Raw genomic sequence first — 56,475 nt, forward strand, 5'->3', positions numbered from 1 at the left:
AGCGCCTGATCGCCGCACTTTCCGCGCCGACGGCGGAAGGCATCCTTTACGAAGTCGATATGCGGCTTCGTCCCTCCGGCAACAAGGGGCCGGTCGCAACCAGGATCAACGCCTTTGCTAAGTATCAGCGCGAAGAGGCCTGGACGTGGGAGCATCTGGCTCTGACCCGGGCGCGCTGCATCTGCGGCGATGACCGGCTGATGGCCGAGGCCAACGGGATCTTCGCCGAGATCCTCGAGCGCAAGCGCGATGTTTCCAAAGTCAGCGCCGACGTGATCTCCATGCGCGAGATGATCGATAGCGAGAAACCGCCGAGCGACATCTGGGACTTCAAGCTGATCCCGGGCGGTCTCGTCGATATCGAGTTCATCACCCAGTATCTGGCGCTCGTAGCGCCGGCCAAGGGCGTTCAGCCGCTGACATCAGGCACCAACACCGCCGACGCGTTGAAGCTGCTTGGTGATGCGCTGATGAACCCGAACGATCTCGATGTTGCGCTGGAAGCGCTGCATCTTTTCACCGAATTGTCCCAGATCGTGAGGCTCTGCATAGAGGGCGAGTTCGAGCCGAAGGAAGCGCCGGCGGGCCTGATCGATCTCGTCTGCCGGGCAGGGGACTACCCGGACCTGAAAACCTTGGAGGGGGACGTTCGCAGGCTCTCCAAAGCCGTGCGCCGTGTCTTCCAATCGGTCGTTTCAGTGTGAGGGAGGGCAGCGGGTAAACGGACGGCGCGTGGAAGACCGCGCGCTGCTCCAGACCCGCTTTAACCGCGGTCCGGAATCCTGACCGAGATGATGGTCCCGACATTCTCGGTCGAGTGTATTCTCATGCTGCCGCCGTGCAGGCGGGTGAGTGAGCGCGAGATCGCGAGCCCGAGGCCGGATCCGCCCTTGCTCTTGGCGTACTGGCTCTGCACCTGTTCGAAGGGCTGACCGATCTTCTGCAATGCGTCGCGCGGAATGCCGATGCCGGAATCGGCGATCGTGAGCGTCACCGCGCCCGTCACCTTGCGTGCCCGAAGCGAAATCCGCCCGCCCTCATTGGTGAACTTGACCGCGTTCGAAAGCAGGTTGAGCAGCACCTGCTTCATGGCGCGGCGATCGGCGACCATGGTGAGGCCCGACGAGATCTGCTGCACGACGTGAATGTTCTTCTGCTCCGCCGGTATGGTGGTGAAGCGCAGCGTCTCCTCGATCAATGGCGCAAGGTCGATCGTCTCGCGGCTGATGCGCATGTGCCCGGCCTCGATCTTCGACATGTCCAGGATGTCGTTGATGACGTTGAGCAGATGTTTGCCGCTTTCGTGGATGTCGCGTGAATACTCGTTGTACTTCTCCGAGCCGAGCGGCCCGAACATCTGGTTCTGCAGGATTTCCGAGAAGCCGAGGATGGCGTTGAGCGGCGTGCGCAGCTCATGTGACATGTTCGCGAGGAACTCGGACTTGGCGCGGTTGGCCGCCTCCGCACGGTCCTTCTCCGCCTGGTAGTTCGAATTCGCGACCGAAAGCTCGGTCTTCTGCCGCTCCAGCGTCATTCGCGAGGCCGAGAGGTCGCCGATCGTCGCCATCAGACGCCGCTCGGATTCGCGCAGGCGCACCTGGTGCCGCTTCAGAAGCGTGATGTCGGTGCCGACGGAGACAAGGCCGCCGTCGCGTGTGCGCCGCTCGTTGATCTGCAGCCAGCGCTCGTCCGCAAGCTGGACTTCGCTCGTCTGCGACTGGTTGCTGTGATCCGGGTCGGCGATCCGCCGCTCGACCACCGGCCGTGCTGCCGCCGTATGCACGGCTATGCGTTCGGTGCCGGGCACCAGGACGTGGTCCGGAAGCTTGTAGGCCTCCTGGAAGTGGGTGTTGCACATGACGAGGCGGTCGTGCTTGTCCCAGAGCACGAAGGCCTCGGAGGTACATTCGATGGCGTCGGCGAGCCGCTGGTCGGCCTCCGCATAGCGCTGCGCAAGACGATGCTGTTCCGTCACGTCCATGGCGATGCCGATCAGATGCGCCCGGCCCGAGGCCGTGCGGATGATCTCGGCGCGGGCCCGTAGCCACACATAGTGACCGTCCGCATGCCGCATGCGGAACACCTGGTCGATCTGGCGCGCGTCGCCACGCGCGATCGTGCGCGCCACGCTGTAGATGCCGTGATCATCCGGATGCATCAGCCTTGCGGCGTCACCGAAGGAGAGCACGCTGCTTTCGCCCGGCATGCCGAGCATTTCGTACATCGAGCGCGACCAGAACAGCCGACGGTTGGCAAGATCGAAATCCCAGAGGCCGCAACGGCCGCGCGAGAGCGCCGTCTCGACCCGCAGGTTCGATTCGGCAAAGACCGAATCGGCGTCGCGGGCACGCTTGGCCTGGATGTAATAGGCGTAGAGCACCATCAACAGGATCGCCGAGATACCTGCAAACAGGGTGACGTTCAGCGAAACCTCGTCTCGCCAGGTCGTTTCGAGCTGGGTGACCGGCGTTGCGGCCAGCACGACGCCAGCCGCATCGGGCAGCTGCGCCAGCGCCACGATGTGGTCGGCGCCTGCGATCGCCGTCTTCATGACGCTCGAATGTTCGCCGAAATATTGCAGCGTCGCGATGTCGGGCGCGGCCGCAGCGAGCGTGCGGCCGATGAGCGGTCCACCGCCTTCCGTGCTTGCAAAGATCCGCCCGTCCTTGCGCACCGCGAGGATGAACGTTCCGGGATCGAGCATACCGGTCGGCAGAAACTGGCTGAAGCGTTGCTCCGCCTCGGCACGACGGCCCTCATCGAACAGCGCGACTCCGTCCGTCTGGAAGGCGGCGACGGCGATCGCCGCCGCAAGACCGACGGTCTGGCGCGAACTTTCCTCCATGCGGGCGTGCTCGTCCATGATGCTGGACATGCGCGAAACCGCAACGATGATCAGGAATGCAATGATCAGGATCGGGATGGAGCGCTTGAGAACAGGCTCCGCGTTTGCCAGGCGGCGTGAAGCCGGCCCGGCAAAGATCTTCGCCTGCGAGATAAACTCCTGCTCCAGGCCGGTAACGCCTGGAAGCTTGAGTCGCAACCGCCCGTCGGCTGCGCTCGCTGGTCGCGCGTCCGCCATCTTTCCCAATTGTCTAAACCCTCTGATGATTCGGCGCGCCGCTCGCCCGAATCTGACTCAATGAATCACAGGGCGATTCGCCTTGTCCAGAGGCACTGGTAAAGATTTGTTAACCATTTCTTATCGTTGGAAAATAATAGGCCGGGTCGCGTTAGCGACCCGGCCCCAGGAAAATCAGGCTTTGGCGATGCTCAGGCCTTGAGCATGCGCTCGACGATGTCACCGACATCGGCCGAAAGTTTCGACGCGCCGGCGATCTCTTTCAGCGCCTTGCGGGCATGCCCGGCACGTTTGTCCTCCAGCGAACGCCAGGAGCGCATGGAGGTCAGGATGCGAGCCGCAAGTTGCGGATTACGCGGGTCGATATCGAGGATCTGGCGCGCGAGGAAGCGGTAGCCTTCGCCGTCAGCGCGGTTGAACGCGGTCGGGTTGGCGAAGGCATAGGTGCCCACCAGCGAGCGCACGCGGTTCGGATTGTTGCCGTTGAACAGCGGCTCGTTCATCAGCGCCTTGATACGATCGAGCGTTCCAGCGCCCGGGATCGTCGCCTGCACGGCGAACCATTTGTCGATGACGAGCGCGTTGTCGGCGAAACGCTTGCGGAATGTTGCAAGCGCGTCTGTCGCCTCGGCCGAATCCGGGAAGCGGTGCGCCAGCAGCGCCAGCGCATGGCTGAGATCGGTCATGTTGTTGGCGGCCGCAAAGGCCTTCGCGGCACGTTCAGGGCCTTCATCGGCCTGAACGAGGTAGGTGAGCGCGCTGTTGCGCAGTGCTCGCCTGCCGGCGCTTGCCGCTTCCGGGCTGAACCCGCCGCTGGAGACGAGTTCGTCGGAGAGTTTGAGGAAGGTGTCGCGCCCGGCGGTCGCAACCGCTGTCAGGATCTGCTGGCGGGCCGCGTGGATCGCGTCCGGATCGTTGTTGGTGCCGATCTCGCGGGCGATATCGGATTCGCTCGGCAAGGCCAGCGCCTGCGAACGGAAGGCCGGCTCCAGGCTGTTGTCGGCGGCGGCCCGTATCAGGCCGTCGATCAGCGCCTTGTCCGAGGTGACCGGCTTGCCGGCGCGGACATTCGCCGTCGCCTCGACGAGATTGCCAAGCGCGATGGCGTTGAGCGCCTGCCAGCGGGCGAAGAGGTCGCTTTCGTGATGCGCGATCAGCGCCAGATCGTCGGCATTCTGCTCGATATGCAGGTTGACCGGCGCGGAGAAGCTGCGGTTGAACGACGGAACCGGGCGCGACGGGATGCCCGAGAAGACCACCGTCTGATTGCGCTCCGTCAGATGCAGGACATCGTCGGTCATGTCGGCGCCGGAAACAGCGGCAAGGGCGGCTTCGCTGCCGTCTTCGAGCAGCAGACCCATCTTCAGCGGAATGTGCATCGCTTCCTTGGCGCTCTGTCCGGGCGTGGGCGGCACGGTCTGTTCGAGCGACAGGGTGAAGGTCTGCTTGGCGGCGTCATAGGCGCCCGAAGCGGTGACCAGCGGCGTTCCGGCCTGGTGATACCAGAGCGCGAACTGGCGCAGATCCCGACCGCTTGCCGCCTCGAAGCAGGCGACGAAATCCTCGATCGTCACCGCCTGGCCGTCGTGCCGGTCGAAATAGAGATCCATACCCTTCTTGAACAGATCGCGGCCGAGGATGGTCGCGATCATGCGGGTGACTTCCGATCCCTTTTCGTAGACGGTCGTCGTGTAGAAGTTGTTGATTTCGCGGTATTTCGTCGGGCGCACCGGATGGGCGAGGGGACCTGCATCCTCCGGGAACTGTTCCGACTTCAGATGCCGCACTTCGGCGATGCGCTTGACCGCGCGTGAGCGCATGTCGGCGGAGAACTCGTGGTCGCGGTAGACCGTCAGGCCTTCCTTCAGGCAGAGCTGGAACCAGTCGCGGCAGGTGATGCGGTTGCCGGTCCAGTTGTGGAAGTATTCGTGCGCGATGATCGCCTCGATGTTGGCGTAGTCCGCATCGGTCGCCGTTTCCGGGTCCGCAAGCACGTATTTGTCGTTGAAGATGTTGAGGCCCTTGTTCTCCATGGCGCCCATGTTGAAGTCGGAGACGGCGACGATCATGAAGATGTCGAGGTCGTATTCGCGACCAAAGGCCTCTTCGTCCCACTTCATCGAGCGCTTGAGCGCATCCATGGCATAGGAGGCGCGAGGCTCCTTGCCGTGTTCGACATAGATCTTCAAGGCAACGTCGCGGCCGGACATCGTTGTGAACGTATCCTCGACCACGCCGAGGTCGCCGGCGACCAGCGCAAAGAGATAGCTCGGCTTCGGATGCGGATCGAACCAGGCGGCGAAGTGACGGCCGTCGCCCATGTCGGCGCCGCCGAGATAGTTGCCGTTCGAAAGCAGGAGGGGAGACGACTCCTTGTCGGCGATGATGTTGACCGTGTAGACGGCAAGTACATCGGGACGATCGGGGAAATAGGTGATGCGGCGGAAGCCTTCGGCCTCGCACTGGGTGCTGTAGACGCCGTTGGTGCGGTAGAGCCCCATCAGCTGCGTATTGGTCTCGGGCGAAAGCAGGGTGGTGATGGTGATTTCGAACGGGGCGGTTTCGGGCAGGCCGCGGATCGTCAGCGTATCGTCGGCGACATCGTAGAGCGTTGCGGCGAGTTCTTCCTGGTCCAACAAAAGGCCGGTCATGGTCAACTCGTCGCCATCAAGCACGAGCGGCGCGGCACTGTCGACACCTTCGCGGCGATGGAAGATCAGCCGGGCCTCGACCTTGGTCTCCTTCGGATCGAGCTCGAAGGTCAGATCCACTCTCTCCAGAACGAAGTCGGTCGGCCGGTAGTCTTCCAGATGAATGATCTGGCCAGTATTTGTCCGCATGGTCAGTCCCGCTTGCACCGTTCTACTGGAGAATTTGTAGAGGGTGCCTGTGATGGTGAAAAGGCCAAGGGGCGAAAAGCTGGGCTGTGCCACACGATTGTGATGCCGGCGACCGCACTTCCGACAGAAAAGACATGGCGCCCGTTATTCTTCCCGCTCCCTTATCGGACCGATGTGTATCGAAGTGGGACTAACAAGACATGAATTGGAAAGGTTTTTTTCGGGGCAGCTAAAGAAAAGCCGGCCGCCCTACTGTCGAAGGTTAATCGATCAAGAAAAAACGTCATTCATCACGAAGTTTGATCCGACTTTCGAGAAAAGCGTCGCTAAGGTGGCCCGGTCCTGCAGCGGTGCTCTCCGCTGAAAAATCTCCAAACCAGCCCGCGTGCCAGCTGATCGCCGGTCAAGGCTGTTCGAAAAGTGCCCTCAATGGATGCGGAAGTCGAAAGCCCGATGAAGGGGATCCTGCTCAAGGTCCTTTCAGTCGTCATTTTCGTTTGCATGTCTACGCTGATCAAGGCGGCCGGAAACGAGATCGCCACCGGCCAGATCACCTTCTACCGCTCGGCCTTCGCCATGGTGCCGATCCTCGGCTATCTCGCCTTCCGCGGACAGCTGCGCGACGCCTTCAAGACCGAAGATTTTACCGGCCATATCGCTCGCGGCTTCGTCGGCATTCTCGCAATGAGCTTCGGTTTTTACGGCCTCGTACACCTGCCGCTGCCTGAAGCCATCGCCATCGGCTATGCCATGCCGCTGATCGCCGTCGCCTTCGCCGCGATTTTTCTAGGCGAGTCGGTGCGGCTCTACCGTTGGTCGGCCGTTGTCGTCGGGCTGGTCGGCGTGATGATCATCACCTGGCCACGGCTGACCCTTTTTCGCGAAGGCGGCTTCGGTTCGCTGGAGGCGCTGGGCGCTGCTGCTGTGCTGGTTTCGGCGGCCCTGGGCGCAGTTGCCATGGTGCTGGTACGAAAACTCGTCAAGAATGAGCGCACCCACACGATCGTGCTCTATTTCTCGCTGTCGGCCTCGGTCTTCTCTCTCGCGACCTTGCCCTTCGGCTGGCCGTCGATCTCGCGCGAGGCCTTCCTGTTGCTGATGGTCGCCGGTTTCTGTGGCGGTGTCGCCCAGATCCTTTTGACCGAGAGCTATCGCCATGCCGACATGTCGACCATCGCACCGTTCGAATACACTTCGATCGTGCTCGGCCTGATCATCGGCTACTTCCTGTTCGACGATATCCCGACGGCCGCCATGCTCGTCGGCACGGCCATCGTCGTTGGCGCAGGCATCTTCATCATTTTCCGCGAACATCGGCTTGGCCTCGAGCGCCGGGGCGCTCGCAAGCATGTGACGCCGCAGGGCTGAGCCACGGCCTACGGCCGCGGGTTTTCCCAGGCCGGAACCGTATCGTCGTCGATCAGCGGTTCCTGCGCCGCCTGCTGGGCAGCCGGGCTCGTCACATCAGGGCCGGGCGTCGGCATGACGCTCGTTGCCTGGAAGTCGGTCTTGACGACGAGCCCCTTGTGCTGCTCGCGCCGCAGAATGCGCCAGGCTGCATAGCCGCCATAGAGCGCGAAGTAGACGGCAAGGACGAGAAACAGCGCCGCCGGGCCGAAACGATCCATGACCGGACCGACCATCAGCGGGCCGGAAATCGTGCCGAGCCCGTAGGTGATCATCAGGCCCGAGGATGTTTCGACATACTCGTTGGGTTTGGCGAGATCATTGGCATGGGCGACGTTCAGTGCGTAGATCGGGAAGAGCACCGATCCGACGAAAGCGGCGATGATGTAGAGAACGGCGGGCTGGCTGCCGATCGATGCCGACATCACCAGGCACGAGATGACGCCGACGATGCCGCAGCCAACCATGACGATGCGCCGGTCGATCTTGTCGGAGAGACGTCCGATCGGGATTTGCGAGAGGGCGCTGCCGGTCAATAGCGAGGCGAGCAGTGTCGCGCCTTCCGCCGTCGAAAGTCCGATCTTCTGGGTGAAGACACCGCCGAGGTTCAGCCAGGCGCCCGAGAGCGCGCCGGCGAGAAAACCGCCGACGACGGCGACCGGCGAGCGGCGGAAGAGGGCGGGGATATCGAACTTCGCCTGTGCCGGTGGCGCCGGCATGGGGGAGGAGGAGAGCGCCGTCGGCAATAGCGCCAGCGAGAACAGCACGCTGCAGAGCATGAACAGCGACGTGTTTGTCGGGTCGCCGAGCGGCACCATGTACTGCCCGCCGATCGTGCCGACCATCGTCGTGATCAGGTAGAGCGAAAAGAGCAGGCCGCGGTTCTCGTTGGTAACGCGCTCGTTGAGCCAGCTCTCGATGACGAGATAGCTGCCGGAGATGGCAAAGCCGGCAATGGCACGGAACACAATCCAGAGGCGCCAGTCGACGATGAGGCCGCAGAGCAGGATAGCGATGGAGAGCAGCGTGATCAGCGCGGTGAAGACGCGCACATGGCCGACACGCAGCACGAATTTCGGCGTGACGACGCAGGAAAGGGTGAAGCCGACCGTATAGCCGGTGGCGATCACCGAGACCGTCAGCGTCGACCAGTTCTCGGCGACGGAACGCACGGGGATCACATAGCTCTGCAGGCCGAAGCCGACCATCATGAGCAGGGTCGACACCATCAGGCTGAAGACGGAAGCGAGGCTGGCCAGCATCGGCGCTCCTGGAAACGTGGCGCTTCGTCATTTGTCCGATGACAAGCAAACGCAGATGGAGCGAGGAACGGTCTGGCAGGGCCGGATGAGCCTGACACTCCTTAGTCGGGACGAGTGTGGCTCTATCCAGTTTTTTACGCCCTGTCGATTGCGACAGGCGATGGCAAAAAGGCGGTGCTTATACCTGCGGGCAGCAGTCAGTTCGGCAGCAACGGGCTCACGGCCGTGCGATGGGCGCGGCGTGCATCCTTCTTGGTGCTGAGAACGGTATATTCGCGCGAGGCGCGCACGGCCGTACCGATGTCGGAGATCGAATCGAGCAGGACCTTGAGGCTGGCAATCGGCTTGGTCATGGGTTCGTTCCTTTCTTCGTGTCGGGTCAATCGATGCGTCACGCGATACGCAAAAGCCGCGTATCGCGTGGGGATCAGCGCTGGATGAAGTCGGCGAAAATCTGCGCCGGACGGGTGGTCCGGGCGAGGCCGATCGCGGTCATCTGCTCGTTGGCTGCCGTGCCAAAGCGGTTGAACGGCGTCCGGTAAGCAGCGCCAGTGTGGCGGAGCGTCTCAAAGCTGCTGTGGATCGGACGAAAGCGGGCAGTCATGGTTCAATTCCTTAAATTCCATTCCTCCCGTGCCAGTATATTGCGCTGCAACATAACGTTTTGCAATGCGTCAAAATGCGCCGCTGATATGCGCAAACCGCATGGCTTTCTTCATTCTTTGTTCATGAAACGGGCAAGCGGCCGGGAGCACGATCCGGGCAGGGCGCTTTCCTTAGGATCAGCCGTGAATGCGGGCCTTGAAGGCAAGCAGGTCCTGCCAGGCGAAGCGCTTGTTGATCGGCGCCGTCACCAGGTCCTGCGGATGCAGGGTGGCAAGGGTCGGCACATTAATGCCGCCGATCGCAAGCTCGCGCCATTCGCCGCGAAGCTGGTGGATCGTGTCGTTGCCGCCGAAGAAGAAACGGGCGGTGAAATTGCCGAGCAGCAGCAGATGCTTAGGCTCTGCCAGCGCGATCTGGCGTTCGATGAAGGGTCGGCAGATATCGGCCTCGCGCGCCGTCGGCACGCGGTTACCCGGCGGGCGCCAGGGCACGATATTGCTCAAGAGCACGCTCTCGCGCGTAAGACCGATGCCCGCCATCATCCGGGTCAGCATCTCGCCGAGGCGGCCCGCAAAAGGCTGGCCGTCGCGATCGTCGTCGGCATAGGGCATCGGGCCGACGATCATGATGCCGCTTGCCGGATCACCCTCGGCAAAGACCAGATTGCGGGCGCTGTTCCTGAGATTGCAGCCGGCAAAACCTTCCATCGCAACGCGGAGCTCGGCGAGCGACCGGGCCGTTTCGGCGGCAAAGCGCGCCTCTTCGATCGCCTGCGCATCGGGGATGGCGACCGCAGGGGCGTTCGCGACTGGGGCAGGTGCGCGGGAAGGGGTGGGAGCAGCGGCCGCCGCTGTCTGGCGCGCCGTCGGTTGCGAAGCGGGTGCCTCCGCCCGGTTGCTGGTTGCCGCCACGCGGGCGTTGCCGCGTGCTGCCTTCATCGCCTCGAACTCGGCGAAACGGTCGACCGGTTCCTCTTCCAGCAGCCATTCGACGCCCGCATCGCCGTGGAAGGCGAGAAGGGCGGCAAGCTGCGCCGGAGAAAGGTCGTTGGCGGAAATCATGGCCGCCAACCTAGCCCATAAGCGGCCGGACCGGAACCGCTTTTCCGGCGCTCGACCCTCCTATCCAAGGTCATGCACATCCGGTTCGCGCGTCGGCTCAGACCGCATTCGCGGTCCAGTGGGCGATGTCCTCGTGCTCGCCGATCAGCGCCAGGCCATGGGCGATCGACAGCAGTTCGCCGCCGCTCTCGATCCGGTCGGCATCGAAACGCCGCTCGAAGATGCCGCGTACGGCCGGAACGAAGGAGGTGCCGCCGGTCAAGAACACCTTGTCGATCGTCTCGGGTGCCGTTGCCGTCGACTGCAGCACATCATCCAGCGCGCCCTCGATGCGGGCGAGCTCCGGCGCGATCCAGCCTTCGAAATCGCTGCGGCGAACGGTGCGGCGCGACATTTCGCCGAGCGGGGCGAAATAGAACTCGGTCTCGTCCTCCTTCGACAGTTGCATCTTCGTGGCCGAGATTGCGTTGTAGAGCGGATAGCCCTCGTCATGCTCGATCAGGTCAACGAAGGCCTCGAGCTTTTCCGGCTCCAGGCTCTGGCGCACGAGCTTCTTCAGATCGGTGAAATCTTTCAGTGTCTTGAAGATCGAAAGCTGATTCCAGCGGCCGAAATTCGCGTAGTAGTTCGACGGCACTTCAAGCAGCTTGTCGAAGCTCTTGAACAGACTCCCCTTTCCGATCAGTGGCGAGACGACGTTGTCGATGATGCGGAAGTCGAAATGGTCGCCGGCGATGCCCACGCCCGAATGGCCGATCGGGGTTGCCGTCAGGCGCCCGGCATTGGTCTCGAAGCGGATCAGCGAATAGTCGGTGGTGCCGCCGCCGAAGTCGGCGACGAGCACAGTTGCGTCCTGCTTCAGGTTCTGGGCGAAGTAGAAGGCCGCTGCCACCGGTTCGTAGACGTAGTGCACCTCCGGAAAGCCGAATTCGGAGAGGGCTGCGCCATAGCGCTCGAGCGCCAGCGCAGGGTCGGGGCTGGAGCCGGCAAAGTGCACCGGACGGCCGACGACGATGCGGCTGTACTGGTCCGCCCAGCCGTCACCGGCATAGTCGCGCAGCTTGGTCAGGAACACGCGCATCAGGTCTTCGAAGCTGTGGCGCTTGGCAAAGACCTGCGTGCCCTGGAAGAGGGGGCTTGCGGCAAAGGTCTTGATCGACTGCAGGAAACGACAGTCACCGGGATTGTCGATGAAGGCGCGGATGGCGGCCTGGCCCGCCTCGACCTTCAGCGCCTGGGCGCCAAGCTTGGCATCCTTCATGAAGGAGAGGGCAGTGCGCATGGCATCGGTCGAGCCGGCGAGGCTGTCGAAGCGCATCGAATGGGTCGTGTCGCCCGCGGCAACCGCCAGAACGGAATTGGTGGTGCCGAAATCAAAGCCGAGTGCCTTGACCATGAGTGTCTCCTTGCATCTGGCGTCGCTTCGCCGCCCGGAGTGGGGCCGGTGGCGCGCGACGCAACATGAATTCCGTGGGCCGCTTTCGGGGATCGATGGGCGGCCGGCTTCAAAGCCGAAAGACACGCCGTCCGGACGCCGAGAGGCGCCTTGCCGCGTGCCGATTGCGAATGGGGTGTGCCAGCGCGTACCGCTGGAAGGGTGCGGCGGCCTCGTCGCACGGCTCTTCGGCAAAAGCAAGGCCGCATGGGTCATAGCTTCGCTGCGCGACAAATTGATGTATTTACGTTTACGTACACGTCATATAGATATTTGCCTATACTCATGACCTCATGCGCAAAAGCGGGCATCGTCTGTCGCATCCCGGCTCGACAAGCCAAACTGCATTTGCCATGACGGAATGATATGCCCTGGGAACGGAGCCGGCAGAAGACCGGTGAGACTGGAGAGACGGTATGACCGAACAAGACCTGCCCGAACGCGAGAGCATGGAGTTCGACGTTGTGATCGTGGGTGCGGGGCCGGCGGGTCTTGCGGCGGCGATCCGGCTGAAGCAGGTCAATCCGGAGCTTTCGGTCGTCGTGCTCGAAAAGGGCGCTGAAGTCGGTGCGCATATCCTGTCGGGCGCCGTCGTCGATCCCATCGGCATCGACCGCTTGCTGCCGGACTGGCGCGCCGACGCCGACCATCCGTTCAAGACCGAGGTGACGGACGATCATTTCCTGTTCTTAGGGCCCGCCGGCTCGATCCGCCTGCCGAACTTCCTGATGCCGCCGCTGATGAACAATCACGGCAACTACATCGTATCGCTTGGGCTCGTCTGTCGCTGGCTGGCGACAAAGGCGGAGGAACTCGGCGTCGAGATCTATCCGGGCTTTGCCGCCACCGAAGTGCTCTACAACGACGAGGGTGCGGTCATCGGGGTTGCCACCGGCGACATGGGCATCGAGCGGAACGGCGAACCGGGCCCGAACTTCGCCCGCGGCATGGCGCTGCTCGGCAAATACACGCTGATCGGCGAGGGCGTGCGCGGTTCGCTCGCCAAGCAGCTGATCGCCAAGTTCGATCTCTCCAGGGACAGCGACGTCCAGAAGTTCGGCATTGGTCTGAAGGAGCTCTGGCAGGTCAAGCCCGAGAACCATCGCCCGGGTCTGGTGCAGCACTCCTTCGGCTGGCCGCTCGGCATGAAGACCGGTGGCGGTTCCTTCCTCTATCACCTCGAAGACAACATGGTCGCCGTCGGCTTCGTCGTGCACCTGAATTACAAGAACCCCTATCTCTTCCCCTTCGAGGAGTTCCAGCGCTTCAAGACGCATCCGGCGATCCGCGGCACGTTCGAGGGCGGCAAGCGTCTGTCCTATGGGGCGCGTGCGATCACCGAGGGCGGCTACCAGTCGGTGCCGAAGCTCTCCTTCCCCGGTGGCGCGCTGATCGGCTGTTCGGCCGGTCTCGTCAACGTGCCGCGCATCAAGGGCAGCCACAATGCGGTACTTTCAGGCATTCTCGCGGCCGAGAAGCTGGCAGCGGCGATCGCCAGTGGCCGCGCCAATGACGAGCCGATCGAGGTCGAACGCGGCTGGCGTGACAGCGCCATCGGCCAGGACCTGAAGCGGGTGAGGAACGTCAAGCCGCTGTGGTCGAAGTTCGGCACGGCGATCGGCGTTGGGCTCGGCGGTCTCGACATGTGGACCAACCAGCTGTTCGGCTTCTCCTTCTTCGGCACGCTGAAGCACGGAAAGACCGATGCGCAGTCGCTCGAACCCGCAGCGCAGCACAAGAAGATCGACTATCCAAAGCCGGATGGGGTTCTGACCTTCGACCGGCTGTCCTCGGTGTTCCTGTCGAACACCAACCATGAGGAGGACCAGCCGGTTCATCTCAAGGTGAAGGACATGGATCTGCAGAAGCGCTCCGAGCATGACATCTATGCCGGTCCGTCGACGCGCTACTGTCCGGCCGGGGTCTACGAATGGGTGGAGAAGGACGGCAGGCAAGTCTTCGTCATCAACGCGCAGAACTGCGTGCACTGCAAGACCTGCGACATCAAGGACCCGAACCAGAACATCAACTGGGTGCCGCCCCAAGGCGGTGAAGGCCCGGTCTATCCGAATATGTAATGTTCGAAGTCGGGTCTCAGAATCTCGACCCGTAAAGGATTACAAGGGCGCCGGCGGCCATTGGCCGCGGCGCCTTTGTCGTTTCATGCCTTCGCCCAGATGCGATCAACGAAATCGGCAATCAGCGGTGCGATCTCCGGCAGGTTTTCTTCCAGCGCGAAGTGGCCGGTATCGAACAGGTGGAACTCGGCCTCAGGAAGGTCGGTGAGGAAGGCGCGGGCGCCCTTCTCTGTGAAGAAGGGATCGTTACGGCCCCAGGTGATCAGGGTCGGCGGCCGTTCGCGGCGCAGCCACTCTTGCCATTCGCCATAGCGGGCAAGGTTGCTCTTGTAGTCGAAGGCAAGATCGATCTGCGGCTGGCGGCGGTCCTGGCGATCGAGGAAGTGCTGATCCATGGTCCAGCCGTCAGGTGCGACTAGGTCCGGATCCTTCGTCCCGCCGACATATTGCGCACGGGTCATCTCCAAGGTCAGTAGCTGCCGCACCTGCTCTTCAGCGCCTTCGTCCTCGGATTTGAGCGCAATGAAGTCGCGGGCAATGTCGGAAAGCCCCTCCAGATAGGCATTGCCGTTCTGGACGATCAGCCCGGCAATGCGCTCGGGCTTTCTGCTTGCAAGACGAAACCCGACGGGCGCGCCGAAATCGAAGGCGTAGAGGACGAAGCGTTTCAGCGCGAGCGCATCCACGAAAGCTTCCATGACATCCGCCAGCTTGTCGAAACTGTAGACGAAACTGCCGCCTTCGTTCGTCGAGGTCGGCGCGTCGCTATGCCCGAAGCCCGGATAGTCAGGCGCGATCAGACGGTAGTCGCTGCCAAGCGCGTCCATTAGCCGCCGGTACTGGTGGGAAGACGAGGGGAAGCCGTGCAGAAGCAGGATTGTCGGGAAATCGGCCGGCGCTCCGGTCGGCACGCTCTCGCGGTAGAAGACCCGGACGCCTCCGGCCTCGATGAACCGGTGCCGGATCGATGGAATGCTATGCCTGCTCATTTAACACTCCTATTGGCAATATTTATGCATTAGAATTGCGCCGGAAAAACTAATGCGTCAATATCGAAATTATGCATTATGTGAGGCCTGTATGGATCTGGTTCCTTTCGTCGGAGAGTCCCTTGCTCTTGATCTCGTCAACACTCGCCCTTTGACCGCGAGCGGCCGTGTCGATCTCTTCGCGGCCGATGGCGGGCTCGCGCATTGGCTGGCATTGGAGGGGCCTCGCATGTCGGATGTCGCGTTTGCCAGCATCGGTGCGGCCGACGCCGACGATCTCGCGCCAGTCCTTGCCGTCCGCTCGCATGTGGCGTCGGCCATCGCACATGTGATGGACAGGCAACCTGTTCCGGCCGCGGATATCGAGGGCCTTAACGCGGCAATGGAGGCAGCACCGGTCGTCCGCCGTCTCGATTGGACCGATCCGCCGCGGCTCGTCAGCGAAAGAACGGCGGAGCCCATGGTCCAGCTAGCCGGTTTCCTCGCCGAGGACGCTGCGGCGTTGCTTGCCGGCGGCGACGCCAGGCTGATCCGCAAATGCGAGGCGGAGGATTGTGTCATGCTGTTCGTTGGCAGCAATGCCCGGCGGCGCTGGTGCTCGGCGGCGCGTTGCGGAAACCGGGTGCGCGTGTCGCGCTATTACCAGCGCAGCAAAACGTTCTGACGACCACTTCAGCGATGCGCAAATATTAGGAAAGGCACCCGTTGACGCAAATGGGAAAGTCCTTGCCGGAAAAGCCCGTTAGCTTTCATGATGTCATCGGCTTGAAGCCGACGGATCTGCAGGCCGTTCGGTCCCTGTTGTCTTGAGTTGGACCGAGCCCTGTGACGCTGTCGATCCCCGCGGTGAGATCGGCAGTGCGACGGGATGCACCGCCAAAACAAGGGAACGGAAATGAAGAAGCTTCTTGCAACGACTTGCCTGGCCGCGGGCCTCTTTGGCCTCGCCGGCGCAGCTTCGGCCGCCGAATGCGGCGATGTGACGATCGCCAACATGAACTGGCAGAGCGCCGAGGTGCTGGCGAGTGTCGACAAGATCATCCTGACGGAAGGCTACGGCTGCAATGCCGAATTGGTGGTCGGAGACACCGTGCCAACGATCACCTCGATGATCGAAAAGGGCCAGCCGGATGTCGCACCCGAAGGCTGGGTCGACCTGCTTCCGGATGTCGTCAATCGCGGCCTCGAGGAGGGCAAGCTCGTCGGCGCCGCCGTGGCGCTCTCCGATGGCGCCGTCCAGGGCTGGTGGGTGCCGAAATACATCGTCGATGCCAATCCCGACATCAAGACGATCGATGACGCCTTGAAGCACAAGGAACTGTTCCCGGATCCGGAAGACGCAAGCAAGGGCGCCGTCTTCAACGGCCCGCAGGGCTGGGGCGGCACGGTCGTGACGACGCAGCTTTATAAAGCCTATGGCGGCGAAACGGCTGGCTTCACGCTGGTCGATACCGGTTCGGCCGCCGGCCTCGATGGCTCGATCGCCAAGGCCTATGAGCGCAAGCAGGGCTGGGTCGGCTACTACTGGGCGCCGACGGCCCTTCTCGGCAAGTACGAGATGGTGAAGCTCGAGCATGGTGTGGCCGCCGATCCGGCCGAATGGAAGCGCTGCAACACGGTTGCCGATTGCCCGGATCCGAAGAAGAACGACTGGCCGAAGGACAAGGTCCAGACGCTGGTGACCAAGGCCTTCGCCGATCGCGCCGGCCCGGCTATGGATTACCTCAACAAGCGCGCCTGGACCAACGACACGGTCAACAAGCTGATGGCCTGGATGACCGACAATCAGGCGAGCGGGGAGGAGGGCGCCAAGCACTTCCTGCAGGAAAACCCCGATATCTGGACCCCGTGGGTTTCGCCCGAGGTCGCCGAAAAGGTGAAGGCCGCGCTCTGATCGCGATGGTCATAACCAGCGGGCGGCGCAGTCATGTGCGCCGCCTCTTCGTTCGAGGTCCGGCAAAGGCAAAACAACAATCGCGGCCGGCGAAATCTGAAGGGGAAATGGAATGGACTGGTTAACCCAGTTTCCACACATGGATGACGAGAGCCTGAGAGCCTTGAAAAAGGCGATCGACGAGGGATTTCGCGGCTTCACGCGCGCCTATGGCGACGCGATCGAAGGCTTCTTCGAGCCCTTGCAATTCTTTCTCATCCAGTCGGAGCGCTTCATGACGAAGACGCCCTGGCCAATCATCCTGATCTTGATCGCTTTCATCGCCTGGGTGGCAAGCCGCAACTGGAAGATCGTCGCCGGCTGCATCGGCACGCTGCTTCTGATCGGCTACTTCGACATGTGGGACGACACGATGAAGACGGTCTCGATGATCTTCGTCTGCACCGTGCTGTCGATCGCCATCGGCATTCCGATCGGCATCGTCATGTCCCGTTCGGATCGGTTTCAGAACATCGTCAATCCGATCCTCGACGTGATGCAGACCATGCCGAGCTTCGTCTACTTGATCCCGGTCGTCATGCTGCTCGGCATCGGCAAGGTGCCGGGGCTGATCGCCGTCGTCATCTACGCCATCCCGCCGATGATTCGCCTGACGAACCTTGGCATTCGCCTCGTCGACAAGGACGTGCTGGAGGCGGCCGATGCCTTCGGTTCGTCGGCGTGGCAGAAGCTCAAGAACGTTCAGATGCCGCTCGCCTTGCCGACGATCATGGCCGGCATCAACCAGACGATCATGATGGCGCTCGCCATGGTGGTCATCGCCTCGATGATCGGTGTTCAGGGCCTCGGCCAGCCGGTGCTGAAGGCGATTGCCAACCAGTACTTCACGCTCGGCATCTTCAACGGCCTTGCGATCGTCGGCATTGCCATCATCTTCGATCGCGTCAGCCAGGCCTACGGTCACCGGCTGCAAAAACACCGTGAAATCATTCACGGTTGAGCTTGTCGTCGAGACAGAAAAAGGCCCCGGAGCGAACACCTCCGGGGCCTTCGCATTCTAACGAGCTTTGCGTTCAGGGCCTGGACGAAAGAATGCCGGTCGAAAGCGCGACGCCTGTAGCGGTGACGACCGCGGCGAGGATCTCGAAGGGGCCGATCTGCTCGCCGAGCAGGACGGCGCCGCCGATCATCGCGAGAACCGGTGTCAGCGCCGTGAAGGCGGCCGCCTGGGTACCGCCAAGGCTCTTCACGGCAAAGCCGTAGGCTACCATGGCGACGAGGCCGGACAGGAGGCCCTGGCTGGTGACCTGCAAGGCGATCTCCTGGGCCGGAACGCTGGCAAGGGTGGTTCCAAAGCAGGCGGCAAGTCCGAGATGGATCAGGAACGACCAGATGGCGATCAGGGCGCTTCCCTGCAGCGGGCTGAGGCCGGAGCGGCGGAAGGCATGGGTATAGATCGCCCAGAGGGTCGCCGCAGTCGGCAGCAGCGCATAGCCGCTCCAGCCGGTCGAGGCCGCACTTCCGAGGCTGCGCGCCAGGAGGATGGCGACGCCGGCAAGGATTGCGGCAAAGCCGAGCACGCGCATCCGGTCCGGCCGCTCGCCGAAGACCGTGATGCCGATGAGCGCGGTGGCAAGCGGCATCGAGCCACCGAGGAGAACGCCGACCGAGGAAGCTGGAACGGAGTGGATCGCAAAGGCGGAGACCTGGAAGAACAGGGCGCCCGAACCGGCGACCATCAGGACGAGCAACAGCAGCGGCAGCTTGCGCGGCAGAAGCCCGGTCTTCAGCCAGACCGGGGCAAGAAGGACCGCCGGCACGCCGTAGCGGATCAGCCCGAGGTCGATCGTGCCAAGCGCGGTGCCGGCCGAGTGGCGGGTCGCCAGTATCCAGCCCGCCCAGATGAGGACGGTTACGAAGGCGCCGGCATAGCCGGCGGCGACAGGCGTCGTATTGCCGCGATCGAGAGCGAGCGCAACCATTTGAATTTCCTTCCCGAATTGGATACCTGAGAGGCTTTTGGGTCTGGAAGGAAGATTACGCCCTGATAGCGGGGCATGTCCTTGCGATTTATGCCCGAAATAGACTATCGTCAGCAACAATGTGCCAATAACAACAATCGAAGTTCATGAAAATGCCAAGCCTCGATAAATTCGATCTCGCCATCCTTAGAATCCTTCAGGAGGACGCGCGCGCAACGAACGTCGAGATTGCCGAAAAGGTCAATCTTTCGCCGTCGCCCTGCCTGCGGCGCATCCGCAACCTGGAAAAATCCGGCATCCTGCGCGGCTACAGGGCCGACATCGATCGTAAGGAAGCCGGTCTCGGGCTGACGGTCTTCGTCGAAATCAAGGTTGGGCGCCATAGCCGCGAGAACGCACAGCAGCAGCAGGAGGCGCTGCTCGCCATCCCCGAGGTGGTCTCCTGCTTCCTGATCTCCGGCAATGCCGATTTCCTCGCCGAGGTCGTCGTCGAGGATCTGCCTGCCTATGAGAAACTCTTGACCGAGACGCTGTTGGCCTTGCCCGGCGTCACCGACATCCGGTCCAATTTCGCCATCCGCTCGATCAAGACAGGCGGACCGCTGAAGTTGCCCGAACCGCGCTGATCGCTGCATTGCTGTGACACTCGGCTTCTGTTGTGCTGGTCGTGATGGAGCGGACGAACGACCGGCGCTCCCGTTAAGTTTCGGTAAGGTTCTGGAATTGGCCGCAATCGCGCTTATCTGATCGCGGTGAGCCGCATTGCCGCGGCAATGGAGCCGACGAGCCGTTCATGAAAATCAAGGCAATCTTCAATCGCGACGGCGGAACGTTCCGCACGACGGACATAGCCGCCTATGGCCAGAAGGTCGAAGAGGTCTTCCAGGCCGCAGGCCACCAGATCGAGATTGCAGCGGTTTCCGGAAACGAGATGCAAGAGGCGTTGGAGCGGACCTGCCGTCGCGACGACCTCGACGCCATTCTTGCCGGCGGAGGTGACGGCACGATTTCGGCCGCCGCCGGCGTCGCCTGGAAGAACCGCATGCCGCTCGGCGTCGTTCCCGCCGGAACGATGAATCTTTTTGCCCGCACGCTGAAGCTGCCGCTCGATATCTGGAAAGTGCCGGAAGTGCTGGCGAATGGCGTGATCATCGACGGTGACATCGGCAGCGCCGATGGCCGTGCGTTCGTGCATCAATTCTCCATGGGGCTGCATGCGCGCATGGTGCGCTACCGCGAATCCTACAGCTTTCGCTCAAGAGCGGGAAAGATCGCCGCCAGCACCCGCGCCGCAGTCGGAGTGATTCTCAATCCTCCGGATTTCGAGATCGAGTTCGATGTCGATGGTCACAAGGAGAGCCGTCATGTCTCGGCGGTCTCGGTTTCCAACAATCCGTTCGGCCGCGACACGCTGATGTATGCGGACGACGTGACCGCCGGCCATCTCGGCTTTTACACGGCGCCGCCGCTGAGCCCGCCGGGTGTCGCCAAGCTCGCGCTCGATGTAATGCGCGGCAAGTTTCGCGACAGTCCGCTGATTACCGCCATGAGCGGTCATGCCCTCGATCTGCATTTTCCGAAGGTCGAACGAAAGATCAACTGCGTCATCGACGGCGAACTTCTGCCCATGGGCCGCGACGTCGCGCTGCGCATTCACCCTGGCGAACTCAAGCTGCTCGTCGGCGCGGATCGCGACGGATCGTCGATCCAGAAGTAGCCGAAACTGTAGCGATCCTCGAGCGTGCCGTGGAGATAGGGCAGGGCGAGTTGCTGCGGCTGCAAGTGCGTTTCCGGCACGCCGAAGGATTTGAGGACATCGACGAGTGGCGCCGGTGGCGCTGCATCGGCCTTGCCGTCGTTGGTCCAGACAACGAGAAGCGGCCCGGCCAGCTGACCGATCGCCGGGCTGCTGTTGTTGCCGGGCACGTAGACCTTGGCCCCGTGCAGGCGCGTTCGCAGATTGCCGGCCACCTGCTTGTTGGTGGCCAGAACCATCGCCGGTTCGCGTCCCTGCTGCTGAACGATGGTGTCGACGAGGCTGCTGTAGGGGATGCTCAGTCTCGAAACCTTGCCGAACCAAGGCCGCACGACTGCGCGGGTAGACACCACGACCAGCGTGGTCACGATGACGAAGCCGATAAAGAGGGCGACGGGCCGGACGCTACGTGTGGTGTCAACGCCGGACGCCTTGACCTTGAGGGCCAGATAGAGCGGCAGCAGGACGAGGAAGAGAACCAGCCACTTTTCCCGCATATGGGTGGCGCCGGTGACCAGCATGATGACGAGAACGGCGCCGAGACAGAGGACCAGCATGCGCCCGACGACCCGAGCCCAGAGGCTGTCGGCGCGCCAGATCGCCGGCAGGTCCTTGCGAAACACGAGGGCGAAGACGGCGAGGATGATCGCTGAGCCGCGAAGCGTCGAGGCAAAGAGCGCGACGATCGCCTTCAACGCCTTCGACACGAAACCGGCTTCCTGCCCCGTTCCCATTTCCTTGAAGGTATTGCTCGACGCGGCGCCGATATTTTGCAGGACCCAGGTGCCGTGCGGCAGGGCAATCAGCGCGCAGACTGCGATTGCGACAAGGATGCGCCAGTCGAAGAGCCGGGCGCGAAGTTTCGGTTCGGGCAGGATCGCGACGATCGCCGCGACCGGAACGATCACGAAGTTGTACTTTGAGATGACGCCGATCCCGACGGCGACGCCTGTAAGAGTGTAGGCAAAGAAGGTCGGCCGGCTCATCGTCCGCAGGAATGCGTACAGGAAGAGCGAAACGGCAAATAGCGCGGCGACCGTGTGCGAGAGGTCGCGCTGGGCAAGCAGGAAGATCGGCGGCAGAGCGAGGACGCCCATTGTCGTGATGGCTGCAAGGCGCCGGTCGCCGAGAACCTCGCGGGATGCAAGGCCGAAGAAGAGACAACAGAGGAACAATAGGCCGTTCTTGAGTACGGTCATCGTCGCCACTGACGGGCCGAGCAGCGAGGTCAGCCCGTATTGCAGCCAATTGTAGAAAGGCGGTTGCGAGCCGTAGCCGAGCATCAGGAACTGCGAGACATAGGCCTGCTCGGATTCGTCGATCTCGAGCGAAGTCGAAGCGGAAAGCCTCAGTGCGATGCAAAGCAGGAAGTAGCCCGCAATCAGCGCAAGGATCAGGTTTGGCCGGCGGTTGACGGCCTCAAGCATCTGTCTGGTCCCGCACGAAGACCTGCCGGACGATATAGTTCGTCGTGCCGTCGTCGCTGAAATAGGTGCGCGCCATCATTTCCGCGAGGATGCCCGTGGTGATGAGCTGAACCGACGACAGGAACAACATCACACCGACGATCAGCATCGGGCGGGTTCCGATATCGTTGCCGAGCACGAACTTGTCGAAGCCGAGATAGAGCAGGATCAGGGCGCTGAGCGCCCCCGTCGCAAGGCCGATCGAACCGAAGAAGTGTCCCGGGCGCGCCTTGTAACGCATGAAGAACAGCACCGACAAAAGATCGAGAATCACCCGGAAGGTTCTGGAGATCCCGTACTTGGATTGGCCATGCTGCCGTGCGTGGTGGGTGACCGGCATTTCGCCGATGCGGCTGCTCGGCACGACGCCTGCGACCCAGGCGGGGATGAAGCGATGCATTTCGCCCATCAGCTTCACCTGCTTGATGACGGACGCGCGATAGACCTTCAGGCTGCAGCCATAGTCGTGAAGCCGGACGCCGGTGATCTTGCCGATCAGGCGATTGGCGCACCAGGACGGGATTTTCCGAAGGAGCAGGCCATCCTGCCGGTTCTTTCGCCAGCCGACGAGCAGGTCGAGCTGACGCTCCTCGATCGCTGTGACCATCTCGGGAATATCGGCCGGGTCGTTCTGCAGGTCGCCGTCGAGCGTGGCGATCAGGCGGCCGGTGGCGGCATCGATGCCCGCCTGCATCGCGGCCGTCTGTCCGAAGTTCTTTTGCAGTTCAACGATCTTGAGGTCGATGCCGGGATCGGAAAGGGCCTTTCTTGCATTCACAAGCGTTCGATCGGTGCTGCCGTCGTCGACGAGGATCAGTTCCCAGGGGGACGGAAAATTCGCCAGCGCATCGCGGACCCGCGTAATCAGCGGCTGAATGCTGTCTTCTTCGTTGAATACGGGAATGACGACGGATAGCTCTATGGGATGCATGGGAACCGCTCATACATACGGCGCTCACGCTGCCGCAAGAATTGGACTGCTTACATAATCGTTTTCTTGCACAGTTATCGGTGATAACCAACGTTCAATCTTGCCCTTCAACACGGGAAATCGAGGCCTGATGACATCGGATTGCGAGCCTGACCGGCGATCCTGGCTCGTCCGCAACCGGATGACATTGCTGTCGGCGGGCGCCATTGCGGCCTACGCGGCCTTCGTTGAGTGGTTCTGGGGCTGGTCAGCGCTCTTGCGCCAGTGGTCCGAAATCGGCGTTGGTGCCGCATCTGCGGCCCTCTTGCTGCTCATCGCGACCTACTTCATTCGCTGCTATCGCATCTACGATTACTTCCCGAGCGAAACGTCGGGGCGTTTCCTGCCGCTCTTTCGGGTCACCCAGGTCCACAATCTCCTGAACATCATGCTGCCGTTTCGGGCCGGCGAGACCAGCTTTCCTCTCCTGATGCGTTCGGAGTTTTCTGTCCCGCTCGCCAGGGGGACGGCCGCTCTTCTGGTCATGCGCCTGCTCGACCTGCATGCGCTCCTCGTCGTGGCCGTCGTCGGATTGGTCTTCGGCAGAGGGTCGATCGGGCTCTGGCTCGTCTGGTTTGCGGCGCTTGCCTCGCCGCTTCTCTTCTTTCTCTTGAAGGACCACGCAATCGCGCTGGCGCGCAGGCTCCTGCCGGCAAAGTTCGAGCCGGTCGTCGAGGAATTGGAGGCGGGCCTGCCGGGCACCGTGGCTGCGTTCCTGCGCGCCTGGGGCATGACCATCCTCAACTGGGCCGTCAAGGTAATCGTGCTCGCCTGGGTGCTGGCGTTCATGGGAGTTGCGCCGCTTGCGGCCTGTTTTGGCGGCGCGCTCGGAGGCGAGCTTTCTTCGGTGCTGCCGATGCATGCGCCGGCTGGCGTCGGCACCTATCCGGCAGCGATTGCGGCCGGTGCCGTTTCCTTCGGCGCCCCCGCCGGCCGGGCGGGCCTCGAACTGCTGGCGACCGCCGGCGTCAACGCGCATCTCCTGATCATCGTGTCCGCAGTCGCGGGCACGCTGTTGTCGATGGTTTTGGGGAAACGTCGCTAGACGCCGTGCCGTGGGGCAATGTCCTAGCGAGGTTTTGACCTCTACTGGAACGAGGTCTCGTAGAAGCTTCTGAGCTTGCGCGAATGCAGCTTTTCCGGCGGCATCGCCGCGAGCTTCTGCAGCGCCAGGATGCCGATCTTCAGATGCTGGCTGACCTGCGTCTTGTAGAAGGCCGTTGCCATGCCCGGCAGCTTCAGTTCGCCATGCAGCGGCTTGTCGGAGACGCACAACAGCGTTCCATAGGGCACGCGGAAACGGAAGCCGTTGGCGGCGATCGTTGCCGATTCCATGTCGAGCGCGATGGCGCGCGCCTGCGACAGGCGCTTGACCGGGCCACGCTGGTCGCGAAGCTCCCAGTTGCGGTTGTCGATGGTGGCGACGGTCCCGGTGCGCATGATCTGCTTGAGATCGTAGTCCCGATAACCGGTCACTTCGGCTACGGCATCCTGCAGCGCCACCTGCACTTCGGCGAGCGCCGGCAGCGGGATCCAGACCGGCAGGTCGTCGTCGAGCACGTGATCCTCGCGCATATAGGCATGGGCAAGCACGTAGTCGCCGAGCCGCTGGCTGTTGCGCAAGCCGGCGCAGTGGCCCAGCATCAGCCAGACGTGCGGGCGCAACACGGCGATATGGTCGGTGATCGTCTTGGCGTTGGACGGGCCGACACCGATGTTGACCATGGTGATGCCGCCGTGGCCCTTCTTCTTCAGGTGATAGGCCGGCATCTGCGGCAACCGCGGAAGGGTAAAGTCCGTCTCCGGCTTGTCGGCCCCGGCGGGCGTAATGATGTTTCCGGGCTCAACGAAGGCCGTGTAGCCGTTGCCGCCTTCCGCCATCTGCTGGCGGGCCCAAGCGCAGAATTCGTCTATATAGAACTGGTAGTTGGTGAAGAGCACGAAGTTCTGGAAATGATTGGCGCTCGTCGCCGTGTAGTGGCTGAGGCGCGCCAGCGAATAGTCGATGCGCTGCGCCGTGAACGGGGCAAGCGGCGACGGTTCGCCCGGACCTGGTTCGTAGGAACCGTTGGCGATCTCATCGTCCGTGGTCGTCAGATCAGGCGCGTCGAACAGGTCGCGCAAGGGGATGTCGATGGCATTGGCGGCCGATGCCTCGACATAGGCGCTTTCGCCGAAGGCGAAATGCAACGGGATCGGGGTGGCCGATTCCGAGACCGTGATGCCGAGACCGTGGTTGCGCGTCAACAACCCGAGCTGTTCCTTCAGATAGTGCCGGAAGAGTTTTGGCCGCGTGATCGTCGTCGTATAGACGCCGGGCGCGCTGACATAACCATAGGAAAGACGGGAATCGACATGGCCGAAGCTGCTCGTCTCGATGCTGACCTGCGGGTAGCAGGCGCGATAACGGGTCAACGGCTTGCCGCCCTTGCCCAGCCCCTCGAACGCCTCGCAGAGGAACCGGGTATTGCGCTCGTAAAGCGCCTCGAGGCAATCGACTGCGGCCGCAGGATCATCGAAATACTGCGGCTCGAAAGGCTCGGGCGTTGCTGTGGAAAGGACGGAGTGTGAAGAGATTCGCTTGTTCATGTCGCATTATAGGCTGCGGCTTCTGACAAGCAAACGACAAGATGGCGGCACGCACAACCGCGGGGCGATTTGAGGCCCGTCGCTCAACGCGGGCCGGCGAGGATGATCGCACTGCCGATCAGCGCAACCGTCATGCCGGCAAGATCCCAGCGGTCCGGTCTGACGCCTTCCGCCAGCCAGAGCCAGATGAGCGATGCGGCGATATAGACGCCGCCATAGGCCGCATAGGCGCGGCCGGCCGCGGGGCTGTCGATCAAGGTCAGAAGCCAGGCAAAGAGCGCCAGCGAGACGATTCCGGGAACAAGCCAGAGCGCAGACTTGTCGAGCTTCAGCCAGGCCCAGAAGGCAAAGCAGCCGGCAATTTCTGCAAGGGCGGCGAGGGCATAGATGAGATAGGCGGGCATCGGTTCGGGTCTGGTGGCCTTGGCTGAGACGAATCCTCTGGAAAACCAAGGATAGGAAAGCGGCTCGCCGATGCGCAAGCCGGTTAAAACAAAAGGGCGCAATGTGCGCCCCTTTCAGCTCGTAGTTCCGATCCGCAACGATCCGTCAGGTCATGGCCTGGCGCTGCAGGGTGACGAAGAGGACAAGGCCCGCGCCCTGCTTGCCGACGCCCGTGCCGCTGGCCTTGGAATAGGCGAGCGCCCCGACCGGCGCCATCAGCAGGCTGGCAAGCGCCAGGACGCGCAGCGACAGAAAGGCCGAAGTCGAAAGTGCTGCCAGCATGTTCGTCTCTCCATCAGACCACGAAGTGATCGGTTTCAGTTGAGGCTCTGGAACTTAGCCTGCCTGGCTGCGTTAGAGCTTGGCCTGGCAGTACTGTGCCGTGTGGGCGGTGCAATCGGTCAGCGAACCGAGATAGGTGTTGCTGCGGCGACGTTCGGTGTCAGCGCTGACTGCAGCTGCAAGAGTGACAGCGAAAACGACCATCAGAAGGCTGATGATGGTGAGGCGCCGAGCGAGGATATCCATGGTTCTGTCCGTTGTTTGGAGGCAGGTTCAAATCGATTGAGTGTGTTTTCGCATACCCAAACTGAATTGATGCTGAGATGTCCGTTCATCTGGCGTTCATCTTCGGTTGTACGCCCACGGAGCCGAGAGCCGGCCGACCCCGGTGGCACTGTCCGTCGAAACGGAAGGCGTATGCTCGGGCCATTTCAAAAGGCCGGTTGAGGGCGCCGGCGAAAGGCCGCTCGGCAGATCCTTCGCGCCCATAAAAAAGGGCAGCCATCGGCTGCCCTTTCATCGTCGTAATCGTAGCGGCGATTTCTGCCGCGCCGGCTCTGTTAGAGACGGGTCCATGTCTGCGACTTGCACAGCACCTTCAGCACGCAGCCCTTCATCTTCAGCGAATTGCCGTTGACAGCGCCCGAGCCGCTATAGGTCTTGTCGGTGTCCGGATCGGTAATCTCGCCCGAGTAGCTGCCATCGGTGCCCGAAAGGTTGCCGATGCGCTTGCCGGCATGCTTGCCGGTCTTCAGCGTGATGCAAAAGGCGCCGCCGCAGGGGGCGATTTCCGCCGTGGCGCCGCTCGCCGTCTTCCAGTTGCCTAAGATCGGTTCCGCCGCCGCGGCGGTTCCGGCAATGCCGAGAGCCAGCGTCGCGGTGATGAGCAATGTACGTAGCATTCGTGTCCTCCAGATTGAGGCTGCCGGCGTGGTCCGCTCCGCCGGCAGCTCAAGATGTCCTCGTATGAAAAGGCAGTCTCCTCACCGCCGCGGGCAAGATAGCTTACGCGCACGTAAAGGTAAACCAGCCGAATCGCGGCCTTTGCCGCTTTTTCCTGGGCGGTTTTGAGCGCTTCTTGCGCAAGGAATTGCGCGGACTTTTCTGGCGCCGATCTTTTCGTGGTTAGCGTTTGGTTGAAATCGTCGATTGAATTTTTCGTAAATTTTGAGGCGAATGCGCGCGATTTCAGGCCTTCCGATGTTTAACAAAAACTCAAGTTTACCAAGCGTTTGAACTTTGTTTGTCGCAAATTAAGCATGCATTTTAAGCGCCCATTGAAGCCCGTCAGGCATAGTGAAGCCATAAGACGAGCGGAACGAAACGCTCCGAAAAACCACCGAAGACGACACCGCAAAAAAGACGGCGCGCTTCGGAAAGGCCCGCAAAGAGGCAAGGTCGAACAGGGACCAAAACAAGTGCTGATCTGGAGCATGGTCCGCCCCAAACGGGCGGGCCGCTTCGGAAAAACCAACCAGGCAAGACAGGGACACGACAATGGCACGTTTTGATATGCAGATTGCTTCGGATGCCGCGATGGGTGGTGACAACCAGGCGGAAGTCTTTTGCGACATGGGTCTGGCCTATGCGACCGGCCACGGTCGCCCGGTCGATCTCGTCGCCGCCCACAAGTGGCTGAACATCGCGGCGATCAAGGGTTGCGACCGCGCCGTCGATCTGCGCGCCGACCTGGCGATGACGATGAGCAAGCCGGACCTCGCAGCGGCGCTGCGCGCAGCTCGCGAATGGATGACGGTTCACTGATCGGACGGGCGGCGCCCGACGGCGCCGCAAGCTGGGCCTTGAGAAAAGGGGTCAGGCGAGTTTCTTCAGGACCGCGGGCATAGCCGCTTCGAGCAGGACCATCTCCGTCTCCGGTCCGGTGCTGATCCGGATGCAGCGATTGAGCGGCGCCACCCCCGGCATTCTTATGAAGATGCCGTGGTCGCTCATCAAGGTATCGACGATCGCGCGGGCATAGACCGCGTCCCGGCCACAATCGACGGCCACGAAGTTGGTGGCTGAGACGAGCGGGGCAAGGCCATTTTGCGTGGCGATAGCAGCAATTCGCTGCCGCGACGCCGCAATCTTGGCCGTCACTTCCTTCAGATACACCTCGTCCGCAAGCGCTGCGATTGCCGCGGCGACGCCGATCCGATTCATGCCGAAATGGTTGCGGATCTTGTCGAAAGCCTGGGCCGTGCCCGGCGTGGTGACCACATAGCCGACACGCGAACCCGCAAGCCCGTAGGCCTTCGAGAACGTGCGCGTGCGCACCACGTTCGGCATGTCGATCAGGGCGTCGATCGGTGGTAGCGCTTCGGCCGGTGCGGTTTCACAGTAGGCTTCATCCAGAATGAACAGCGTCGTTTCGGGCAGGCCCCTCGCGAACTCGACAATGCGTTCGGCCGACCACCAGCTTCCCATCGGATTGTCGGGATTGGCGAAATAGACGAGCGGCGCATTTTCCTGCTTCACGGCTGCCAGTAACCCGTCGAGGTCTTCCCGGTCCCCCGCATAGGGCACTGTGACGAGCCGGCCGCCATGGCCGACGACGTGGTAGTTGAAGGTGGGGTAAGCCCCGAGCGAGGTGACGACCGGCATGCCCGGCTCGATCACCATGCGGACGATCTGGCCGAGCAAGCCGTCGATGCCTTCGCCGATCGCGAGATTGGCCGGGCTGGTTCCGAGACGGGCTGCAAGCGCCTGTTTCAGATCGTGATTTTCCGGGTCAGCATATTTCCAGGTTCCGCTGGATGCCTCTCTCATCGCTGAAAGCACGCTCTCCGCCGGACCGAAGCCGCTTTCATTGGCGCCGATGCGCGCCGCGATCGCGCGCCCGCGCTGGCGTTCGATCGCCTCCGGCCCGACAAAGGGGATGGTGGATGGTAGGGATTGGATGAGCGGCGTGAAGCGAGAGAATGCGGACATGCTGAAGATAAGGCCCCGTTCGGATGACGTACGGGGGAACTTATCGCATGCTTTGGCAATTCGGAATCGTTCCCGAAAGAAAAGCTGCGGGAATCCGCCGCCTTTCGTCTTGCGGGTTGCCTATCGCCGCGGCTTTGCGTTCTTGACCTGCCCGGTGAAGAACTCCTGCCGGATGATTTCGCGCAGCAAGGTCTGCTCGATCGGCTTGATGAACTGGACGCCGATGCGCTCGCCGTTGCGATAGACCTCTGCACAGCCGATCCGAAGCGAAGTGCCGACGATGTGCAGATAATAATGTTGCGGCAGACCGATATTGGTGTCGACGGCAAAGCTCGCGCCGCCGCGCGATATGTCGATCATCCGGCAGGACCGGACCGAGACGCTTCCGAGCCCCGGCTGCACGGCGGTCAGCGTGCCCGCATGGCCGATGTTGAAACGCTCGTAGCGCCGCTCGTAAAATGGCGAGGGGACGCAGGAATACATGGTCTGGTTCTGCATGCGTCTTTCTCCGCCAGTGCCGGGTCGCACGGCACGATCAACCTTTGACCGCATTCGTGGACCCCGGACAATTCATTTGTCCCACATCATATCGGTGGACGATTTCCACCGATGCTAGAATCAGTCTTGCAGAAGAAACTTGCAATCCCCTGAAATCGATCACTAAAAATCTAATGTCGGGGCTCGCTTGATTTGAGGAGATCAAAGTCCGCCGCTGGAAAACTGCATGCGGATCAGGCGTCTCAGGAAATCTGCCGAAAGCAGCATGTTGAAACGCACCCCGAGTTCCGCTCTCTCACGGTAAACCTCGGAGCAACCGATCTCTTCCTTGAAGCCCTCGATCTCGAGGAAGAAGTGCTTCGGCAGCGGGATCGTCGCATTGAAGTCGAGCATCGCGCCGGCAATAGAGATATGGCGCAGCAGGCACCGATACTTTGTCTTGGCTCTCAGGTGCTGGCCAATGACGAGGATCCTGCACGGCCGCTCGATGAAATAATGCTGGTGGGTCGTGGCGAGCTGGCCTGGCTTTCCCTCGGCGACATGCATTTTCATCGACATGGCAAGCTCCGTATCAGCGCAGCCCTCGGCGGATCTGTGGTGTTCTTGGCGGACTCGCTGCCCCCGTGATCGAGCTAAGCACGCCGCCTTGCTTCGACCTTGTGCCATCGGCAAGCGTTGTCGCTAAATTATGGCAGGTGCGCACATTGAAAGCCCCAACCTCATACGTAATACTTTCATTAGACATGAGCGGGGCGCCGATGGCCGCCTCCGAGGGTAATCGGGCGAGGCATCGCCTGTCGTTCACGCTGGGCAAGGCGGAAGACGATGATCGGTGCTGGAGGGAATAACATGGCCTTGGGGCTTGCGCGGCGGTGGCTGCCGCTTTCGATCGTCTGTGTGGCGCTGCTTGTGTCGATGCCATCAGGGGCATGGGCGGCAAAACGCGTCGCGCTGCTGATCGGCAATGAGAAATATGAAGCGACGTCGCCGCTCAACAACCCCGCCAACGACGTCGAACTGATGAAGGCTTCGTTTGAGGATGCCGGGTTCGACTCGGTGACGACGGTGCACGACGTCGGTCGCCAGGACATGGTCAAGGCCCTGCGCGACTTCGAGGATCTCGCGACCGGTGCCGAAGTTGCGATCGTCTATTACTCAGGCCATGGCATGGAGATGAATGGCGAGAACTTCCTGCTTCCCGTCGACGCGCAACTGAAGACTGACAAGGATATCGAGGACGAGGCGATCGGCCTCGATCGAGTTCAGCGTTCGCTCGAAGGCGCGACCAAGCTCAAGCTGGTGATTCTCGACGCCTGTCGCAACAATCCTTTCGAGCAGAGCATGACGCGTTCGATCTCGACCAGGGCCGTTTCGCGCGGACTGGCGCGCGTCGAGCCCGAATCGGCCGATCTGCTCGTCGCCTTCGCCTCGAAGGCCGGCACGGTCGCGCTCGACGGGGAGGGCAAGAACAGCCCCTTCGCCACGGCACTCGCCAAGTATCTGACGGAACCGGGCGTCGATGTCCGCATCGCGCTTGGAAAGGTTCGCGACGAGGTGGTGTCGGTGACCAATCGCGGCCAGGAGCCTTTCGTCTACGGCTCGCTCGGCGGCGCCCAGATCTTTCTCAACATCAAAGAGGTGAACATCACCGTCACCAACAATGGCGGACAGCTGTCGCCCAACAGCCAATCCGAGGCGGCTGCCGACTGGCAGAACATCCGCGATCTCGCGGACAAGGACCTGTTGACCGCCTTCCTGGCCAAGCATGGTTCGGACCCGGTCTACAAGATGCTCGCCGAAAAGAAGTTGAAGCTCTTGAGCGAAGCCGAGCAGACATCGAGCGTGACGCCGGACGAGATTGCCTGGGACGCCTTGAAGCAGTCGACCGATGCGGCGGCGCTGACGCGCTTCATCGAGCGCTACCCTGACAGCAAGCACAAGGCGGAGGCCGAGCAGCAAATTGCGGCCCTCGAGCCACAGAAGGGCCTCAACGTCTCGCCGACCGGCAAGGACACCCAGGCTTCGCGCGATTGCTATCTGCTTGCCGGCGAGCCGCAGTCGATGCCCGGTTTCCTCGGGGTCAATTTCCTGAAGCTCGACGCCGAAAGGGCGCTCACCGCCTGTGCCCAAGCCGTCAACGAAAACCCTGACGATATGATGCTCGTCAATATGTTGGGGCGCGCGCAGGACGCCGGGCGGAATTATGTCGAGGCGCGGCGCAACTACCGGAAGGCGGCCGACGGCGGCAACATGTATGCGTTGACCAATCTCGCGTGGTTCTCGGTATACGGGACCGATGGGCCGGTGGACGTCGACGAGGGCAAGCGCATGTTCGACCAGGCGGCCCGCGCCGGCAATGCCTATGGGCAGGCCTCGCTCGGCTGGCTCTATCGCGAGGGCTATGACGGCATCGCGCAGGACTATGCGGAAGCCGCCCGGTGGTATGAACTGGCGGCCAATCAGGGCTATGCCAATGCCATGGCGACGATGGGCTGGTTCTATCGCGAAGGTCTTGGCCTGCCGAAAGACCTCCAACAATCGCTCGCCTGGTATAAGAAGGCAGCCGAAAGCGGCGACGCCAACGCCATGTCGTCGCTCGGTTGGGCCTATCAGAACGGGCTGGGGACTGAGCAGAGCTACCCGGAAGCCAAGGTCTGGTACGAGAAGGCGGCCAACGTGGGTGATTCCTATTCCATGGCACTGCTCGGCTGGTTCTACGATATCGGCAATGGTGTCGCGCAGGACTATGTGCAGGCGCGCACCTGGTATGAGATGGCGGCCAACGCCGGCAGCGCCTATGCGATGGGCAACCTCAGTCGCCTCTATGATTACGGCCTCGGCACCAAGGCGGACGCGAAGGAGGCGGTTCGCTGGGCTGCAGCCAGCGTCGAGGGCGGCGATCCGGCGAAACTCGATGAACTGAAGAGCCAGCCCAACAATTTCACGCCCGCATTCCGCAAGGAAATGCAGAACCTGCTGAAGGACCGCGGGTATTATGGTGGTCCGGTCGACGGCGAGTTCGGCGCGGCGACCCAACAGGCAATCGAGCGCCTCGCGCGCAAATCGTAGGCAGCACGCGTGCGCCGATGCGGAATCACATCGCTGCGTACGCTGGTCTTGCCTGCGGAGATGAGGGCGAACACGACGCGGCACGACGGGTTGCCGATCGCGGCCCACATGAAAATGCGAGGATTTCCCGGAAACCGACAAAAAAATCTTGCATTGGCCGCTGAGTGACACTAGTCAGGCGCTAACGGAGAGGTGGCCGAGTGGTCGAAGGCGCTCCCCTGCTAAGGGAGTATACCGGAAACGGTATCGAGGGTTCGAATCCCTTCTTCTCCGCCATTATCCCAAATAGCCCCATGTCCTTTGCACCCCGCCCTTCGAGCGAGCATCTGGTCTCGGCTATCTCGCGACTGAATTTCATTTGTTGTGGTTCGTTGGCCGTGGCGGCAGTCGTCGCCAGGGGCGCCCGTGCATTCTTGGTGCTGGTGCTGATCTTTGCATCGTCCAGAATCACCTGGTCGGGGCGTTTGCCGAATCTCTGCGTTGATTCTGCTGATTCCTCAGGCCGCCATCCTTTCTCCACCAAGCGCTTTCTTGGAGCGAATGCTGTTTTAGGCATTCACTGGACATCTGAAACGGGGTTCGCGTCCAGCTTTTCCCCTGTTTTGGGCGGGTTTCTGCCTCTTTCTGAAACAGGCGACCCCCACCTTCCTTATGCTAACCCCCCGTCGCTAAAGGGTTTTCTTAATGCTTTGTTAATTTTCTGCGGGGGTCTGCGGCGATTTTGTGTCGTTTCAGCAACAGGCCTCGGCGAAGGGCGATGCAAAGGACGTGAACTCGCTAGTTGGACGTTGCGCCGGTGATCCGGTCTTGTATTTTCAACTCCGGAAGCAAGGGCGGTTGATCGTCCGACTTCTTGAACGTTGGGGATGGGGCAGGGAAAGCTGTCCTTCAGCAAAATACCCAGACCCGTTTGAAACTTTTGACTGGAGGTCAGAAATGAACATCAAGAGCCTTCTTCTCGGCTCCGCTGCAGCTCTCGCAGCAGTTTCCGGCGCTCAGGCAGCCGACGCTATCGTCGCAGCAGAGCCGGAGCCCATGGAATACGTTCGCGTTTGCGACGCTTTCGGCACTGGCTACTTCTACATCCCGGGCACCGAAACCTGCCTCAAGATCGGCGGCTTCATCCGTGTTCAGGGTTCGTTCGGTGAAGACGCTGCTGACAGCCGTTACAACCAGGGCAACCTGGGCGGTCAGTCCACGTCGGACTGGGACGTTTTCTCCCGCGCTTACATCTCGTTCGACGCCAAGAGCGACACCGAATACGGCACGCTCACTGGCTTCTTCGCTGCTGAGTTCAACGCTGACAACGACACCGACATCGGCGACAGCTTCATCGACGTTGACGAAGCCTACATCCAGCTCGGTGGCCTCAAGGCCGGCTTCTTCTACAACTGGTGGGATAAGGGCCTGAACGGCGAAACCGACTCGCTCGGCAACTTCACCGAATTCAACTCGATCGCCTACCTCTACGACGGCGGTTCGTTCCAGGCCGGTCTCTCGGTTGACGAACTCGAAGGCACCTCGACCAAGTCGAACGGTGTTGGCGTTTCCGGTATCGTTTCGGCTTCGCTCGGCGGCGTTTCCTTCGACCTGCTCGGCGGTTACGACTCTGAACTCGAAGAAGGCGCAATCCGCGCTCTGCTCTCGGCTGACCTCGGCCCGGGCGTCTTCCAGGTTGCTGGTATCTGGGCTTCGAACCCGAACGCTTACTGGGAAAAGTCTGAGTGGACCGTTGCTGCGTCGTACCGCTTCAACGCGACCGACAAGCTGGCCATCACCCCCGGCGTTCAGTACTTCGACAACCTGAGCCACGGCTCGCTCACCGACTTCAGCGGTGACGACGCATGGCGCGCTGGCGTCACGCTCGACTACAAGATCACCGAAGGTCTCGCGACCCGCGTGTCGGTTCAGTACGAAGATGCTGACGGCGAACAGGATCAGGTATTCGGCTTCGTCCGCCTGCAGCGCGACTTCTAAGATCGTCTGACCTCGGTCAGAAGAGAGAAACCCGGCTTTCGAGCCGGGTTTTTTCGTTTTGGTATGGCACCATGAATTTTGGTCCTGCACTTGCATCATCGTGCTTGAGGAGATCAGGGAGTAAAGACCGCGTCGGCGCGGCTTCCTTGGGTCAGCGCGAGCGCGCGAGGTCGTTTAGAAATGCGGTGATGGCGTCGCGTGGACCGTCCAGATGAAGCAGCGGCGCATGGCCCTGGCCAGGCGCGATGAAGGCGGTCATCGCATTATGTCGTCGGCGCATTTCGCGCACTGTCGTCTCTGAAAGAAGCCGCGAATGCTCGCCCCTGACGACCATCAGGGAGACCTGGTTCATGGCGTCAAAGGGTGTCCACAGATCGGGCAATGGTGTTTCGCGTGTCAATCCGCGCAGGGACTGCGCGATTGCTGGATCGAAATCGGGAACCGGGATGCCGTCCTCGTCGCGAAAAATCGCTTTGGCCATGTCCGACCAGTCGCCGTCGCTTAAGACTGGAAAGTCGCCGCCGTGCAGTGTCCTCAGGTAGCCGGGTGCCTTCGCCCAGCTTGGCGGAGCGGCGCTGGAGTTGAGGTAATCCCGGATCGCAAGCAGACCTTCAATTTCGATCACAGGCCCGATATCGTTGAGCACTGCGGCTGCAATCAACGAAGGGGCGCGATCGACGAGGTTGTGGAGGATCAGGCCACCTCGCGATGTGCCGATAAAGATTGCCTTTTCGACCGCAAAGTGAGCACAGGCCGTTATCACATCGGTCGTTTCGACGACCACCGTGTAGTGGCTCTTATCAGCGTCGCGTTCCGAGTTGCCGCGCCCCCGATAATCCAGTGCGATGACGGGAATGCCCCGTGACGTCGAAAGAAAGCTTGCGAGTTCGTGAAAGTCCCGGCTGTTGCGGGTGAGGCCCGGGAGGCAGATGATTGGTGTCGCCGCGGATGGCGAAGGGGGAGGGCCGTAGCTTCGGGCGTAGAGAAGCAGCCCATCGGAACTACGGAAGTTATGCTCTTGGAATACGTCTTGGCCCATGCTGCTCCCTCTCGGACAGCTAAAATCTATCCGTTTGAAGGTGAGGAGCAAGTTGTTCGGGCCGACATAGCTGTTCGGCGGCCCGAGCGTGGCTGGCGATAGCCAACGGATGTGACTTTTCCCCTTGCGTTGGCAGCGGTCTGCTCAACAACTTTTTAGCTCAATAGGGCGAGCTACATTGGCGTCGCGGGCCGCCATAGGGCTGGTAGCTGTTGTCCCAGGCCCTATAGGAACGATAGCGCGCATAACACCAGCGCTGGTGTGCATTGCCGCTGACGGCTCTTGGTCCGTTGTAGTATCTCGGTTGGCTCAACAAACCGCCGATGATCGCGCCTGCGGCCAGTCCGCCGATCACCGCCCCGACGTCGTTGTCGTCGTGGTCATAGTGGCGGCGATATCGATCCCGGTAGTATCTGTCGCGGTAGTACCCGCTGCGATTATAGTCGCGGTAGTCGCGGTAGTCGCGATCCCGATAATAGCCATGTCGCCCGCGAAGTTCGCAATAGGGAACGGCGCAACTGGATCGGCTCTTGCGTTCTTCGCCGCGCTCGTAGGAGAATTGAACCTGTTGGACATTGGTCGTCCCGGAGACGATCGGCGGAGCGCTCGGGAACGCGCCGGCGGGCGGCACGCTGCTCAAGGCGGTCGCCAGCGAAAGGGCGACGATTGTCAAGGTCTTCATAACGTTCACCATTTCCTTCGGAAAAGTCTGGCTTTAGAAGGGAAATGGTTGAAGGCGTGGTTTGTGCCGTTGACGCTGATCACAATTATTTGATCGCGGCTGAGGCCGGCTATTGCCGTCCCATTCTCAGGTCTTCGACGATATCGGCTTTTTGCCCGAGCCTCGATTTGTAGACCTGATAGTTCTCCATCACCCGTTGGACATAGGTGCGCGTTTCCTGAAACGGAATGCGTTCGATCCAATCGACGACCTCGTCGATCGGCTTGCCGCGCGGGTCGCCGTAGCGGTCGAGCCATTCCGGAACGCGGCGCGGGCCGGCATTGTAGGCGATAAAGGTGAGGATGTAGGAGCCGCCGAAACTGCTGATCTGTTCGCCGAGATAATGCGCGCCGAGCGTGGCGTTGTAGCCGGCGTCGCTCGTCAGCCGGTCCTGCGAGTAGGCAAGGCCGTAGCGGCTGGCAACGCCCTTGGCCGTTCCCGGCATCAACTGCAACAGACCGCGGGCGTTGGCGGTGGAGATGGCGCCCGGGTTGAAGGCGCTTTCCTGGCGCGCGATCGCATAGGCGAGTGCCTTGCCGGAGCCGTCGATATTGGCGCTTGACGGGATCACGCCCACGGGAAACGCGAGCGCTGCAACATCGATTCCGCGCCCAAAGGCAATCTTGCCGACCTGTAGGGAAAGCTGGTGGTTGCCGGTTCTTTCCGCTCGGGCGGAAAGTAGCGCCAGTTCGCCGGGGCTCGTCAGTTCGTCGGCAAGCGCCCGGTAGATGCTGTCGGCGCGCCAGGTGTGGCCTGTGCCTTCAAGCCGCGTGATGGCGCGCACCGCCTCGCGGCTTTCGAACCGCGATCGGTCGTCTGCCGTCGGGGCCGGATAGGCGACGTTCAGCGTCTTGCGACCCAGCCGGGCGGCTGCGAGTTGCCCGTAGAACGTTCCGGGATAGCGGGCTGCGTTTGCGAAATACCCGTTGGCGTCACCCGGTCCGCCGGCCTCGGCCGAGCGGCCGAGCCAGTACCAAGCGCGCGAAGCGGAGAGGGGACGGCTCGACACATCCAGAATGCGGCGGAAGTGACGCGCTGCGGTCGCCGGGTCCTCCATGCCGCGCAGGGCATACCACCCGGCATGAAACTCGGCGTCGATAATATCGGTCGCGTCAGTCGCGAGATGGCCGGCGGCGATCCGATAGGCGCCTCGAAAGTCGCCACTGTCGAGCAGCCCGCGGCTGACGACCCGTTGCTCGACCCACCATTCGCCAGGGTTGACCAGGGCGCTCTTGTCCTTGGGCATGCGCGCAAGGAGCTTTGCTGCTTCCTCGTATTTCTTTTGTTTGCGCAGGTGCTCGATCTGAATGAAGAGATAGGCTGCGTCCTTGCGCCAGGCAGGATCGACCGCTGCGATGAGGGCCGGCGCCTTGTCGCTGCCACGGCTGACCGCCGCCCAGGCGCGATAAAGCGATTGAGCGTTTCCTAGGTCGCCGAACCGTTCGGCCTGCTCGACGCGGTTGCGATAGAGAAGCAGCACCATGCGGTGCTGATGATTGTCTGTGGTCAAGAGGCCGGAAAACTCGTCAAGGATCTTGGTCTCGATGTCCTTGTCGAGCGTGTCACGTTGCCAGATTGTACGCAGGTTCTTGGCGGCTATGTCGGCTTTTCCGGTGGCGACGAGAGCACGCGCAAGAATGAGGGAGCCTTCCGTCGTTTCCGGCTGCGTGTTGCCGAAAGCGGCGAGCACATCGGCCGCCGGCGGGTTCTCTCGATAGAGCGCTCGTTCGGAGTTGGCGCGCAGCGATTTTAGCCCCGGCCATCCCTGCAATTCCCGTTGGGCATCGGCGATTTCAAAGGAAGGTACGCCCCGCTGGCCGGAAACGGCGATCGCCCAGGTCAATATGTGCCGGTCGAGCGTGCCTTCGGTCATCGCGTCGCGTACGGCAATCGCTGCGGCCGGCTGCTTGTTGGACAGAGCATCGAGCCCCGCCTTGAGATCGCTGCTGACGGGTCCGGCAGCCGTCGCGATGGCATTCGTGGTTTCGTTCGCGGCAATGGGGGCTGCCTTGTCCAAGAGCGCGGGCTTGCGTGTCGGAACTGGTATGCGGTCAAGGGTTTCTGCGTTGCCCGTTGGCGCTGCCAGAAGCACCGCGCCGATGATGGCGGCGACAGGCAGATATATTGACCCGCGCATCAAGAACCCCGTGTTCCCCGTGTCCAACATTCATCCGCCGCCAGATTGCCCGATGACAAGACGGGCGGCCAGTATCGATCGTAACAATTGCGCCAAACCCGCTCTCGCCCTGGTTGGGCGGTCGTGATTATGCAGGCCAAACATCAAGCTTTTGCATGAAAACCGGCGTGAAATGCCGTGTTACAACGCTTGCCGCAGCCACCTCACATGATTATGGTGCGGCAGTTTTTTAACCGTCGATTACGGCCAAAGCATGAGTGCAGACTTCGCTTTTACGCCGTCAGGAGTTGTGCATGTTCAAGGGTTCCATTCCCGCTCTCGTAACACCGTTCACCGCCACCGGCGCGGTGGATGCGGATGGTTTCGTCGCGCATGTGGAATGGCAGATAAAAGAAGGCAGCCATGGCCTGGTGCCCGTTGGCACCACCGGCGAGTCTCCGACCCTTTCACATGATGAGCACAAGAAGGTGGTCGAGCTCTGCATCGAAGCGGCTGCCAAGCGCGTGCCTGTTATCGCCGGCGCCGGCTCCAACAACACGACGGAAGCGATCGAGCTTGCACAGCACGCCGAAAAGGCTGGCGCCGATGCGATCCTCGTGGTTACGCCCTACTACAACAAGCCGACGCAGAAGGGCCTCTTCGCGCACTATGCCGCGATCGCCGAGAGCGTGAAGCTGCCGATCGTCATCTACAACATCCCCGGCCGCTCGGTCGTGGATATGAGTGTCGAGACCATGGCGGCGCTCAGCAAGGCTTACGCCAACATCATCGGCGTCAAGGATGCCACCGGCAAGATCGAGCGCGTCTCCGAGCAGCGCATGGCCTGTGGTCCGGAGTTCGTCCAGCTTTCGGGCGAAGACGCAACCGCGCTCGGCTTCAACGCCCATGGCGGCGTTGGCTGCATTTCGGTCACGGCAAACGTTGCGCCACGCCTTTGCGCCGAGTTCCAGCAAGCGACGCTTGCCGGCGATTATGCCACGGCGCTTGCCTATCAGGACAAGTTGATGCCGTTGCACAAGGCGATCTTCATGGAGCCGGGTCTCTGCGGCGCCAAGTATGCGCTGAACCGCCTCGGTCGTATGAGCCGCACCGTGCGCTCGCCGCTGTTGCCGACGCTCGAGCCGGCAACCGAGGCCGCGATCGATGCAGCACTCAGACATGCAGGATTGATGAACTGATGGCACCCAAAGGAAGCCAGCGCACGGTCAATAAGGTTGTGGCGGAAAACCGTAAGGCCCGCTTCAACTACGAGATCGTCGACACCTACGAGGCCGGTCTGGTTTTGACCGGCACCGAGGTCAAGTCGTTGCGCGAAGGCAAGGCCAACATTGCCGAATCCTATGCGACGGACGAGGGCGGCGAGATCTGGCTGATCAACTCCTATCTGCCGGAATATCTGCAGGCGAACCGTTTCAATCATGAAACGCGGCGGCGGCGGAAACTGCTCCTGTCGAAGCGCGAGGTCAATCGGTTGCAGGGCGCCGTCAACCGCGAAGGCATGTCGCTGATCCCGCTGAAGATCTACTTCAACGATCGCGGCCGCGCCAAGTTGGAGCTGGCGCTCGGCAAGGGCAAGAAGCTGCACGACAAGCGGGAGAGCTCGAAAGAACGCGACTGGAACCGGCAGAAAAGCCGCCTGCTGAAGGACCGTGGCTAAGAGAAATCGCTTTGCGTTGCGTCCGCCAAAGACGGCCGATGCAACGCAGCTGTCGGCCACGGCGCGCTGAAAGCCCTGCCTGCAATTTTTGATATTTATTGAGAGAACTCAACGATCGACGTCGTTGACGCGGACTGGTTCAAGCGGCGCTCGCGCAATCGCGATCACGCGCCTTGCGTTCGAATGAACGCCTCAGATCTCGACCGGATCGGCCACCGGCTCGGTGTTGTGTCGCGGGGTACGTTCGGACGGTTCGCGGCCGATTTCGGCACGCAGCGTCGCAAGATCGATAAAGTGGTCGGCCTGGCGGCGCAGGTCGTCGGCAATCATGGGCGGCTGCGTCGACATGGTCGAAACGACAGAAACCTTGCGCCCCCTGCGCTGCAGGGCTTCCACCAGCGTGGTGAAATCGCCATCGCCGGAGAAGATGACGAGGTGATCGACGGTTTCGGACTGTTCCATGGCATCGATCGCCAGTTCGATATCCATATTGCCCTTGATCTTGCGGCGGCCGAGCGAGTCGGTGAATTCCTTGGCCGGCTTCGTCACGACCTTGTAACCGTTATAGTCTAGCCAATCGATGAGCGGGCGGATTGAAGAGTATTCCTGATCCTCGATGAGGGCCGTGTAGTAGTAGGCGCGCAGCAGATAGCCGCGCTTCTGGAATGCTTTCAGGAGCTTACGATAGTCGATGTCGAAGCCGAGGCTTTTCGATGCCGCATAAAGATTCGCGCCGTCGATAAAGAGTGCGATTTTTTCGCGGGGGTCGAACATCGTCTTTCCTTTTTCAATCGCGGCGCATCAAAGGCCGCCTGCCGGCGGGTGCGCAAAAGTAAGTCGATTACATTAATAATTGCTGATATGGCAAATAATGTAGCTTATGTATTGCATTATTCCAGCCGCGCGCTCGCGAATATAGCTAGTTTTAGCAGTTGCTATAGATCGTCCACATCTCTGGGTCGCTTTTTCCATCAGGGGCTTTATTTATGGCCAGAAAATGCAACCGTAATGTGTGAGCGACGTCTCCAGCTCATTCGCATCGCATTTTATCACGAAGTGTGACGTTACGTGAGCGTCCCTTGAAGGAAAAACTTGAACTTGCCTTGTTTTGATTGTATCCGGGCGCTTAATTCCAGAAATCGGACCCGATGAGGCGCCGTCAGGCGACTGCTCCGGTTTCGTGTTGTCAATCCGTGCAGCGGCGATGCCGCCGCGCTTCGAGCCCAAAAGGACAGGCAATGGCCCGCGTCACCGTCGAAGATTGCATCGACAAGGTCGATAACCGTTTCGAACTCGTTCTGCTTGCCAGCCACCGCGCGCGCCTGATTTCTCAGGGCGCCGCCATCACCATCGATCGCGACAACGACAAAAACCCCGTCGTCGCGCTCCGCGAGATTGCAGACGAGACCCTGTCTCCCGGCGACCTCAAGGAAGACCTGATCCACTCGCTGCAGAAGCATGTCGAAGTGGACGAGCCCGAGCCCGATCCGGCTTCGCTGCTACAGACCGATGCCGAGACGACGTTTACCGAAGTCGCCGAAGACGAAGATCAGCCGGAAGCCATCACCTTCGACCGCATGTCGGAAGAAGAACTGCTTGCCGGTATCGAAGGTCTGGTGCCGCCGGAAAAGAGCGACGACTACTGAGATCCGTCGCGGAACGCCCGTTCCCACGTGTTTTCAAAGCAGTGCGCCACTCGTATGATTGGCGCACTTTTTTATTGATTTCTTCTAGAGCGGGAAAAGGAAAGTGTTTGCGGTTTTCCGCCCGCGTCCCGCTCTAAATTAGGAGAACGATCACGTTTATGATTTTAGGTCGATGGGACCTGAAATCATCATGATCTAGAGGATCGCCAGCGAATGATGCGCCAATACGAGCTCGTTGAGCGCGTGCAGAAGTACAAGCCCGACGTCAATGAAGCCTTGCTCAACAAGGCTTACGTCTATGCGATGCAGAAGCATGGCCAGCAGAAGCGGGCAAGCGGCGATCCCTACATATCCCATCCTCTGGAGGTGGCGGCGATCCTGACCGAGATGCGTCTCGACGAGTCGACCATCGCCGTTGCTCTTCTGCACGACACGATCGAGGACACGACGGCCACACGGCAGGAAATCGACGATCTCTTCGGCGAGGATATCGGCGCGCTCGTCGAAGGACTGACGAAGATCAAGAAGCTCGATCTCGTCACCAAGAAGGCCAAGCAGGCGGAGAACCTGCGCAAGCTGCTGCTCGCCATTTCGGACGATGTGCGGGTTTTGCTCGTGAAGCTCGCCGACCGGCTGCACAACATGCGCACGCTCGACCACATGTCGGCGGAAAAGCGCGCCCGCATCTCCGAAGAGACCATGGATATCTACGCGCCGCTCGCCGGCCGCATGGGTATGCAAGACATGCGTGAGGAGCTTGAAAACCTCTCGTTCCGCCATATCAATCCCGAGGCCTTCGAAACGGTCACCCGGCGGCTGGAGGAATTGTCCGAGCGCAACGAGGGCCTGATCAAGAAGATCGAGGACGAGCTTCGCGAGCTGCTTCAGGCCGAGGGCCTGAAGGCGGCGCAGGTGAAGGGTCGGCAGAAGAAGCCCTATTCGGTCTTCCGCAAGATGCAGTCGAAGTCGCTGTCCTTCGAGCAGCTGTCCGACGTCTGGGGCTTCCGCATCATCGTCGACGATATCCCGTCCTGCTACCGGGCGCTCGGCATCGTCCATACGCGCTGGCGCGTCGTCCCGGGCCGCTTCAAGGATTACATCTCGACACCGAAGCAGAACGACTACCAGTCGATCCACACCACCATCGTCGGCCCGTCCCGCCAGCGCATCGAGCTACAGATCCGCACCCGACGCATGAACGACATCGCCGAATACGGTATCGCGGCGCACTCGCTCTACAAGGACAGGGAGGGCAAAGAGGGTGCGTCGGCAGATGCGGCCCTGTCGCCGACGTCGAACGCCTATTCCTGGCTCCGGCGCACGATCGAATCGCTCGCGGAAGGCGACAACCCGGAAGAGTTCCTGGAGCACACCAAGCTCGAACTTTTCCAGGATCAGGTATTCTGCTTCACGCCCAAGGGCCAGTTGATCGCACTGCCGCGCGGCGCGACGCCAATCGACTTTGCCTATGCCGTTCACACAAATATTGGTGACACCTGCGTCGGCGCCAAGATCAACGGCCGTATCATGCCGCTGGTCACCCGCCTCAATAATGGCGACGAAGTGGAGATCATCCGCTCGGGCATCCAGGTGCCGCCGCCGGCCTGGGAAGAAATCGTCGTTACCGGCAAGGCCCGCTCGGCGATCCGCCGCGCGACGCGTGCGGCCATCCGCAAGCAATATGCCGGCCTCGGCTATCGCATTCTTGAGCGCACCTTCGAGCGCGCCGGCAAGAGCTTTTCGCGCGAGGCGCTGAAGCCGGCGCTGCATCGGCTCGGTCAGAAGGAAGTCGAGGACGCCATCGCCTCCGTCGGCCGTGGCGAGCTTTCCTCGCTCGACGTGCTGCGTGCGGTCTTCCCGGATCATCAGGACGAGCGGGTCACGGTGAAGCCCAGTGCCGACGACGGCTGGTTCAACATGCGCAGTGCCGCCGGCATGGTGTTCAAGTTGCCGGGCCGCGGCAAGGATGCCAACGGTGTCGCCCACGTCGAGGGGCCGGAGGCCCTGCCGATCCGCGGTCTCTCGGGCAATGCCGAGGTTCATTTCAGCCCGGCCGGGGCCATCCCGGGCGACCGCATCGTCGGCATCATGGAGAAGGACAAGGGGATCACCATCTACCCGATCCAGTCGCCGATCCTGCAGAAGTTCGATGACGAGCCGGAGCGCTGGATCGACGTGCGCTGGGATCTGGACGAGGCCAACAGCAGCCGCTTCATCGCCCGCATCGCGATCAGCGCCCTGAACGAGCCGGGGACGCTGGCCGAGGTGGCTCAGGCGATCGCCACCAGCGACGTCAACATCCGGACTTTGTCGATGGGGCGCGTGGCTGCGGACTTCAGCGAACTGCAGTTCGACCTCGAAGTCTGGGACCTGCGCCAGCTCAACCACCTGATCACGCAGCTCAAGGAATTGCCGAGCGTGTCCATGGTGAAGCGCCTGTTCGAATGAGCCGACTGGCCGCGCCTTGCGCAAATGCCTGCAAAACAGGCAGCCTGCGCGGGGCGAAATGGCAAGCCATGCCATCAGCGCATGGCTGCCGCTATTTCCTGTGTCTGGTGGAACAGGGACCTCTAAACTATCTTCTCGGTCGGGAGGTAAACAAAGAGGTTTGCCATGTTTAGTCAGTTGAAGAAGATCACCCGCGCTCTGCGCGTCCCCACTCAGGAAGAGCGCGAGCTCGCCTATCTCAATAACTCGGTCGACCGTATCGACCTCGAGTACCGCCAGCGCCAGATCGATCGCGGCCTGTTCCGTAACTACTAAGCCCGCTGCGTCCCGTCTTCTGGCGGGATGCTGAGCCATGCGTTCGGTGGATGGCTCGCCTGCGACATGCGCGCGGCGCCTGTGCGGGTTGCAAGCGACAGGCAGGACGCCTATCTTGCGGCCAGAAAACAGGCGGACGCGCGGTCTTGTGCCGGCTGACGGCTTCAAGACGCGGTCATGACGGCATAATGTTATTCAGGCGCAGAAAACCGGTTACGATTTCCGAAAGGCTGCGGTCCATCGTTTGGCCGCGCAAGGGTTTTGCACGCGGCCTGCGTTATGTGACGCTGCGTGTGTTGCGCCTTTCATCGACACCGCATTCGATTGCCGTCGGCGTGGCGGCGGGTGCCGCTTCGTCTTTCACGCCGTTTTTCGGTCTGCATATCCTTATTGCGGTTGCGCTCGCTTTCCTGTTCTCGGGCAATCTCGTGGCGGCGGCGATCACGACCGCGCTCGCCAATCCCGTCACGATCCCGATGATCCTGACGGCGTCCTACGAACTCGGGACGGCAATCCTCGGCGTCGAGAGCGCACACGCTGCGAGCTCGGCCGACGTCATGCGCATGGTCGAGCACCTCGACCTTCCGGCCCTTTGGGGTCCGGTGTTCAAGCCGATGCTGGTCGGCTCATTGCCGCTCGCGGCAGGCGGCGCCGTCCTTTCCTATATTGCGGCCTACCAGGCGGCCCGGCTCTTCCAAAAGCGCCGCCGGGCACGCACCAAAGAGCTCGGATCCTCTTCATGATCATAGGCATAGGCAGCGATCTGATCGATATCAGGCGGATCGAAAACTCGCTTTCCCGCTTCGGCGAGCGCTTCGTTCAGCGCTGTTTCACCGAAATCGAGATCGCCAAGTCCGAAGGGCGGAAGAACCGCGCGGCATCCTACGCCAAGCGCTTCGCCGCCAAGGAAGCCTGTTCCAAGGCGCTCGGCACAGGCCTCGCGCAGGGCGTCTTCTGGAAGGACATGGGCGTCATCAATTTGCCGGGCGGCAAGCCGACAATGAACCTGACCGGCGGTGCCGCCGCGCGTCTGGAGCAGATGTTGCCGCCGCATCATCGCGCCGCCATTCATCTGACGATCACCGATGATTTTCCACTGGCCCAGGCCTTCGTGATTATCGAGGCGCTGCCCGTTGCCCCGATTGAGGGAACGGTTTAGAGCATTCCGCTGGAAAAACCGGCCCTGACCGATTGAAGGGGCGGCGGTTTGCAGCATATGAGACCGGGATTGCGCGCAGTCCAAAGCCGGACCGAGAGTACGGACAAAAGTTGAGAGCAGGCCCCGCGCGGGCGTTGCGATGATAAAGGAACACAGTAGCGTGGCAGAAAAGACAGAAGCGAAGCAGAGCGGCCTCTGGGAGAACGTGAAGGTCGTCATCCAGGCATTGCTCCTGGCCTTGGTCATCCGTACGGTTCTCTTTCAGCCCTTCACCATTCCGTCCGGCTCGATGATGCCGACGCTGCTGGTTGGCGACTACATCTTCGTCAACAAGTTCGCCTACGGCTTCTCCAAGTACTCGCTGCCGCTTTCGCCCGATCTGTTCTCCGGCCGCATCTTCGCAAGTGAGCCGAAGCGCGGCGATATCGTCGTCTTCCGTTTCCCGCCGAACCCGGATATCGACTACATCAAGCGCCTCGTCGGCCTGCCGGGCGACCGCATCCAGGTGCGCAACAGCATCCTCTACATCAACGACAAGCCGGTCGAGCGCACGCCGGATGGCGGCTTCCGCGCCGACGACCAGTACGACACCGGCGGCGACGTTCCGGTTTTCCGCGAAACGATGGACAATGGCGTCTCCTATGACACGCTTGACCAGTTCCCGGATGCGCGCGGCGACAATACCCGCGAATTCATCGTGCCCGCCGGCCATTACTTCATGATGGGCGACAACCGCGACAACTCGGCTGACAGCCGCTTCGACGTCGGCTTCGTGCCTGCCGAAAACCTCGTCGGCCGCGCCAGCATGATCTTCTTCTCACTCGGTCACGACACGTCGTTCCGCGAAGTGTGGAAGTGGCCGACGAACCTGCGCTACGACCGTCTGTTCAAGGCGGTCGAATGATGAAGTCGCGGTCGCTGGGCGCGGAGGATCGGGTAAAGCTTGAGGCCGTGATCGGTTATCAGTTCACGGAGAAGGAGCGCCTTGATCGGGCGCTCACCCATTCCAGCGCGCGAAGCGCCAAGGGTTCCAACTATCAGCGCCTCGAATTCCTGGGTGACCGGGTGCTCGGGCTTTGCGTGGCGGAGCTTCTGTTCCAGACCTTTCGCGATGCCAATGAGGGCGAGCTTTCGGTCCGGCTGAACCAGCTCGTCAGCGCCGAAAGCTGCGCCAAGGTCGCCGACGACCTGGAGCTGCACCAATTCATCCGCACAGGCTCGGACGTCAAGAAGATAACCGGCAAGGCGATGATGAATGTGCGGGCGGATGTGGTAGAGTCGCTGATCGCCGCCATCTATCTCGACGGCGGTCTCGAAGCTGCCCGCGGCTTCGTGCTGCGCCATTGGAAAGATCGCGCGGTGCGTGCCGATGGGGCGCGCCGCGATGCAAAGACCGAATTGCAGGAATGGGCGCATGCCAAGTTCGGCATCGCGCCGGCCTACCGGACGGATGAGCGCTCCGGCCCCGACCACGACCCCCGCTTCACGGTAACCGTCGAAGTTACGGGTGTCGCGCCGGAGACCGGAACAGACAGATCCAAGCGCGGAGCCGAGCAGGTGGCCGCGACGAAATTGTTGGAACGCGAAGGCGTGTGGCGGAAGAGTTCCGCCGGAAATTGACGGAAAACATGACGGACATGGAAAAAGATACGGCCGCCGAAGGCGCGCCGACCCACTCGGGCTTCGTGGCGATGATCGGAGCGACCAACGCAGGCAAGTCGACCCTGGTCAACCGCCTCGTCGGTGCCAAGGTTTCGATCGTCAGCCACAAGGTGCAGACGACGCGCGCGATCGTGCGTGGCATTGCCATTCATGACAACGCCCAGATCGTTTTCATGGACACGCCCGGCATCTTCAAGCCGCGCCGCCGGCTCGACCGCGCCATGGTCACGACCGCCTGGGGCGGCGCCAAGGATGCGGACGTGATCATGTTCCTGATCGACAGCGAACGCGGCCTGAAGGGCGATGCGGAAGCGATCCTCGAGGGGCTGAAGGAAGTGCACCAGCCGAAGATCCTGGTGCTGAACAAGATCGACCAGGTGCGTCCCGAAGACCTCTTGAAGCTGGCGGCTGCCGCCAACGAGACGATCAAGTTCGAGCGCACCTTCATGATCTCGGCGCTGAACGGCTCGGGCTGCACGGATCTGATGGATTACTTGGCTGAGACGCTGCCAGAAGGCCCCTGGTACTATCCGGAAGACCAGATCTCCGATCTGCCGATGCGCCAGCTTGCCGCTGAAATCACCCGCGAAAAGCTCTTCCTGCGGCTGCACCAGGAACTTCCCTATGCCTCGCATGTCGAAACCGAGAAGTGGGAAGAGCGCAAGGACGGCTCGGTGCGCATCGAGCAGGTAATCTACGTCGAGCGCGAGAGCCAGAAGAAGATCGCGCTTGGCAAGGGCGGCGATGCGATCAAGGCGATCTCGACCGCATCGCGCAAGGAGATCTCCGAGATCCTTGAGCAGCCGGTGCACCTGTTCCTGTTCGTCAAGGTACGCGAAAACTGGGGCGACGACCCCGAGCGCTTCCGCGAAATGGGCCTGGAATTTCCGCGATAAGGCCGCACGCACACCGTTTGGTGTGATGTTCTACGGCACCCGTTGAAACGGGTGCCGTATCAAACGCAGGCGGCCTCAGGCGCCCGCTATCAGCTTTCCTTTTGCATCGAGAACCGGTTCGCCGTCCTCCTTCGAGAACGGGCCCTTGTGCGTGTCCGGCAGGATGTCGAGCACCCGTTCGGATGGACGGCAGAGCCGCGTTCCGATCGGCGTCACCACGAAGGGGCGGTTGATGAGGATCGGGTGGGCCATCATTGCGTCGATCAGCCGTTCGTCGCTGACCGTGGGCTCGCCAAGCCCGAGTTCCGCATAGGGCGTGCCTTTCTCGCGGAGTGCGTCCCGCACCGTCAGGCCGGCATCGGCAATCATTTTTTCCAGCGCCTGCCGCGACGGCGGCGCCTGCAGATACTCGATCACCGTCGGCTCGATACCGGCGTTGCGGATCATCGCCAGCGCGTTGCGCGAGGTGCCGCAGGCGGGGTTGTGGTAGATCGTGACGTTCATGCGCTTGCCTTCCGCGGTGTTGAGACCGCCGCTGCGGCCAGCTTCGACGGTTGCTCAAAGCCATAGGGTCGAAGCTTGCCGCAGGCAAGTCGGCCGCCCGTGTCAGTTCGTACCGGCGTCAGCGACCTGCCGCTTTGCGAGCGCCGGGCCGATCATCTCGATCCGGTTGGTCCAGATGTAGCCGGAGAACCCTGGCGGTACCATTTCCAGATCCTGCATCGTGTCGATGCCGGTGGTGAAATCGCCGCCGCCATAGGGACCGAGCAGGATGATCTCGCTTCCGGCCGCCTTCATCCGTGCAGCGAAACGGTCGGGCCAGCCCCAGAGAAGCGGCGCATAATTGCCGGGCACGATCACAAACGTGTTCTTGCACGCGTCCGGCATCAGGCCGCTCCAGCCGTAGCCGAGATAACGGGTCAGGCACGCCATCGTCGACGTCCGGTCGTAGCCTCGCATCCCTTGCAGGCGTTTCAGCGTCTCGCGGGTCGGCTCCTCGCCGCCATAGACGCCGAACACGGCCTCCCGCCATTGCGGTTGCGCGTCGACACGCGTTGCGAGTTCAGCGCCTTCCTCGGCGCGCCGGCTCTTGAAGTTGATCAGGAACCTGCGGTCGGGCAGGGCGGCCAGCACCTCCTCGAGCGTCGGCATCTGGCCGACGCCCTTGCCGCGGAACGGGAAGGTCTTGCCGCCGTCTGCCGTGTAGCCATAGCCGATGTCGAGAGACTTCAGCGCCGTCATCGGCGTTTCCTCGGTGACGCCCTTGGCCTCGGTCCGGCAATCGAGCGTCCAGTCGTGGAAGACGGCGAACTGTCTGTCGGGCGTCAGATGCACGTCGAGTTCGACGACATCTGCGCCGGCGTCGAAGGCGGCCTGCATCGAGGCGATCGTGTTTTCGAGATAGGGATGCTCCGGCGTCCTGATGATCGTTGCCGTACACGTGTCCCTGCCGACGTTGTCCGTCGGATAGGTTTGATGCATGCCCCGGTGGGCAAGCAGTTTTGCGGTGCCCGCCGGCGGCGCGACGAACAATGATGTGTTCATCAACCACACGACCGCGACAAACAGCACGAAAATGGCAAGCGCTTTCTTCATCCTGATTCTCCTCTGGGAATCGGGATTGCCCGACATTGTGGCGCGACGATGTTGTTTTGCACGTATCGCGTGCGTGCGTGTCGCGGATTGCGAACAATGTGTCACCCGCGCGCGCGGTTGACCGTGGTCCGGGCCCCGTGAGAGGTAGCCGTCACAGACTTGCGATCCAGGAGAAAGAGATGCCGCAGCTCGTCGAGGGAAAATGGATCAAGGGCGACGTTGCGGCGAGCGAGATGAAGGGCGGCGCGTTCCATCGCGAGCCGACGCGGTTTCATCGCTGGATCACGCCCGATGGCAGGCCGGGCCCGGAAGGGCAGGAGGCCTTGCCAGCCGAGGCCGGGCGCTTCCGCCTGTTCGTTTCCTATCTCTGCCCTTGGGCCTCGCGTACGATCGCCTTCCGCAATCTCAAGGGCTTGCAGGACATTGTCGGCTTGACCGTTTCCAATCCGGAACTGGGCGAAGATGGCTGGGTCTATGACGAGCCTGTCGATGCCGGCGCGCGCGTCGGCAAGATCCGCTTCCATCACGAGCTCTATGTGGCGAGCGATCCGACCTACACCGGTAAGGTCTCTGTTCCCGTGCTCTGGGACATGCGCGAAGGGCGGATCGTCAACAACGAGTCCGCCGATATCATCCGCATCTTGAACTCGGCCTTCGATGGGCTCACCGGCAACCGGCTCGACTTCTACCCCGAGGCGCTGCGTGCCGAGATCGACCGCTGGAACGGCCCGATTTACGAGCGTGTCAACAACGGCGTCTACCGATCCGGCTTCGCCAAGACCCAGGGCGCCTATGACGAGGCGGTGGCAAGCCTCTTTGGCATGCTCGACGAACTGGAGGCCCACCTTGCGGACAATCGTTACCTCGCCGGCGAGCACCTGACCGAGGCCGACATCCGCCTCTTCGTCACCCTCGTTCGCTTCGACGCGGGCTATCACGGGGCGTTCAAATGCAACATCCGCCGGATCGAGGATTATCCGGCGCTGTCGAATTACCTCCGCGAGATCTACCAGTGGCCAGGCATCCGCGAGAGCGTACGCATCGACCATATCAAGCGCGGCTACTATGGCATCGTCCACATCAACCCGACGCGCATCGTTCCGGCAGGCCCGCTGCTCGATTTTGACCGGCCCCATGACCGCGCGCGTCTACCCGGTCTAGGCGTCGCTGAAATCTAGGTTTGTTTCTCAGCATTTGCTAAGGAAACAAATTTATGAGGGGCCATAAAGAACCCATTGTCAATCGATCGAAGCTTCCTACCTTATTTTGAGTTCTGATGGATAGGAGCCCGATGGCGGCTGCCTGACGAATTCGCGGCGATGTGCCCGCCGGATACCCGTGAGGCTACGCCCGTGCCGGTTCTCGCCGCTTCCGGACGCGCTGGCGCCTGTTCCCGATGCGCCCCGCGCAACCACTCCTGAAGCCCCGAAAGAGCCGACCCTTCGCATCTCTCATGCACCAGGACACGTTCGGTAGCTCTGGTAGGGGTGGGATATGAATGCAGCATTGTTGACATTGCTTCGCCGTCTGGTGCGCAACGGTAACCTGACGGTTGTATTTTCTTCCGGTGAAAAAGTGATCCTGGGTGACGGCAGCGGAAAGCCGGCATCAATCCGCATCATCGATGCGGAGGCGGAGGCGGCGATCGTTCGTGATCCCGGTCTTCGTTTCGGTGAAATGTATATGGACGGGCGTGTCGTCATCGAGAAGGGCGACATCTTTGATGTGCTCTCGATCGTCAAGGAAAACGGCATCGAGAACGCGGCCAATGCCACCAACACGATGACCGGCCTGTGGCATGTGTTGCGTCAGCAATTGCTGAGCCGAATCCCGGTCAATCGTAACCGGCACAACGTCGCCCATCACTACGACCTTGATCGCAAGCTTTTCGACCTGTTCCTCGACGAGGACTGGCAATATTCCTGCGCCTATTTTCAACCGCAGGGCATATCGCTCGATGCCGCGCAGCTCGCCAAAAAACGGCATATCGCGGCAAAGCTCCTGCTGGAGCCGGGCCAGAAGGTGCTGGAGGTCGGCTCCGGCTGGGGCGGCATGGCCATGTATCTGGCCGAATCCTCGGGCGTTGAGGTCACCGGCATCACGCTCAGCGAAGAGCAGCTGAAGGTCTCGCGGGATCGTGCCGCCAGGCGTGGGCTCTCCGATCGGGTCCGCTTCGAACTGCAGGACTACCGCACTCTGCAGGGCCGGCAGTTCGACCGCATCGTCTCGGTCGGCATGTTCGAGCATGTCGGCACCGGCAACTACGGCAACTTTTTCGGCAAGATGAACGCGCTGTTGAAGCCCGACGGCGTCATGCTGCTGCATTCGATCGGCCAGATCTACAAGCCCTGGGCCACCAACCCGTGGATCGAGAAGTACATCTTCCCCGGCGGCTATATCCCGGCGATTTCGGAGGTCCTGCCTTCCGTCGAGCGCACGCGGCTGCTGGTGAAGGATGTCGAAATCCTGCCGATGCACTATGCCTGGACGTTGAAAGCCTGGCGCGAGCGCTTCGTCGCCCGGCGCGAAGAGGCGATCAAGCTCTACGACGAGCGGTTCTTCCGCATGTGGGAGTTCTATCTGGCTGCGTCTGAGACGGCCTTCCTCTACGACAAGCACTTCATCTTCCAGCTGCAGATCTCACCGTCTCTCGGTGCCGTCCCTGCCTCGCGCGGCTATATCGAGGAGAGGGAGCGGCAATTGATCGAGTTCGAAAAGCGCCGGCCGCCGCTCGAGCCAGTCAACACCTGGGACGTCGTGCCCGAGCAGGAGCATGTCGAGCCTGCCGCCATGGCGTGCTGAACCATCGGCCGTCCCGCCTGAAAGCGGGGCGGCCGATCCATCTTCTGTGGAGTTCCGGTTTTCCGCTGAAGGCCTTCACTTGGCCTTCAAGGTCTGCGCCTTTATGGTCGCCAATCAAACAGCAAAGACGGAATTCCCATATGGCCAGCCCTGCAAAACCCATCGCCGCCATCATCGCCAGCGAAATCAAGGCGACACCTTCGCAGGTCGTCGCGGCGGTCGAGCTGCTCGACGAGGGCGCCACGGTGCCGTTCATCGCGCGTTACCGCAAGGAAGTGACGGGCGGGCTCGACGATACGCAGCTGCGTATGCTTTCGGAACGGCTGACCTATCTGCGCGAACTCGAGGCGCGCCGTGCATCGATCCTCGAATCGATCCGCGGCCAGGACAAGCTGACCGCCGAACTCGAAGCCAAGATCGCCGCCGTCGAAACCAAGGCCGAACTCGAGGACATCTATCTGCCCTATAAGCCAAAGCGCCGCACCAAGGCGGAAATCGCCCGCGAGCGTGGCCTCGGGCCTCTGGCAGAAGCGATCCTTGCTGATCGCTCCATAGCACCTGCCGACCGCGCCGCGGCCTTCCTGACTGCAGAGGTGGCCGATGTGAAGACGGCGCTCGATGGTGCGCGCGATATCATCGCCGAAGGCATGACGGAGAATGCCGATCTGCTCGGCCGCCTGCGCAACCACATGAAGGGGGCCGCCTTCCTGCGCGCCAAGGTCGTCGACGGCAAGCAGGAGGCCGGTGCCAAGTTCTCCGACTACTTCGATCATTCCGAGCGCTGGGCGACGACGCCAGGCCATCGCGCCCTGGCCATGCTGCGCGGCTGGAACGAAGAGGTGCTGTCCGTCGATATCGTCGTCGACCAGGACGATACCTCGCCGGTCAAGCCGGTCGAGCGCATGATCGCCGCCGCCTACAATGTCGGTGGCCACCTGCCGGGCGACAAGTGGCTTGCCGAGATGATCGGCTGGACCTGGCGCGTGAAGCTCTCCATGTCGCTGTCGCTCGATCTCATGCGCGAACTGCGTGAGCGCGCCGAGGAAGAGGCGATCCACGTCTTTGCCCGCAACCTCAAGGATCTGCTGCTGGCCGCACCTGCGGGATCGCGGGCGACCATGGGGCTTGATCCGGGCATCCGCACCGGCGTCAAGGTCGCCATCGTCGACGGCACCGGCAAGTTGCTCGAAACCACAACCGTCTACCCGTTTCCGCCGAAGAACGATGTCCGTGGCACCCAGGCGGAACTCGCTTCGCTCATTCGCAAGCACAAGGTGGAGCTGATCGCCATCGGCAACGGCACCGGCAGCCGCGAAACCGAAAAGCTCGTGACCGACATGCTCTCGCAGCTCCCGGCGCCGAAGCCGACCAAGGTCATCGTTTCCGAGGCCGGCGCCTCGGTTTACTCGGCTTCCGAAACCGCCGCCCTGGAATTCCCGGGTCTCGACGTTTCGCTGCGCGGTGCGGTCTCGATCGCCCGCCGCCTGCAGGATCCGTTGGCCGAACTCGTGAAGATCGAGCCGAAGTCGATCGGCGTCGGCCAGTACCAGCACGATGTCGACCAGTCGAAGCTCAGCCGTTCGCTGGATGCGGTGGTGGAAGACGCGGTGAATGCCGTCGGTGTCGATGTCAACACGGCTTCTGCGCCGCTGCTGGCGCGCGTTTCAGGCCTCGGCAAATCTTCCGCCGAGGCGATCGTCGCTCATCGCGATGCGACCGGCCCGTTTGCGAGCCGCAAGGAACTGTTGAACGTGCCACGGCTCGGCGCGCGCACCTTCGAGCAGTGCGCGGGCTTCCTGCGCATTCCCAACGGCAAAGAGCCGCTCGACGCCTCCTCGGTCCACCCGGAGGCCTATGGGGTCGCCAAGAAGATCGTTGCTGCCTGTGGTCGCGACGTACGTGCGCTGATGGGCGACAGCGTCGCGCTGAAGAGCCTCGATCCGAAGGTTTTCGTCGACGAGCGCTTCGGCTTGCCAACGGTCAAGGACATCCTTGCGGAACTGGAAAAGCCCGGTCGCGACCCGCGCCCGAGCTTCAAGACCGCGACCTTCGCCGACGGTATCGACGACATCAAGGACCTGAAGGTCGGCATGCAGCTCGAGGGCACCGTGACCAATGTCGCCGCCTTCGGCGCCTTCGTCGACATCGGCGTGCACCAGGACGGCCTCGTGCACGTGTCCCAGCTCGCGGACCGCTTCGTCAAGGATCCGCATGAGGTGGTAAAGGCCGGCGATGTGGTGACCGTTCGTGTCACGGAGGTCGATGTTCCGCGCAAGCGGATCGGCCTCACCATGCGCAAGGATGGTGGCGCCGAGACGGGCCGCGAGCCGCGGTCGGGCGCGCCGGGCGGCAACAACAATCGTGGTCCCGCCCCGCGCCAGCAGAAGCCGCAGCAACCGGCTCAGGGCGCCTTCGGTGCGGCGCTGATGGAAGCGATGAAGCGCAAATAGGGCAGGCCTTCGCCGCGGGCGCATCCGGCGTCCCCGGCCGCATGCTCTATAAATTAGCTAATTGTAATAATCCGGCCTTTCCACCATACTGACTGCAGGGCGGCGCGGACATATTGTGCCCATGCCGCAGCCGGCCGGCGACGGAAAGGTCAACGCAAACTCCTTCGCCGGGCGTCCGGTGAAAGGAGTTCGGTGATGGTGGGCAGTGCGATCCGCGGCCTGGCATTGGTCGCCCTCTTGGCGGCGGGCGTGGCGGCGCGTCCCGTTCCCGCGATCTCCCAGGCTCCGGTCAATTGTGCCGACCGGTCCGAAGTGATCGCGTTTCTGACGCGGCAATATCAAGAGAAGCAGGCGGCAACCGCGCTGATCAACCAGCAGGCGATCATGGAGATCTACGCTGCCGACAACGGCAGCTGGACGCTGATCGTCACCGACGTCAATGGGCGAAGCTGCGTCATCCTTGCCGGCAAGAGCTGGGAAACCCTGCCACCCTTGCCGATACCGAAAGCCTAGCTTCTTGGGGCTGAGCGGGCGCAGCCGCTCCTGTCAGAGCGACCGGCCGACGCTCGAATAGCTGAAGCCGTGCTTCACCACCTCGTCCTCGCGGTAAATGTTCCTGAGGTCGACGAGAATGGGCGTCTTCATCACGGTCTTGAGCCGGCGGAAATCAAGCGCCCGGAACTCGTTCCATTCGGTAACGATCACCAGCGCATCGGCTTCGTTGGCGGCCTCGTAGGGGTCGCTGGCGTAGTCGATCCCGTCGATCACCTTCTTCGCGTTTTCCATGCCCTCCGGATCATAGCCGATGACATGGGCGCCAGCGTCCTGCAGCGTCTGGACGACCACGATCGCCGGGCTGTCGCGCATGTCGTCGGTGTTGGGCTTGAAAGTGAGGCCGAGGATCGCGATCTTGCGGCCGCGCACGTCCCCGCCGGCCGCTGCGATGACCTTGCGGCCCATGGCCCGCTTGCGGTTGTCGTTGACGGCCACCGTCGTCTCGACCAGCCGCACCGGGCTGTCATAATCCTGCGCGGTCTTCACCAGCGCCAGGGTGTCCTTCGGGAAGCACGATCCGCCGTAACCTGGACCGGCATGCAGGAATTTCGAGCCGATTCGGCCATCGAGGCCGATGCCGCGGGCGACATCCTGGACATTGGCACCGACCCGCTCGCAGAGATCCGCCATCTCGTTGATGAAGGTGATCTTCATCGCGAGGAACGCATTGCCGGCATATTTGATCAGCTCGGACGTACGGCGCGAGGTGAAGACCAGCGGCGACTGGTTGAGATAGAGCGGACGATAGACCTCGGTCATCACGTCCCGCGCCCG

General features: G+C 61.8%; 52 protein-coding genes and 1 tRNA gene (2 of these 53 only partly in view). 27 read left to right on the forward strand and 26 right to left on the reverse strand.

Annotated features, from left to right (window positions below):
- Positions 1-704 carry the final stretch of a bifunctional [glutamine synthetase] adenylyltransferase/[glutamine synthetase]-adenylyl-L-tyrosine phosphorylase gene (locus tag IB277_RS02745; protein ID WP_192370709.1) on the forward strand. 2,251 nt of this gene lie to the left of the window's left edge, so 704 of the gene's 2,955 nt are visible here — the last part of the coding sequence; the start codon falls outside the window, past its left edge; it ends in the stop codon at positions 702-704.
- Positions 705-763: 59 nt separating this feature from the next.
- Here the strand turns inward: IB277_RS02745 and IB277_RS02750 are convergent, their stop codons facing one another.
- Both IB277_RS02750 and pepN read right to left on the reverse strand, forming a co-directional pair.
- Positions 764-3,091: a PAS domain-containing sensor histidine kinase gene (locus tag IB277_RS02750; protein ID WP_060604093.1), complete on the reverse strand. Its 2,328-nt coding sequence runs from the start codon at positions 3,089-3,091 to the stop codon at positions 764-766.
- A 182-nt stretch (positions 3,092-3,273) separates the two neighbouring features.
- Positions 3,274-5,922: an aminopeptidase N gene (pepN, locus tag IB277_RS02755; RefSeq protein WP_110818467.1), complete on the reverse strand. Its 2,649-nt coding sequence runs from the start codon at positions 5,920-5,922 to the stop codon at positions 3,274-3,276.
- A 429-nt stretch (positions 5,923-6,351) separates the two neighbouring features.
- Between pepN and IB277_RS02760 the strand changes: the two genes are divergently transcribed.
- Positions 6,352-7,290 carry a DMT family transporter gene (locus tag IB277_RS02760; RefSeq protein WP_060516200.1) on the forward strand — a complete coding sequence of 313 codons (939 nt, stop codon included), beginning with the start codon at positions 6,352-6,354 and terminating at the stop codon, positions 7,288-7,290.
- An 8-nt stretch (positions 7,291-7,298) separates the two neighbouring features.
- Here the strand turns inward: IB277_RS02760 and IB277_RS02765 are convergent, their stop codons facing one another.
- The 5 genes from IB277_RS02765 to IB277_RS02785 all read right to left on the reverse strand — a co-directional run bounded on the left by IB277_RS02765 (position 7,299) and on the right by IB277_RS02785 (position 11,654).
- Complete coding sequence (locus IB277_RS02765) at positions 7,299-8,591, reverse strand: MFS transporter (protein WP_060516199.1); 1,293 nt, start codon at positions 8,589-8,591, stop codon at positions 7,299-7,301.
- 197 nt (positions 8,592-8,788) lie between these two features.
- Positions 8,789-8,944, reverse strand: a complete 156-nt coding sequence (locus IB277_RS02770; protein WP_089043881.1) for a hypothetical protein — start codon at positions 8,942-8,944, stop codon at positions 8,789-8,791.
- A gap of 74 nt (positions 8,945-9,018) precedes the next feature.
- Positions 9,019-9,195 carry a hypothetical protein gene (locus IB277_RS02775; RefSeq protein ID WP_089043882.1) on the reverse strand — a complete coding sequence of 59 codons (177 nt, stop codon included), beginning with the start codon at positions 9,193-9,195 and terminating at the stop codon, positions 9,019-9,021.
- A 178-nt stretch (positions 9,196-9,373) separates the two neighbouring features.
- On the reverse strand, positions 9,374-10,258 hold the full coding sequence (locus IB277_RS02780; protein WP_110818586.1) for a uracil-DNA glycosylase family protein: 885 nt from the start codon (positions 10,256-10,258) through the stop codon (positions 9,374-9,376).
- A 97-nt stretch (positions 10,259-10,355) separates the two neighbouring features.
- The gene (locus IB277_RS02785) at positions 10,356-11,654 is read right to left on the reverse strand and encodes an Hsp70 family protein (protein WP_090294659.1); all 1,299 of its coding nucleotides are present in this window, start codon (positions 11,652-11,654) and stop codon (positions 10,356-10,358) included.
- Positions 11,655-12,109: 455 nt separating this feature from the next.
- Here IB277_RS02785 and IB277_RS02790 point away from each other — a divergent pair, with 455 nt between their 5' ends.
- Entirely contained in the window at positions 12,110-13,771 is a 1,662-nt protein-coding gene (locus IB277_RS02790) for an electron transfer flavoprotein-ubiquinone oxidoreductase (protein ID WP_192370710.1), read from the forward strand.
- Positions 13,772-13,854: 83 nt separating this feature from the next.
- Here the strand turns inward: IB277_RS02790 and IB277_RS02795 are convergent, their stop codons facing one another.
- Positions 13,855-14,760, reverse strand: coding sequence for an alpha/beta fold hydrolase (locus IB277_RS02795; RefSeq protein WP_090294656.1), 906 nt, complete (start codon positions 14,758-14,760; stop codon positions 13,855-13,857).
- A 91-nt stretch (positions 14,761-14,851) separates the two neighbouring features.
- On the opposite strand from IB277_RS02795, the gene IB277_RS02800 reads away from it, so the two are divergent.
- The 3 genes from IB277_RS02800 to IB277_RS02810 all read left to right on the forward strand — a co-directional run bounded on the left by IB277_RS02800 (position 14,852) and on the right by IB277_RS02810 (position 17,654).
- Positions 14,852-15,424: an ABATE domain-containing protein gene (locus IB277_RS02800; RefSeq protein ID WP_090294655.1), complete on the forward strand. Its 573-nt coding sequence runs from the start codon at positions 14,852-14,854 to the stop codon at positions 15,422-15,424.
- 231 nt (positions 15,425-15,655) lie between these two features.
- Positions 15,656-16,654, forward strand: coding sequence for an ABC transporter substrate-binding protein (locus IB277_RS02805; protein WP_034804335.1), 999 nt, complete (start codon positions 15,656-15,658; stop codon positions 16,652-16,654).
- A gap of 112 nt (positions 16,655-16,766) precedes the next feature.
- Entirely contained in the window at positions 16,767-17,654 is an 888-nt protein-coding gene (locus tag IB277_RS02810) for a proline/glycine betaine ABC transporter permease (protein WP_060522087.1), read from the forward strand.
- A 73-nt stretch (positions 17,655-17,727) separates the two neighbouring features.
- Here the strand turns inward: IB277_RS02810 and IB277_RS02815 are convergent, their stop codons facing one another.
- Positions 17,728-18,636 (reverse strand): DMT family transporter, encoded by a 909-nt coding sequence (locus IB277_RS02815; RefSeq protein WP_090294654.1) that lies wholly within the window; start codon positions 18,634-18,636, stop codon positions 17,728-17,730.
- 152 nt (positions 18,637-18,788) lie between these two features.
- Here IB277_RS02815 and IB277_RS02820 point away from each other — a divergent pair, with 152 nt between their 5' ends.
- Positions 18,789-19,262 carry an Lrp/AsnC family transcriptional regulator gene (locus IB277_RS02820; RefSeq protein ID WP_060522089.1) on the forward strand — a complete coding sequence of 158 codons (474 nt, stop codon included), beginning with the start codon at positions 18,789-18,791 and terminating at the stop codon, positions 19,260-19,262.
- Between the two features lie 167 nt (positions 19,263-19,429).
- Positions 19,430-20,353 (forward strand): diacylglycerol kinase family protein, encoded by a 924-nt coding sequence (locus tag IB277_RS02825; protein ID WP_090294653.1) that lies wholly within the window; start codon positions 19,430-19,432, stop codon positions 20,351-20,353.
- Here IB277_RS02825 and IB277_RS02830 read toward each other — a convergent pair.
- Positions 20,290-21,819 carry a glycosyltransferase family 39 protein gene (locus IB277_RS02830; protein WP_090294652.1) on the reverse strand — a complete coding sequence of 510 codons (1,530 nt, stop codon included), beginning with the start codon at positions 21,817-21,819 and terminating at the stop codon, positions 20,290-20,292. The genes IB277_RS02825 and IB277_RS02830 overlap by 64 nt on opposite strands.
- Positions 21,812-22,789 carry a glycosyltransferase family 2 protein gene (locus IB277_RS02835; protein WP_034804195.1) on the reverse strand — a complete coding sequence of 326 codons (978 nt, stop codon included), beginning with the start codon at positions 22,787-22,789 and terminating at the stop codon, positions 21,812-21,814. Before IB277_RS02835 ends, IB277_RS02830 begins: the two co-directional genes overlap by 8 nt.
- A 130-nt stretch (positions 22,790-22,919) precedes the next feature.
- Between IB277_RS02835 and IB277_RS02840 the strand changes: the two genes are divergently transcribed.
- Entirely contained in the window at positions 22,920-23,873 is a 954-nt protein-coding gene (locus IB277_RS02840) for a lysylphosphatidylglycerol synthase domain-containing protein (protein WP_034804192.1), read from the forward strand.
- Positions 23,874-23,914: 41 nt separating this feature from the next.
- Here IB277_RS02840 and IB277_RS02845 read toward each other — a convergent pair whose 3' ends face one another.
- From IB277_RS02845 to IB277_RS02865, 5 genes are all read right to left on the reverse strand, one after another.
- A complete protein-coding gene (locus tag IB277_RS02845; protein ID WP_034804189.1) occupies positions 23,915-25,417 on the reverse strand; it encodes an AMP nucleosidase in 1,503 nt (500 codons plus the stop codon).
- Between the two features lie 83 nt (positions 25,418-25,500).
- Complete coding sequence (locus IB277_RS02850) at positions 25,501-25,821, reverse strand: YnfA family protein (RefSeq protein WP_034804329.1); 321 nt, start codon at positions 25,819-25,821, stop codon at positions 25,501-25,503.
- 145 nt (positions 25,822-25,966) lie between these two features.
- A complete protein-coding gene (locus tag IB277_RS02855) occupies positions 25,967-26,143 on the reverse strand; it encodes a hypothetical protein (RefSeq protein ID WP_162728748.1) in 177 nt (58 codons plus the stop codon).
- Between the two features lie 72 nt (positions 26,144-26,215).
- Entirely contained in the window at positions 26,216-26,389 is a 174-nt protein-coding gene (locus tag IB277_RS02860; RefSeq protein WP_034804185.1) for a hypothetical protein, read from the reverse strand.
- A 314-nt stretch (positions 26,390-26,703) separates the two neighbouring features.
- Positions 26,704-27,045, reverse strand: coding sequence for a DUF2147 domain-containing protein (locus IB277_RS02865; RefSeq protein WP_034804181.1), 342 nt, complete (start codon positions 27,043-27,045; stop codon positions 26,704-26,706).
- Between the two features lie 595 nt (positions 27,046-27,640).
- Here IB277_RS02865 and IB277_RS02870 point away from each other — a divergent pair.
- Complete coding sequence (locus IB277_RS02870) at positions 27,641-27,907, forward strand: sel1 repeat family protein (RefSeq protein ID WP_034804178.1); 267 nt, start codon at positions 27,641-27,643, stop codon at positions 27,905-27,907.
- 51 nt (positions 27,908-27,958) lie between these two features.
- Here IB277_RS02870 and IB277_RS02875 read toward each other — a convergent pair whose 3' ends face one another.
- The 3 genes from IB277_RS02875 to IB277_RS02885 all read right to left on the reverse strand — a co-directional run bounded on the left by IB277_RS02875 (position 27,959) and on the right by IB277_RS02885 (position 30,130).
- Positions 27,959-29,074 carry a pyridoxal phosphate-dependent aminotransferase gene (locus IB277_RS02875; protein ID WP_090294648.1) on the reverse strand — a complete coding sequence of 372 codons (1,116 nt, stop codon included), beginning with the start codon at positions 29,072-29,074 and terminating at the stop codon, positions 27,959-27,961.
- Positions 29,075-29,194: 120 nt separating this feature from the next.
- A complete protein-coding gene (locus IB277_RS02880; RefSeq protein ID WP_034804171.1) occupies positions 29,195-29,572 on the reverse strand; it encodes a PilZ domain-containing protein in 378 nt (125 codons plus the stop codon).
- A 201-nt stretch (positions 29,573-29,773) separates the two neighbouring features.
- The gene (locus tag IB277_RS02885) at positions 29,774-30,130 is read right to left on the reverse strand and encodes a hypothetical protein (RefSeq protein ID WP_090294647.1); all 357 of its coding nucleotides are present in this window, start codon (positions 30,128-30,130) and stop codon (positions 29,774-29,776) included.
- A 291-nt stretch (positions 30,131-30,421) separates the two neighbouring features.
- Between IB277_RS02885 and IB277_RS02890 the strand changes: the two genes are divergently transcribed.
- The 3 genes from IB277_RS02890 to IB277_RS02900 all read left to right on the forward strand — a co-directional run bounded on the left by IB277_RS02890 (position 30,422) and on the right by IB277_RS02900 (position 34,618).
- Positions 30,422-32,641 carry a caspase family protein gene (locus tag IB277_RS02890; RefSeq protein WP_060522094.1) on the forward strand — a complete coding sequence of 740 codons (2,220 nt, stop codon included), beginning with the start codon at positions 30,422-30,424 and terminating at the stop codon, positions 32,639-32,641.
- 186 nt (positions 32,642-32,827) lie between these two features.
- A tRNA-Ser gene (locus IB277_RS02895) sits at positions 32,828-32,917 on the forward strand.
- 660 nt (positions 32,918-33,577) lie between these two features.
- On the forward strand, positions 33,578-34,618 hold the full coding sequence (locus IB277_RS02900; protein WP_034804167.1) for a porin: 1,041 nt from the start codon (positions 33,578-33,580) through the stop codon (positions 34,616-34,618).
- Between the two features lie 151 nt (positions 34,619-34,769).
- On the opposite strand, the gene IB277_RS02905 is transcribed toward IB277_RS02900, so the two are convergent.
- The 3 genes from IB277_RS02905 to IB277_RS02915 form a co-directional block, all read right to left on the reverse strand.
- Positions 34,770-35,657: an alpha/beta fold hydrolase gene (locus IB277_RS02905; RefSeq protein ID WP_090294643.1), complete on the reverse strand. Its 888-nt coding sequence runs from the start codon at positions 35,655-35,657 to the stop codon at positions 34,770-34,772.
- Between the two features lie 160 nt (positions 35,658-35,817).
- A complete protein-coding gene (locus IB277_RS02910) occupies positions 35,818-36,339 on the reverse strand; it encodes a BA14K family protein (RefSeq protein WP_090294642.1) in 522 nt (173 codons plus the stop codon).
- A gap of 109 nt (positions 36,340-36,448) precedes the next feature.
- The gene (locus IB277_RS02915; RefSeq protein WP_162731778.1) at positions 36,449-38,515 is read right to left on the reverse strand and encodes a lytic transglycosylase domain-containing protein; all 2,067 of its coding nucleotides are present in this window, start codon (positions 38,513-38,515) and stop codon (positions 36,449-36,451) included.
- 293 nt (positions 38,516-38,808) lie between these two features.
- Here IB277_RS02915 and dapA point away from each other — a divergent pair, with 293 nt between their 5' ends.
- Both dapA and smpB read left to right on the forward strand, forming a co-directional pair.
- On the forward strand, positions 38,809-39,693 hold the full coding sequence (dapA, locus tag IB277_RS02920; RefSeq protein WP_060580958.1) for a 4-hydroxy-tetrahydrodipicolinate synthase: 885 nt from the start codon (positions 38,809-38,811) through the stop codon (positions 39,691-39,693).
- On the forward strand, positions 39,693-40,172 hold the full coding sequence (gene smpB, locus IB277_RS02925; RefSeq protein ID WP_034804150.1) for an SsrA-binding protein SmpB: 480 nt from the start codon (positions 39,693-39,695) through the stop codon (positions 40,170-40,172). The genes dapA and smpB overlap by 1 nt, the downstream gene beginning before the upstream one ends.
- A 192-nt stretch (positions 40,173-40,364) precedes the next feature.
- Here the strand turns inward: smpB and IB277_RS02930 are convergent, their stop codons facing one another.
- A complete protein-coding gene (locus IB277_RS02930) occupies positions 40,365-40,946 on the reverse strand; it encodes an NYN domain-containing protein (protein ID WP_034804147.1) in 582 nt (193 codons plus the stop codon).
- Between the two features lie 464 nt (positions 40,947-41,410).
- On the opposite strand from IB277_RS02930, the gene rpoZ reads away from it, so the two are divergent.
- From rpoZ to era, 8 genes are all read left to right on the forward strand, one after another.
- Complete coding sequence (rpoZ, locus tag IB277_RS02935; protein WP_034804144.1) at positions 41,411-41,818, forward strand: DNA-directed RNA polymerase subunit omega; 408 nt, start codon at positions 41,411-41,413, stop codon at positions 41,816-41,818.
- Positions 41,819-42,031: 213 nt separating this feature from the next.
- Complete coding sequence (locus IB277_RS02940; RefSeq protein ID WP_090294639.1) at positions 42,032-44,266, forward strand: bifunctional (p)ppGpp synthetase/guanosine-3',5'-bis(diphosphate) 3'-pyrophosphohydrolase; 2,235 nt, start codon at positions 42,032-42,034, stop codon at positions 44,264-44,266.
- Positions 44,267-44,431: 165 nt separating this feature from the next.
- Entirely contained in the window at positions 44,432-44,581 is a 150-nt protein-coding gene (locus tag IB277_RS02945) for a DUF3563 family protein (RefSeq protein ID WP_064816984.1), read from the forward strand.
- Between the two features lie 188 nt (positions 44,582-44,769).
- Positions 44,770-45,324 carry a DUF2062 domain-containing protein gene (locus IB277_RS02950; protein ID WP_060580957.1) on the forward strand — a complete coding sequence of 185 codons (555 nt, stop codon included), beginning with the start codon at positions 44,770-44,772 and terminating at the stop codon, positions 45,322-45,324.
- Positions 45,321-45,740 carry a holo-ACP synthase gene (gene acpS / locus IB277_RS02955; protein ID WP_034804122.1) on the forward strand — a complete coding sequence of 140 codons (420 nt, stop codon included), beginning with the start codon at positions 45,321-45,323 and terminating at the stop codon, positions 45,738-45,740. The genes IB277_RS02950 and acpS overlap by 4 nt, the downstream gene beginning before the upstream one ends.
- Positions 45,741-45,900: 160 nt before the next feature.
- On the forward strand, positions 45,901-46,644 hold the full coding sequence (lepB, locus tag IB277_RS02960) for a signal peptidase I (RefSeq protein WP_060522099.1): 744 nt from the start codon (positions 45,901-45,903) through the stop codon (positions 46,642-46,644).
- Positions 46,644-47,360: a ribonuclease III gene (gene rnc / locus IB277_RS02965; RefSeq protein ID WP_090294803.1), complete on the forward strand. Its 717-nt coding sequence runs from the start codon at positions 46,644-46,646 to the stop codon at positions 47,358-47,360. The genes lepB and rnc overlap by 1 nt, the downstream gene beginning before the upstream one ends.
- Positions 47,361-47,368: 8 nt before the next feature.
- A complete protein-coding gene (era, locus tag IB277_RS02970) occupies positions 47,369-48,298 on the forward strand; it encodes a GTPase Era (protein ID WP_034804323.1) in 930 nt (309 codons plus the stop codon).
- Between the two features lie 75 nt (positions 48,299-48,373).
- Here the strand turns inward: era and arsC are convergent, their stop codons facing one another.
- Positions 48,374-48,802 carry an arsenate reductase (glutaredoxin) gene (arsC, locus tag IB277_RS02975; protein WP_090294637.1) on the reverse strand — a complete coding sequence of 143 codons (429 nt, stop codon included), beginning with the start codon at positions 48,800-48,802 and terminating at the stop codon, positions 48,374-48,376.
- A gap of 102 nt (positions 48,803-48,904) precedes the next feature.
- On the reverse strand, positions 48,905-49,894 hold the full coding sequence (locus IB277_RS02980; protein WP_090294636.1) for a glycerophosphodiester phosphodiesterase family protein: 990 nt from the start codon (positions 49,892-49,894) through the stop codon (positions 48,905-48,907).
- Positions 49,895-50,073: 179 nt separating this feature from the next.
- Between IB277_RS02980 and IB277_RS02985 the strand changes: the two genes are divergently transcribed.
- From IB277_RS02985 to IB277_RS03000, 4 genes are all read left to right on the forward strand, one after another.
- On the forward strand, positions 50,074-51,072 hold the full coding sequence (locus IB277_RS02985; protein WP_090294634.1) for a glutathione S-transferase family protein: 999 nt from the start codon (positions 50,074-50,076) through the stop codon (positions 51,070-51,072).
- A gap of 316 nt (positions 51,073-51,388) precedes the next feature.
- Positions 51,389-52,696, forward strand: coding sequence for a cyclopropane-fatty-acyl-phospholipid synthase family protein (locus IB277_RS02990; RefSeq protein WP_090294633.1), 1,308 nt, complete (start codon positions 51,389-51,391; stop codon positions 52,694-52,696).
- A gap of 140 nt (positions 52,697-52,836) precedes the next feature.
- Positions 52,837-55,146 (forward strand): Tex family protein, encoded by a 2,310-nt coding sequence (locus tag IB277_RS02995; RefSeq protein ID WP_090294631.1) that lies wholly within the window; start codon positions 52,837-52,839, stop codon positions 55,144-55,146.
- Positions 55,147-55,341: 195 nt separating this feature from the next.
- Entirely contained in the window at positions 55,342-55,659 is a 318-nt protein-coding gene (locus IB277_RS03000) for a hypothetical protein (RefSeq protein WP_034804097.1), read from the forward strand.
- A gap of 33 nt (positions 55,660-55,692) precedes the next feature.
- Here the strand turns inward: IB277_RS03000 and rkpK are convergent, their stop codons facing one another.
- A protein-coding gene (rkpK, locus tag IB277_RS03005) for a UDP-glucose 6-dehydrogenase (RefSeq protein WP_060522103.1) crosses the window boundary here: on the reverse strand, positions 55,693-56,475 show its 3' portion. It continues 531 nt past the right edge of the window; 783 of the gene's 1,314 nt are visible here — the last part of the coding sequence; its start codon lies beyond the right edge, outside the window; its stop codon occupies positions 55,693-55,695.

The organism is Ensifer sp. ENS07, assembly GCF_014852185.1.
Classification (GTDB): Bacteria; Pseudomonadota; Alphaproteobacteria; order Rhizobiales; family Rhizobiaceae; genus Ensifer; species Ensifer adhaerens.

Coding starts and splice junctions, on each gene's coding strand:
- arsC (WP_090294637.1), bottom strand. CDS start 48,802: ATGAACGTCACGATCTACCACAACCCCGCCTGCGGCACCTCGCGCAAC.
- IB277_RS02835 (WP_034804195.1), bottom strand. CDS start 22,789: ATGCATCCCATAGAGCTATCCGTCGTCATTCCCGTATTCAACGAAGAA.
- IB277_RS02985 (WP_090294634.1), top strand. CDS start 50,074: ATGCCGCAGCTCGTCGAGGGAAAATGGATCAAGGGCGACGTTGCGGCG.
- IB277_RS02990 (WP_090294633.1), top strand. CDS start 51,389: ATGAATGCAGCATTGTTGACATTGCTTCGCCGTCTGGTGCGCAACGGT.
- IB277_RS02780 (WP_110818586.1), bottom strand. CDS start 10,258: ATGATTTCCGCCAACGACCTTTCTCCGGCGCAGCTTGCCGCCCTTCTC.
- IB277_RS02930 (WP_034804147.1), bottom strand. CDS start 40,946: ATGTTCGACCCCCGCGAAAAAATCGCACTCTTTATCGACGGCGCGAAT.
- IB277_RS02850 (WP_034804329.1), bottom strand. CDS start 25,821: ATGCCCGCCTATCTCATCTATGCCCTCGCCGCCCTTGCAGAAATTGCC.
- IB277_RS02790 (WP_192370710.1), top strand. CDS start 12,110: ATGACCGAACAAGACCTGCCCGAACGCGAGAGCATGGAGTTCGACGTT.
- IB277_RS02890 (WP_060522094.1), top strand. CDS start 30,422: ATGGCCTTGGGGCTTGCGCGGCGGTGGCTGCCGCTTTCGATCGTCTGT.
- rpoZ (WP_034804144.1), top strand. CDS start 41,411: ATGGCCCGCGTCACCGTCGAAGATTGCATCGACAAGGTCGATAACCGT.
- IB277_RS02945 (WP_064816984.1), top strand. CDS start 44,432: ATGTTTAGTCAGTTGAAGAAGATCACCCGCGCTCTGCGCGTCCCCACT.
- IB277_RS02875 (WP_090294648.1), bottom strand. CDS start 29,074: ATGTCCGCATTCTCTCGCTTCACGCCGCTCATCCAATCCCTACCATCC.
- dapA (WP_060580958.1), top strand. CDS start 38,809: ATGTTCAAGGGTTCCATTCCCGCTCTCGTAACACCGTTCACCGCCACC.
- IB277_RS02870 (WP_034804178.1), top strand. CDS start 27,641: ATGGCACGTTTTGATATGCAGATTGCTTCGGATGCCGCGATGGGTGGT.
- IB277_RS02810 (WP_060522087.1), top strand. CDS start 16,767: ATGGACTGGTTAACCCAGTTTCCACACATGGATGACGAGAGCCTGAGA.
- IB277_RS02830 (WP_090294652.1), bottom strand. CDS start 21,819: ATGCTTGAGGCCGTCAACCGCCGGCCAAACCTGATCCTTGCGCTGATT.
- IB277_RS02815 (WP_090294654.1), bottom strand. CDS start 18,636: ATGGTTGCGCTCGCTCTCGATCGCGGCAATACGACGCCTGTCGCCGCC.
- IB277_RS02910 (WP_090294642.1), bottom strand. CDS start 36,339: ATGAAGACCTTGACAATCGTCGCCCTTTCGCTGGCGACCGCCTTGAGC.
- IB277_RS02845 (WP_034804189.1), bottom strand. CDS start 25,417: ATGAACAAGCGAATCTCTTCACACTCCGTCCTTTCCACAGCAACGCCC.
- era (WP_034804323.1), top strand. CDS start 47,369: ATGACGGACATGGAAAAAGATACGGCCGCCGAAGGCGCGCCGACCCAC.
- smpB (WP_034804150.1), top strand. CDS start 39,693: ATGGCACCCAAAGGAAGCCAGCGCACGGTCAATAAGGTTGTGGCGGAA.
- IB277_RS02905 (WP_090294643.1), bottom strand. CDS start 35,657: ATGGGCCAAGACGTATTCCAAGAGCATAACTTCCGTAGTTCCGATGGG.
- IB277_RS02880 (WP_034804171.1), bottom strand. CDS start 29,572: ATGCAGAACCAGACCATGTATTCCTGCGTCCCCTCGCCATTTTACGAG.
- IB277_RS02860 (WP_034804185.1), bottom strand. CDS start 26,389: ATGGATATCCTCGCTCGGCGCCTCACCATCATCAGCCTTCTGATGGTC.
- IB277_RS02800 (WP_090294655.1), top strand. CDS start 14,852: ATGGATCTGGTTCCTTTCGTCGGAGAGTCCCTTGCTCTTGATCTCGTC.
- IB277_RS02820 (WP_060522089.1), top strand. CDS start 18,789: ATGCCAAGCCTCGATAAATTCGATCTCGCCATCCTTAGAATCCTTCAG.
- IB277_RS02900 (WP_034804167.1), top strand. CDS start 33,578: ATGAACATCAAGAGCCTTCTTCTCGGCTCCGCTGCAGCTCTCGCAGCA.
- IB277_RS02760 (WP_060516200.1), top strand. CDS start 6,352: ATGGATGCGGAAGTCGAAAGCCCGATGAAGGGGATCCTGCTCAAGGTC.
- IB277_RS02785 (WP_090294659.1), bottom strand. CDS start 11,654: ATGGTCAAGGCACTCGGCTTTGATTTCGGCACCACCAATTCCGTTCTG.
- acpS (WP_034804122.1), top strand. CDS start 45,321: ATGATCATAGGCATAGGCAGCGATCTGATCGATATCAGGCGGATCGAA.
- IB277_RS03000 (WP_034804097.1), top strand. CDS start 55,342: ATGGTGGGCAGTGCGATCCGCGGCCTGGCATTGGTCGCCCTCTTGGCG.
- IB277_RS02995 (WP_090294631.1), top strand. CDS start 52,837: ATGGCCAGCCCTGCAAAACCCATCGCCGCCATCATCGCCAGCGAAATC.
- IB277_RS02765 (WP_060516199.1), bottom strand. CDS start 8,591: ATGCTGGCCAGCCTCGCTTCCGTCTTCAGCCTGATGGTGTCGACCCTG.
- IB277_RS02865 (WP_034804181.1), bottom strand. CDS start 27,045: ATGCTACGTACATTGCTCATCACCGCGACGCTGGCTCTCGGCATTGCC.
- rnc (WP_090294803.1), top strand. CDS start 46,644: ATGAAGTCGCGGTCGCTGGGCGCGGAGGATCGGGTAAAGCTTGAGGCC.
- IB277_RS02825 (WP_090294653.1), top strand. CDS start 19,430: ATGAAAATCAAGGCAATCTTCAATCGCGACGGCGGAACGTTCCGCACG.
- IB277_RS02885 (WP_090294647.1), bottom strand. CDS start 30,130: ATGTCGATGAAAATGCATGTCGCCGAGGGAAAGCCAGGCCAGCTCGCC.
- IB277_RS02840 (WP_034804192.1), top strand. CDS start 22,920: ATGACATCGGATTGCGAGCCTGACCGGCGATCCTGGCTCGTCCGCAAC.
- IB277_RS02775 (WP_089043882.1), bottom strand. CDS start 9,195: ATGACTGCCCGCTTTCGTCCGATCCACAGCAGCTTTGAGACGCTCCGC.
- IB277_RS02795 (WP_090294656.1), bottom strand. CDS start 14,760: ATGAGCAGGCATAGCATTCCATCGATCCGGCACCGGTTCATCGAGGCC.
- IB277_RS02915 (WP_162731778.1), bottom strand. CDS start 38,515: ATGCGCGGGTCAATATATCTGCCTGTCGCCGCCATCATCGGCGCGGTG.
- IB277_RS02805 (WP_034804335.1), top strand. CDS start 15,656: ATGAAGAAGCTTCTTGCAACGACTTGCCTGGCCGCGGGCCTCTTTGGC.
- IB277_RS02950 (WP_060580957.1), top strand. CDS start 44,770: ATGTTATTCAGGCGCAGAAAACCGGTTACGATTTCCGAAAGGCTGCGG.
- IB277_RS02940 (WP_090294639.1), top strand. CDS start 42,032: ATGATGCGCCAATACGAGCTCGTTGAGCGCGTGCAGAAGTACAAGCCC.
- IB277_RS02855 (WP_162728748.1), bottom strand. CDS start 26,143: ATGCTGGCAGCACTTTCGACTTCGGCCTTTCTGTCGCTGCGCGTCCTG.
- IB277_RS02770 (WP_089043881.1), bottom strand. CDS start 8,944: ATGACCAAGCCGATTGCCAGCCTCAAGGTCCTGCTCGATTCGATCTCC.
- pepN (WP_110818467.1), bottom strand. CDS start 5,922: ATGCGGACAAATACTGGCCAGATCATTCATCTGGAAGACTACCGGCCG.
- IB277_RS02980 (WP_090294636.1), bottom strand. CDS start 49,894: ATGAAGAAAGCGCTTGCCATTTTCGTGCTGTTTGTCGCGGTCGTGTGG.